50 protein-coding genes and 2 tRNA genes are annotated in these 53,433 nt (G+C 40.5%); 29 read left to right on the plus strand and 23 right to left on the minus strand.

Translation table 11 applies throughout. From position 1 onward, the window contains the following. Positions 1 to 205: hypothetical protein (locus tag ACLL8Z_RS15125; protein ID WP_411275633.1), on the plus strand; the 205-nt coding region annotated here is incomplete at its 5' end. A 67-nt stretch (positions 206 to 272) separates the two neighbouring features. Here ACLL8Z_RS15125 and ACLL8Z_RS15130 read toward each other — a convergent pair. The 3 genes from ACLL8Z_RS15130 to trxB form a co-directional block, all read right to left on the minus strand. Continuing rightward, a complete protein-coding gene (locus tag ACLL8Z_RS15130) occupies positions 273 to 896 on the minus strand; it encodes a hypothetical protein (RefSeq protein ID WP_411275634.1) in 624 nt (207 codons plus the stop codon). 88 nt (positions 897 to 984) lie between these two features. Continuing rightward, positions 985 to 1,584, minus strand: a complete 600-nt coding sequence (locus tag ACLL8Z_RS15135) for a DUF4230 domain-containing protein (protein WP_411275635.1) — start codon at positions 1,582 to 1,584, stop codon at positions 985 to 987. A gap of 125 nt (positions 1,585 to 1,709) precedes the next feature. Then, positions 1,710 to 2,675 carry a thioredoxin-disulfide reductase gene (trxB, locus tag ACLL8Z_RS15140; protein ID WP_411275636.1) on the minus strand — a complete coding sequence of 322 codons (966 nt, stop codon included), beginning with the start codon at positions 2,673 to 2,675 and terminating at the stop codon, positions 1,710 to 1,712. A gap of 242 nt (positions 2,676 to 2,917) precedes the next feature. On the opposite strand from trxB, the gene ACLL8Z_RS15145 reads away from it, so the two are divergent. After that, complete coding sequence (locus tag ACLL8Z_RS15145) at positions 2,918 to 5,098, plus strand: DUF5916 domain-containing protein (RefSeq protein WP_411275637.1); 2,181 nt, start codon at positions 2,918 to 2,920, stop codon at positions 5,096 to 5,098. Between the two features lie 68 nt (positions 5,099 to 5,166). Here ACLL8Z_RS15145 and ACLL8Z_RS15150 read toward each other — a convergent pair whose 3' ends face one another. From ACLL8Z_RS15150 to ACLL8Z_RS15170, 5 genes are all read right to left on the minus strand, one after another. Beyond that, positions 5,167 to 6,324, minus strand: a complete 1,158-nt coding sequence (locus tag ACLL8Z_RS15150) for a dipeptidase (protein ID WP_411275638.1) — start codon at positions 6,322 to 6,324, stop codon at positions 5,167 to 5,169. A 125-nt stretch (positions 6,325 to 6,449) separates the two neighbouring features. Continuing rightward, entirely contained in the window at positions 6,450 to 8,078 is a 1,629-nt protein-coding gene (locus tag ACLL8Z_RS15155) for an acyl-CoA carboxylase subunit beta (protein WP_411275639.1), read from the minus strand. A gap of 211 nt (positions 8,079 to 8,289) precedes the next feature. Beyond that, positions 8,290 to 8,826, minus strand: coding sequence for a class I SAM-dependent methyltransferase (locus ACLL8Z_RS15160; protein ID WP_411275640.1), 537 nt, complete (start codon positions 8,824 to 8,826; stop codon positions 8,290 to 8,292). 121 nt (positions 8,827 to 8,947) lie between these two features. Further along, positions 8,948 to 9,985 (minus strand): WD40/YVTN/BNR-like repeat-containing protein, encoded by a 1,038-nt coding sequence (locus tag ACLL8Z_RS15165; protein ID WP_411275641.1) that lies wholly within the window; start codon positions 9,983 to 9,985, stop codon positions 8,948 to 8,950. Next, positions 9,967 to 10,404, minus strand: coding sequence for a DUF2147 domain-containing protein (locus ACLL8Z_RS15170; protein WP_411275642.1), 438 nt, complete (start codon positions 10,402 to 10,404; stop codon positions 9,967 to 9,969). Before ACLL8Z_RS15170 ends, ACLL8Z_RS15165 begins: the two co-directional genes overlap by 19 nt. 735 nt (positions 10,405 to 11,139) lie before the next feature. Between ACLL8Z_RS15170 and ACLL8Z_RS15175 the strand changes: the two genes are divergently transcribed. The 7 genes from ACLL8Z_RS15175 to ACLL8Z_RS15205 all read left to right on the plus strand — a co-directional run bounded on the left by ACLL8Z_RS15175 (position 11,140) and on the right by ACLL8Z_RS15205 (position 13,123). Then, positions 11,140 to 11,808: a flavodoxin reductase gene (locus ACLL8Z_RS15175; RefSeq protein ID WP_411275643.1), complete on the plus strand. Its 669-nt coding sequence runs from the start codon at positions 11,140 to 11,142 to the stop codon at positions 11,806 to 11,808. 150 nt (positions 11,809 to 11,958) lie between these two features. After that, positions 11,959 to 12,180: a helix-turn-helix domain-containing protein gene (locus ACLL8Z_RS15180; RefSeq protein WP_411275644.1), complete on the plus strand. Its 222-nt coding sequence runs from the start codon at positions 11,959 to 11,961 to the stop codon at positions 12,178 to 12,180. 12 nt (positions 12,181 to 12,192) lie between these two features. Next, positions 12,193 to 12,330 (plus strand): hypothetical protein, encoded by a 138-nt coding sequence (locus tag ACLL8Z_RS15185; RefSeq protein WP_411275645.1) that lies wholly within the window; start codon positions 12,193 to 12,195, stop codon positions 12,328 to 12,330. 5 nt (positions 12,331 to 12,335) lie between these two features. Continuing rightward, the gene (locus ACLL8Z_RS15190; protein WP_411275646.1) at positions 12,336 to 12,524 is read left to right on the plus strand and encodes a hypothetical protein; all 189 of its coding nucleotides are present in this window, start codon (positions 12,336 to 12,338) and stop codon (positions 12,522 to 12,524) included. After that, positions 12,502 to 12,741 (plus strand): JAB domain-containing protein, encoded by a 240-nt coding sequence (locus tag ACLL8Z_RS15195; RefSeq protein ID WP_411275682.1) that lies wholly within the window; start codon positions 12,502 to 12,504, stop codon positions 12,739 to 12,741. The genes ACLL8Z_RS15190 and ACLL8Z_RS15195 overlap by 23 nt, the downstream gene beginning before the upstream one ends. 130 nt (positions 12,742 to 12,871) lie before the next feature. Next, a tRNA-Leu gene (locus ACLL8Z_RS15200) sits at positions 12,872 to 12,955 on the plus strand. A gap of 84 nt (positions 12,956 to 13,039) precedes the next feature. Next, a tRNA-Leu gene (locus ACLL8Z_RS15205) sits at positions 13,040 to 13,123 on the plus strand. A gap of 73 nt (positions 13,124 to 13,196) precedes the next feature. Here ACLL8Z_RS15205 and ACLL8Z_RS15210 read toward each other — a convergent pair. Then, on the minus strand, positions 13,197 to 13,808 hold the full coding sequence (locus ACLL8Z_RS15210) for a DUF6266 family protein (protein ID WP_411275647.1): 612 nt from the start codon (positions 13,806 to 13,808) through the stop codon (positions 13,197 to 13,199). Positions 13,809 to 14,012: 204 nt separating this feature from the next. Here ACLL8Z_RS15210 and ACLL8Z_RS15215 point away from each other — a divergent pair, with 204 nt between their 5' ends. After that, positions 14,013 to 14,195, plus strand: coding sequence for a hypothetical protein (locus ACLL8Z_RS15215; RefSeq protein WP_411275648.1), 183 nt, complete (start codon positions 14,013 to 14,015; stop codon positions 14,193 to 14,195). A gap of 295 nt (positions 14,196 to 14,490) precedes the next feature. On the opposite strand, the gene ACLL8Z_RS15220 is transcribed toward ACLL8Z_RS15215, so the two are convergent. From ACLL8Z_RS15220 to ACLL8Z_RS15235, 4 genes are all read right to left on the minus strand, one after another. Next, positions 14,491 to 15,255: an MBL fold metallo-hydrolase gene (locus tag ACLL8Z_RS15220; RefSeq protein ID WP_411275649.1), complete on the minus strand. Its 765-nt coding sequence runs from the start codon at positions 15,253 to 15,255 to the stop codon at positions 14,491 to 14,493. Further along, positions 15,252 to 15,527, minus strand: a complete 276-nt coding sequence (locus ACLL8Z_RS15225; RefSeq protein ID WP_411275650.1) for a hypothetical protein — start codon at positions 15,525 to 15,527, stop codon at positions 15,252 to 15,254. Before ACLL8Z_RS15225 ends, ACLL8Z_RS15220 begins: the two co-directional genes overlap by 4 nt. Positions 15,528 to 15,600: 73 nt before the next feature. Further along, the gene (locus ACLL8Z_RS15230) at positions 15,601 to 16,254 is read right to left on the minus strand and encodes a LolA family protein (protein WP_411275651.1); all 654 of its coding nucleotides are present in this window, start codon (positions 16,252 to 16,254) and stop codon (positions 15,601 to 15,603) included. Between the two features lie 30 nt (positions 16,255 to 16,284). Then, complete coding sequence (locus ACLL8Z_RS15235; protein WP_411275652.1) at positions 16,285 to 18,822, minus strand: DNA translocase FtsK 4TM domain-containing protein; 2,538 nt, start codon at positions 18,820 to 18,822, stop codon at positions 16,285 to 16,287. Positions 18,823 to 19,080: 258 nt separating this feature from the next. Between ACLL8Z_RS15235 and ACLL8Z_RS15240 the strand changes: the two genes are divergently transcribed. Further along, positions 19,081 to 19,728 (plus strand): ankyrin repeat domain-containing protein, encoded by a 648-nt coding sequence (locus tag ACLL8Z_RS15240; RefSeq protein ID WP_411275653.1) that lies wholly within the window; start codon positions 19,081 to 19,083, stop codon positions 19,726 to 19,728. Between the two features lie 16 nt (positions 19,729 to 19,744). Here the strand turns inward: ACLL8Z_RS15240 and ACLL8Z_RS15245 are convergent, their stop codons facing one another. The 3 genes from ACLL8Z_RS15245 to pyrF all read right to left on the minus strand — a co-directional run bounded on the left by ACLL8Z_RS15245 (position 19,745) and on the right by pyrF (position 22,311). Next, positions 19,745 to 19,966: a PspC domain-containing protein gene (locus tag ACLL8Z_RS15245; protein WP_411275654.1), complete on the minus strand. Its 222-nt coding sequence runs from the start codon at positions 19,964 to 19,966 to the stop codon at positions 19,745 to 19,747. Between the two features lies 1 nt (position 19,967). Next, positions 19,968 to 21,248 (minus strand): DUF2851 family protein, encoded by a 1,281-nt coding sequence (locus ACLL8Z_RS15250; RefSeq protein ID WP_411275655.1) that lies wholly within the window; start codon positions 21,246 to 21,248, stop codon positions 19,968 to 19,970. Positions 21,249 to 21,480: 232 nt separating this feature from the next. After that, a complete protein-coding gene (gene pyrF / locus ACLL8Z_RS15255; RefSeq protein ID WP_411275656.1) occupies positions 21,481 to 22,311 on the minus strand; it encodes an orotidine-5'-phosphate decarboxylase in 831 nt (276 codons plus the stop codon). 231 nt (positions 22,312 to 22,542) lie between these two features. On the opposite strand from pyrF, the gene rho reads away from it, so the two are divergent. The 3 genes from rho to purS all read left to right on the plus strand — a co-directional run bounded on the left by rho (position 22,543) and on the right by purS (position 25,198). Continuing rightward, positions 22,543 to 24,195, plus strand: a complete 1,653-nt coding sequence (gene rho / locus ACLL8Z_RS15260; protein ID WP_411275657.1) for a transcription termination factor Rho — start codon at positions 22,543 to 22,545, stop codon at positions 24,193 to 24,195. A 68-nt stretch (positions 24,196 to 24,263) separates the two neighbouring features. Continuing rightward, positions 24,264 to 24,950, plus strand: coding sequence for a CDP-diacylglycerol--serine O-phosphatidyltransferase (gene pssA, locus ACLL8Z_RS15265; RefSeq protein ID WP_411275658.1), 687 nt, complete (start codon positions 24,264 to 24,266; stop codon positions 24,948 to 24,950). Beyond that, complete coding sequence (purS, locus tag ACLL8Z_RS15270; RefSeq protein WP_411275659.1) at positions 24,947 to 25,198, plus strand: phosphoribosylformylglycinamidine synthase subunit PurS; 252 nt, start codon at positions 24,947 to 24,949, stop codon at positions 25,196 to 25,198. The genes pssA and purS overlap by 4 nt, the downstream gene beginning before the upstream one ends. Here the strand turns inward: purS and ACLL8Z_RS15275 are convergent. Continuing rightward, positions 25,195 to 25,581 carry an Hpt domain-containing protein gene (locus tag ACLL8Z_RS15275; protein ID WP_411275660.1) on the minus strand — a complete coding sequence of 129 codons (387 nt, stop codon included), beginning with the start codon at positions 25,579 to 25,581 and terminating at the stop codon, positions 25,195 to 25,197. The two genes, purS and ACLL8Z_RS15275, sit on opposite strands and share 4 nt — an antisense overlap. Positions 25,582 to 25,596: 15 nt before the next feature. Continuing rightward, positions 25,597 to 26,079, minus strand: coding sequence for a 2-amino-4-hydroxy-6-hydroxymethyldihydropteridine diphosphokinase (gene folK / locus ACLL8Z_RS15280; RefSeq protein ID WP_411275661.1), 483 nt, complete (start codon positions 26,077 to 26,079; stop codon positions 25,597 to 25,599). A gap of 85 nt (positions 26,080 to 26,164) precedes the next feature. On the opposite strand from folK, the gene sppA reads away from it, so the two are divergent. From sppA to ACLL8Z_RS15300, 4 genes are read left to right on the plus strand one after another with little or no spacing between them, the layout of a single operon-like run. Next, positions 26,165 to 27,934: a signal peptide peptidase SppA gene (gene sppA, locus ACLL8Z_RS15285; RefSeq protein ID WP_411275662.1), complete on the plus strand. Its 1,770-nt coding sequence runs from the start codon at positions 26,165 to 26,167 to the stop codon at positions 27,932 to 27,934. A gap of 34 nt (positions 27,935 to 27,968) precedes the next feature. After that, on the plus strand, positions 27,969 to 29,642 hold the full coding sequence (locus ACLL8Z_RS15290) for a helix-hairpin-helix domain-containing protein (RefSeq protein ID WP_411275663.1): 1,674 nt from the start codon (positions 27,969 to 27,971) through the stop codon (positions 29,640 to 29,642). After that, positions 29,639 to 30,616: a glycosyltransferase family 9 protein gene (locus ACLL8Z_RS15295; protein WP_411275664.1), complete on the plus strand. Its 978-nt coding sequence runs from the start codon at positions 29,639 to 29,641 to the stop codon at positions 30,614 to 30,616. Before ACLL8Z_RS15290 ends, ACLL8Z_RS15295 begins: the two co-directional genes overlap by 4 nt. Next, on the plus strand, positions 30,609 to 31,109 hold the full coding sequence (locus tag ACLL8Z_RS15300) for a SixA phosphatase family protein (protein ID WP_411275665.1): 501 nt from the start codon (positions 30,609 to 30,611) through the stop codon (positions 31,107 to 31,109). The genes ACLL8Z_RS15295 and ACLL8Z_RS15300 overlap by 8 nt, the downstream gene beginning before the upstream one ends. Before the next feature lie 12 nt (positions 31,110 to 31,121). Here the strand turns inward: ACLL8Z_RS15300 and dprA are convergent, their stop codons facing one another. The 4 genes from dprA to ACLL8Z_RS15320 form a co-directional block, all read right to left on the minus strand. Then, positions 31,122 to 32,219, minus strand: coding sequence for a DNA-processing protein DprA (gene dprA, locus ACLL8Z_RS15305; protein WP_411275666.1), 1,098 nt, complete (start codon positions 32,217 to 32,219; stop codon positions 31,122 to 31,124). Positions 32,220 to 32,408: 189 nt separating this feature from the next. Beyond that, a complete protein-coding gene (gene rsmG / locus ACLL8Z_RS15310) occupies positions 32,409 to 33,035 on the minus strand; it encodes a 16S rRNA (guanine(527)-N(7))-methyltransferase RsmG (RefSeq protein ID WP_411275667.1) in 627 nt (208 codons plus the stop codon). Then, complete coding sequence (locus tag ACLL8Z_RS15315) at positions 33,025 to 33,639, minus strand: RNA polymerase sigma factor (RefSeq protein ID WP_411275668.1); 615 nt, start codon at positions 33,637 to 33,639, stop codon at positions 33,025 to 33,027. The genes rsmG and ACLL8Z_RS15315 overlap by 11 nt, the downstream gene beginning before the upstream one ends. Next, positions 33,630 to 34,745, minus strand: coding sequence for a glycosyltransferase (locus tag ACLL8Z_RS15320; RefSeq protein WP_411275669.1), 1,116 nt, complete (start codon positions 34,743 to 34,745; stop codon positions 33,630 to 33,632). The genes ACLL8Z_RS15315 and ACLL8Z_RS15320 overlap by 10 nt, the downstream gene beginning before the upstream one ends. A 184-nt stretch (positions 34,746 to 34,929) precedes the next feature. Between ACLL8Z_RS15320 and tgt the strand changes: the two genes are divergently transcribed. The 8 genes from tgt to ACLL8Z_RS15360 all read left to right on the plus strand — a co-directional run bounded on the left by tgt (position 34,930) and on the right by ACLL8Z_RS15360 (position 49,456). Beyond that, on the plus strand, positions 34,930 to 36,060 hold the full coding sequence (gene tgt, locus ACLL8Z_RS15325; RefSeq protein ID WP_411275670.1) for a tRNA guanosine(34) transglycosylase Tgt: 1,131 nt from the start codon (positions 34,930 to 34,932) through the stop codon (positions 36,058 to 36,060). A 1-nt stretch (position 36,061) separates the two neighbouring features. Next, the gene (locus ACLL8Z_RS15330; protein ID WP_411275671.1) at positions 36,062 to 37,141 is read left to right on the plus strand and encodes an LptF/LptG family permease; all 1,080 of its coding nucleotides are present in this window, start codon (positions 36,062 to 36,064) and stop codon (positions 37,139 to 37,141) included. A 67-nt stretch (positions 37,142 to 37,208) separates the two neighbouring features. Then, positions 37,209 to 38,099, plus strand: coding sequence for a DMT family transporter (locus tag ACLL8Z_RS15335; RefSeq protein ID WP_411275672.1), 891 nt, complete (start codon positions 37,209 to 37,211; stop codon positions 38,097 to 38,099). A gap of 663 nt (positions 38,100 to 38,762) precedes the next feature. After that, positions 38,763 to 41,615: a TolB family protein gene (locus ACLL8Z_RS15340; protein WP_411275673.1), complete on the plus strand. Its 2,853-nt coding sequence runs from the start codon at positions 38,763 to 38,765 to the stop codon at positions 41,613 to 41,615. 154 nt (positions 41,616 to 41,769) lie between these two features. Next, complete coding sequence (locus tag ACLL8Z_RS15345) at positions 41,770 to 42,057, plus strand: hypothetical protein (RefSeq protein WP_411275674.1); 288 nt, start codon at positions 41,770 to 41,772, stop codon at positions 42,055 to 42,057. A 616-nt stretch (positions 42,058 to 42,673) separates the two neighbouring features. Continuing rightward, a complete protein-coding gene (locus ACLL8Z_RS15350) occupies positions 42,674 to 45,796 on the plus strand; it encodes a SusC/RagA family TonB-linked outer membrane protein (protein WP_411275675.1) in 3,123 nt (1,040 codons plus the stop codon). A gap of 11 nt (positions 45,797 to 45,807) precedes the next feature. Beyond that, entirely contained in the window at positions 45,808 to 47,250 is a 1,443-nt protein-coding gene (locus ACLL8Z_RS15355) for a SusD/RagB family nutrient-binding outer membrane lipoprotein (protein ID WP_411275676.1), read from the plus strand. Positions 47,251 to 47,356: 106 nt separating this feature from the next. Beyond that, positions 47,357 to 49,456 (plus strand): S9 family peptidase, encoded by a 2,100-nt coding sequence (locus tag ACLL8Z_RS15360; protein WP_411275677.1) that lies wholly within the window; start codon positions 47,357 to 47,359, stop codon positions 49,454 to 49,456. 53 nt (positions 49,457 to 49,509) lie between these two features. Here ACLL8Z_RS15360 and ispE read toward each other — a convergent pair whose 3' ends face one another. After that, positions 49,510 to 50,313 carry a 4-(cytidine 5'-diphospho)-2-C-methyl-D-erythritol kinase gene (gene ispE, locus ACLL8Z_RS15365; protein WP_411275678.1) on the minus strand — a complete coding sequence of 268 codons (804 nt, stop codon included), beginning with the start codon at positions 50,311 to 50,313 and terminating at the stop codon, positions 49,510 to 49,512. A 222-nt stretch (positions 50,314 to 50,535) separates the two neighbouring features. On the opposite strand from ispE, the gene ACLL8Z_RS15370 reads away from it, so the two are divergent. From ACLL8Z_RS15370 to ACLL8Z_RS15380, 3 genes are all read left to right on the plus strand, one after another. Next, a complete protein-coding gene (locus ACLL8Z_RS15370; RefSeq protein WP_411275679.1) occupies positions 50,536 to 51,330 on the plus strand; it encodes a thymidylate synthase in 795 nt (264 codons plus the stop codon). Positions 51,331 to 51,414: 84 nt separating this feature from the next. Beyond that, complete coding sequence (locus ACLL8Z_RS15375) at positions 51,415 to 51,900, plus strand: dihydrofolate reductase (RefSeq protein WP_411275680.1); 486 nt, start codon at positions 51,415 to 51,417, stop codon at positions 51,898 to 51,900. 110 nt (positions 51,901 to 52,010) lie between these two features. Further along, the coding region (locus tag ACLL8Z_RS15380) for a SecDF P1 head subdomain-containing protein (RefSeq protein WP_411275681.1) at positions 52,011 to 53,433 on the plus strand (1,423 nt) is incomplete at its 3' end.

Consider the following 53,433-nt stretch of genomic DNA (forward strand, 5'->3'; position numbering starts at 1 on the left):
TATTAGTTGGAGAGCCACCGACCCCGAAGGTGGTCACATGTTTATAGACAACGACCTGGGGATAGATTGGTCGACCCCGAAGGTGGTCGCATGTGTTAAGCGTCATCATATACGACCACCTTCGGGGTCGGCAAAACGGGATAGCATGATTTTCTATAAACATTTGACCCCTTCAGGGTCATTAAAAAGAGATAAAAGAGTTTGAAAAGATGTGGGTACACGGTTGGTCGGTAAGCGGGTGGAATCCTCGAAAATAACGATTTACGCCATTCTCAATCCTGAATTTTCTGCACTTCCTTTACGTTCAAGCTATTGCTCCTTAAACTATACTCCAGTTTACGTATTTCCCCGGTTGCCTTGCTTGCAGAATCGCCCGTACTGTATAAAGGAAATTCACGCATTAATTTTCCGTCTTTTACATATACTGAATCACTGCCTTTGTATCCTTTTCTCAGCGTACTGCCCAGCTCCGGGAAACGGATCTGTTGATTAGATCCGCTTTCGTTGTATTCGTAGATGTACATAGAAAGATATGAACCCTCACCCTCTCCTTTGGATTGAATATAAAGTTCTGGATTTCCATCAGAATCCAGATCCATGTCCCAGGCATCTACAATTCTACCATCCAATTCCCCGGTTAAGGAACGATAATTTAAATGCGTGGAATCAGATCTCAAGACAAGGTAACCCCCTACAGAATTAGAGCCTCTACCCCAGCTTACAATATCAAGAGTTAATCCGGGCTTCACTTCGATTGCCTTATGATATCGGAAAGGTTCAGTGATCTTTTTAACAATGGGTTTATTAATCACAACCGGATTTTTATCCTCCGTGGCGCAAGAGATAAACAAACAGGCACATACACTCGCAATCGAAATTCTTTTAAATACATTCATAATGAAAAGGCATAAGCAGCTTGCTGTAAAGGTTCTTCCTTCTCAAATTTAAAAAAATAAGATCAAGGAATGCATTATAGCAGGATATTTACTCGCGGAATTCTATCCCAACCTTTTTACCAGAAATATTCTCAAGCATAGGCCTGAAAATTAACTTTGCGTTTTCGTTGGTTTTGCCTAAAATATTCTGTTTTCCAGCATTTTCAAGAATCTGCTTTTCAGCGATCTTATAAATATCCTCCACCATGTTTTTTGAATCACCCGGAAACCATGCGCCTGAAACATCATATACTTTTGATTGCTGATGGTCCAGTTTGACATAACAGATTTCTGGTTTCGGTAGAAATACGGTTAATGAATCAACTCCGGACGGCACGATATCACTCTTTTTTATTTTCGTGAGATCAATACAGCCTGTAACTTCCCCGACTGCTACAAATAAAATTCGTTTATCAGGAAGTATATTTCTGATCTCCTTTTTTTCAATCACCTCCTTCATTGAATATTTTACCAGCTCGAGCTTACCCATGCTCACAATTTTCTCCACCATCACATCTTCAGTTATCTCAGTCCGGGTGATAAAAAACTGCCTTCTGATATAAAAAAATAATGCCAGAATAAGTATGATTGTTGTGATTGCCACTGTAAGAAGGATGGCAGTTCTTGTACGGAGGGTTGCTTGGCTCATAGGGAACTGTTAAGTGTAACTGAAGTGTCAAAAGAGCAAAGAACAAAGAATAAGGAGCAGGATTATTGTCTAAAAATAATATAAATTCCCGATTTGCTGTCTTTGCTCCTTACTCTTTATTCCAATTAATGCGAACTCATCTCCGCTGGATGTTCCTTCTCAGCCAAATAACGTTCTGCTTCCAACGCTGCAATACAGCCTGTTCCGGCAGCAGTTACAGCTTGTCTCCACAATTTATCCTGAGCATCTCCGCAGGCAAAGACTCCTTCTATATTAGTTTTCGTGCTATCCGGATTAGTAATAAGGTAGCCAGTCTCATCCATATCAAGCCAGCCCTTAAATATCTCGGTGTTAGGATTATGTCCTATCGCCACAAAAAAGCCGCTCACATCTATTATTTTCTCTTCATTCGTTCGGTTATTGAAAACTTTAACCCCGGTAACGTTTTTGCCGTCACCCATAATCTCTTTTGTATCGGTATTATAGTGAATTACTATATTGGGAATACTTAATACCCGATGTTGCATCGCCTTTGAAGCCCTGAATTCGTCACGACGAACAAGCATATGAACTGTTTTACAAAGCTTGGATAAATAAGAAGCCTCTTCCGCTGCTGTGTCTCCTGCTCCTACAATTGCCACATCCTGCCCTTTGAAAAAGAAACCATCGCAAACGGCACATGCAGATACTCCAAAGCCGTTATATTTCTGTTCGCTTTCAAGCCCAAGCCACTTGGCAGAGGCTCCAGTTGCAATAATCACCGTGTCTGCGGTAATAGTTTTCATTTCGTCGATTACTATTTTATGAGGAGTGCCAGAGAAGTCAACTTTTGTAACATACCCAAAACGGATTTGAGTTCCAAACCTTTCTGCCTGCTTTCTGAAATCCTCCATCATCTCAGGCCCCATTATTCCTTCAGGATATCCGGGGTAATTTTCTACATCTGTGGTCTGAGTTAATTGGCCGCCTGGAACCATCCCGGTATACATAACAGGTTTCAGGTCAGCTCGCGCGGCATAGATTGCAGCAGTATAACCCGCTGGACCTGAACCTATTATAAGGCATTGTACGTGTTCGGTTTCTTGAGACATAATATTTTTTTATAAAGCAAATTTAAAACTTTGAATGCGCATCAACAATACACAATTGTCAGGCTATTCTATAATCTTTTAAGGTATTTTTCTAGCCGGCAAAGATACACTGGTCTAAAATTGGGAACTCAAATTCTTTATTCAAGCGTTCATCTAAAAATATTTTCCGTAACGTTTAAGAATCCAATCGGTATCAGTCCATAAAAAATCTTATAATTGCGGAAATTAGATAAATCTCTACGATGTTTAGAAGCCTCCCCAGCCTTACGATCCTTATATTAATATTCCTCCAACTACCCATATGCACTAAAGCCCAAAAGAAGAATGTTTCATATCAGTTAAAGCTAAAACCGGCATCATCTGAAATTAAAATTGATGGGATAGCTGATGACCGTACCTGGACGGAAGCAAACATCGCTTCCAATTTTTATATGGTTCAGCCAATGGATACGAGTTTTGCCAAACTGCGAACAGATGTTATGATGAGCTACGATAAAGAGAATCTATATATCATAGCCATCTGCTACCATGAACCCGGCCCTTATTTCGTAGAATCACTTCGCAGAGATTTTTCATTCAATAAAAACGATAATTTTCTTTTGTTCATGGATCCATTTGATGATAAAACAAATGGATTTTCCTTCGGTTCAAATGCTGCAGGAGCACAATGGGATGGAATTATGTTTGATGGAAGCAAGGTAGATCTGAGCTGGGATAATAAATGGATATCTTCCGTGAAAAATTACGAAGACAAATGGATTTTTGAAGCAGCCATCCCCTTTAAATCGATACGGTATAAAGCAGGTATAACGGAATGGGGTATAAATTTCAGCAGGCTTGATTTAAAGTCTACAGAAAAATCCAGCTGGGCACCTGTTCCGCGTCAGTTTCCAACAGCATCCCTCGCGTACACAGGCAACTTAATCTGGGACCAGGCTCCTCCTGTGCCTGGACAAAATATTTCAGTCATTCCATATTTGCTGGGCGGAGTATCTAACAATCATCTCATTTCGCCAGTCACTCGTGACTATAAACGTGAAGTTGGCGGCGATGTAAAAGTTGCGGTTACATCATCACTCAATCTTGACCTAACTGTCAACCCGGATTATTCCCAGGTTGAGGTAGACAGGCAAATTCCTAATTTAGATCGTTTCGAGCTATTTTTCCCTGAAAGGAGGCAGTATTTTCTAGAAAACGGAGACTTGTTTTCAAATTACGGCTATTCTAATATCAGGCCATTCTTTTCCAGGCGTATAGGACTTGGAGTTCCTATTCAATTTGGGGCGCGGTTAAGCGGTAAGCTCAACAAAGACTGGAGGATCGGACTGATGGATATGCAGACATCACGAGTCGGCAACACCCTCCCTTCCCAAAATTTTGCGGTAATGTCGCTGCAGCGGAAGGTTTTCGCCCGCTCTAGTATAAGTGCGCTTTTTGTAAATAAGCAGTCGATGGATTACCAGCCATCGCATGCAACTGCTGCCGTATCCAGATTTAATAGAAATGCTGGTTTGGAATATAATCTGGCTTCTTCCACAAATACGTGGACAGGAAAAGCCGTTATAATGAAATCTTTTAGTCCCGGCAGAAAAGGGAATGATTTTATGCAGGCTGCCAATCTAAATTACATCAGTGGTAACTGGAATATTAACTGGCAGCAAGAAATTGTTGGGCGCAATTATAATGCAGAAGTGGGTTATGTACCCCGCACCGGTTATATTAACCTAAATCCTCAGGCCGCATACCTTTTCTTCCCCAAAAAAGGTAATCTGGTGAGCCATGGACCGAAGATCGTTTCAGCAAACTATTTCGATCAATCATTTAACCGTACAGATAACACCACCTACCTGGCCTATAATATTAATTTTAGAAGCCGGGCGACATTCTCAGCATATGTAGCAAGCGATTATGTTAAATTACTGAGACCATTTGATCCAACAAATTTAGGGGGAGCAACCCTTCCTACAGGTTCTGAACACCATTGGAAAGCGTGGGGTACTGATTTCGTGTCCCGTCCTCAAAGTTTGTTCACATATGCTTTCTCCACCCGCTATGGGGGATATTATGCCGACGGCACACGCCTCAATATAAATTCAGAATTTGGATATCGTTTCCAGCCTTTTGTTAGTTTGGCACTTAGCTCCAGTTACAATGATATTAAACTTCCGCAGCCGTGGGACCGAACAAAATTCTGGCTGGTTGGTCCGCGCCTGGATGTCACAATGACCAATAAGTTATTCTTCACCGGATTTGTGCAATACAATGAGCAAAGGGACAATTTGAATATCAATACCCGGCTGCAATGGAGATATAAACCAGCTTCAGATCTGTTTATCGTATATACAGATAATTATTTGCCTAACCCTTTTTCAGTGAAAAACCGTTTTCTGGTGTTAAAACTGACTTATTGGTGGAATATATAGAGTTCGGGTTTATTTTAGTCGATTCTGTGGTGCTCTGGCAAGACAGGAAACCGCACAAGAAACCACGTTTATTTTAATGTATTTGCTTTTAACAATCGAATAAAGTTTGCCCCCAAAATATTCTTTATATCCTTCGTAGAATAGCCTTTCTTAATAAGTGCCTCAGTTAATACCGGATAATCTGAAACATCATCTAAATGCTGAGGATAAGATTCTGCGCCATCATAGTCCGCTCCCAGTCCGACGTGCTCAGATCCAACAAGTTTAACCATGTGGTCAATATGAGCGACGAGCAGATCGAGCGGAGCACGCATATCATTAATCTCCTGGCCATACTTAGCATTTATTTGGTTTTGGGCGTTCGAAAGGTTAGTTTTCTTTGTCAATTCATCCAGCTCAGCCTTGTGATCAGCATTAAATTTTTGCTGTTTCCTTGTATAAGTACTATCCAGGAAACCACTATAGAAATTAACAAAAACTACTCCCCCGGTTCTCGCAATTGCTTTGATCTGATCATCTTTTAAGTTTCTCTGATGTGCGTTAAACACATAGGCTGAGCTATGTGATGCCATAACGGGTTTTGTAGATGTGCTTATTGCATCATAAAAGGTCTTCTCACCAACATGAGAAAGGTCCACGATAACTCCCAGTTCATTCATCCGTTTGACGATTTGCTTCCCTAAATCAGTCAGACCCACATGTTTTAGACTGTCCTTTCTAAACGTTTCATCGTACGCTGAACTAGCCCATGGAGTACTATTATTCCAGGTCAAGGTCATGTAAGTCATACCCCTCGCAGCAAGAGCCTCCAGGTATTCCATCTTGCTTTCTATCATGTGTCCACCCTCTACCCCGATCATTCCCGCCATTCTTTTAGATTTAACAACCAACTTAAGTTCAGATGCTGTCCTAACCAATTTGAACATGCCCGGATGTCTGGCTGCAAGAGCAACTAATGAATCAATCTGACGGTTTGCCATCGCGAAACCCCCTGAAGCATCGCACCATATTGAAAATACCTGAACATCAAGTCCACCTTCTTTAGCCCTTATCAGGTCGAAATTTCCTCCCGTTTGGCGCTTGCCTATGTCTATTCCGAATTTAATCTGATCAGACATAATATCACCGTGAGTATCGACCACAATTGCCTTATTATGCAATTTTGAAGATTGTCCCATTACCTGAATCGCGGATAGCAAAGAAAGTGCAAGAAGTATTTTATTCATTATATAAGATTTTAAGGAGGTCTGAAGTCTGACGCAAGGGGTACGTAAGAAAGTATCCGACTTCAGACCTCAGACTTCAGACTTCAGACTTCAGACCTCAGACCTCAGACCTCAGACCTCCGACTTCACGTCTGTATCACCCCCGGATTAAATTGCTTTTCAATTGGTGACTGATTCGCAGCTTCAATACCCATCGAAATAACTTTTCTTGTTTCCAAGGGGTCTATGATCCCATCGACCCATAACCTTGATGCAGCATAGTAAGGTGTAGTTTGCCTGTCGTACCTATCGGTTATATTTTTCAACAGTTCAACTTCTTTCTCGCTGGTAATCACCTCTCCTTTCGATTTAAGCGACGCTTCTTCTATTTGTAGAAGTACTTTTGCGGCCTGAGAGCCACCCATTACGGCTATTTTAGCTGAGGGCCACGCGAATATTAGTCTGGGATCGTAAGCTTTGCCGCACATTGCATAATTGCCCGCTCCGTACGAATTTCCCATTACAATGGTGAATTTAGGTACAACTGAATTGGCAACGACGTTTACCATTTTGGCCCCATCTTTAATTATCCCACCCTGTTCAGACCTGCTTCCAACCATAAACCCAGTAACGTCCTGAAGAAATACCAAAGGGATCTTTTTTTGATTGCAGTTCATTATGAAACGCGTGGCCTTGTCGGCTGAATCAGAATAGATCACACCTCCAATCTGCATTTCTCCTTTTTTACTTTTAATAACCTTGCGCTGATTGGCTACAATACCTACGGCCCATCCATCAATTCTTGCGAGTCCGCAAATAATACTTTGCCCGTAAAGTTCTTTATATTCCTCCAGTTCTGATCCATCTACCAGACGTTTAATTATCTCCCTCATATCATAAGGGCTCTCTCTGTTTCCTGGAAGTATACCATAAATTTCCTGCTCATCCAGTTTAGGTGGGGCTGGTTTTATCCTGTCGAAACCGGCATTTTTCGGCGAGCCAATCATACTCATGATTTTCCTGATAGAGTCCAGACAGGAGCTGTCGTTTGGGTGTTTGTAATCAGTCACACCTGATATCTCGCAATGAGTGGATGCCCCTCCAAGCGATTCATTATCAATGTCTTCGCCGATAGCTGATTTTACCAGATAACTTCCGGCAAGAAACACTGATCCAGTGCCTTCAACAATCATTGCTTCGTCACTCATGATTGGCAAATATGCTCCTCCTGCCACACAAGAGCCCATAATCGCTGAAATCTGGACTATTCCGCTGCTGCTCATTATCGCATTGTTCCTGAAAATGCGTCCGAAGTGTTCCTTATCTGGAAATATTTCGTCCTGAACGGGAAGGAAAACTCCTGCAGAATCAACCAGGTAAATTACCGGAAGGCGATTCTCCATTGCAATCTCCTGTGCCCTGAGGTTCTTCTTTGCGGTCATGGGAAACCATGCACCCGCCTTAACAGTGGCATCATTGGCAATGACCATGCATTGTCTGCCTGAAACGTAGCCAATACCGCAAACTACTCCTGCAGAGGGGCATCCGCCATACTCTTTATACATGTCCTCCGCAACAAAAGCACCTATCTCAAGCCAGGTAGTATTCTTGTCAAGCAAATATACTATCCGCTCGCGTGCAAGCATTTTTCCTTTCTCTTTCTGCTTTGCTGCTGCTTTTTCTCCACCTCCGGCATATATAACTTTAAGCCTGTTTTTAACCTCGTATAGAAGCTGCTTATTGATATCTTCGTTTTTATTGAACTCCAAATTCATGGGAGCAAGTTAGGAAATATCCAGTGAGAGAATCAGCAAATTTGAGAATGAGGAAATGTGAGAATTAGCAAATGTGGAGATGAAAAAATCTAAGATCTTTGGCTAAACAGTACCGCGTTAACGCGCGAAAAATAGGGTTAGAAAAATCAAAAAAAGCTGAAATGGGGAATGAACAATTTTGCTGATTAAATAGTTAATCTAATTTATATTACTAATTCAATTTATAGCAAGAATACAGCACAGCAGGAGGTAGATTCATTTCAACACTCATTTCCATTCGGTCGAATATAGGCATGAAATAGTTCTTTTGAAGAGAATAAAGGAACTGGCGATATACCCCTCCTTTTTTTAGTAAGCAATAGCAATCGTTGAGAAGCTGACTTCGATCAGTATTATCAAAAAGGCTTAATGGTAAGCCTGAAATGATTATATCAACCGAAGACAATTCAAAGTATTTGGTTACGTCTGCAGCTGATTCCTTGATCAGATGAAATCTGGAGTCTTGTATATTTTCGAGTTTGGCGTAAAATTGCGGTTCAATTTCAAAGCAATATAACTTTGATTCGGGGTGAAGTTTTGAGAGAATCCGTTCGGTGATATTACCGCTGCCAGCTCCCAGTTCTATAACTACCTGGGGTTTATGTGCACTTATCTCATGGGTAATGTTACGTGATACGAAACGGGAAGATTCATAAACTGCTCCTGTCGTGCGGATGTTTTTAATATAATTAAATGCTTTAGAGATCATTGGTTATTTGTTTTTCAGAACAAGCTTAAACGCGATTATTCGGTATAGATTTGGATAAATCATATGGCCGATGAATAAAGATACATTAAATAAATTATCATTCTTATAAATACTAAAACGCTCATTCTGGGTATTGAAATATTGATATTTTTCCATTACTCCCTGCTAGCAGAACCAAGGAAGCACCTTTAGCTCTTCTCACCGCGTTAAAACCTTCTTTGGTTAGGTTTTCCCAGGTCATGCCGCCATCCTTTGAAATATCCGTCCCCGATGTGCCGGTCGCGATAACTAGTTTCTTAGTTATATACTCAACGGCTGATTTATATCCGAACGGTGCCGTTAGCGGCTTCTGCCATGATTTACCTCCATTCCTGGTTAATAACATATTATTTGAACTGAGGGTATCCAATAAGTAATCGCCACCCACCGCCATTCCTTTTTTGTTGTTAATAAAAGCAATTGAAAATGGTCCCGCGGAGCTTCTCCCCTGGATAATCGGACAAGGATACTCATTCCATGAATTTCCTAACTTTCTTGAAACAAATATCCTCGATTGATTACCCCCGGTGGCTATAAAAGTCCTGCCATTTTTCAAAATACGGATTCCCGTTCCGCTGGCAGCGAAGGAGGCTTCGCCATCAATCAAATTAACTTTCAAATTATTGCTGATATTCTTCCAGCTTATTCCGCCGTTATAGGTTCTCAACAGCTGCATTTTATTCTTTATCGGATCTCCATATATCACACCGTTTTGACGGTTCTGGAAATCCATTCCATCGAGGAAGATATCAGGCGATTCATTTTTATAAACTTCTTTCCAGGTACTGCCTCCGTTTTGTGTCAGAAGAATAACGGCCGGAGAACCTGCACTTACAATTATAGCATCTGAAGATGAAAAAGCTTCAATATCCCTGAAATCAAATTTTTCATAGCCGGGTATTTGATTCCATTTCCAGCTTAATCCCCCATCGGTGGTTACTGATGTCCAGCCATTGCTACCGCTAACCCAGGCTATTAAATTGTCAACAACAGATAAACCGCGGATACTGGTTTTCGTGCCAGTCTGTAAAGTTCTAACATCCTGGCAATACAATGCACAAATTCCGATTAGCCATAAAGCAAATGTAAGCAGGCAATTCTTCACCGAACCCTCGACCATGTTTCAGTTCTTCCCAATATAGATATTCCGACGAAGCCCCTCACATGAATCTGATTCGGATTTATCATGCTAATCTTACAGCTATATGTTTTTCCAGTTTTAGGATCATAAATAGTTCCTCCTTCCCAAACACCATCATTGGAATAAGTGAAACCCTTTAGCATCTCCAAGCCAATTATCGGTCTTTCCGCGAGCTTTGGATCAGGATTATTGTTATCTGTTTCCGACTTCCCCGCATTATCATTAGGCTTTTTCAACCATACAATTCTTCCTGAAATCTTGCCTCCAGTGGGATAGACCAGAATCTGAGCGTCGCCGGATGTGGTTAGCCATTTGCCCATCAGCGCATCTTTGTTCTGTGAAAAAACATCATTAATGCCAATTAGAAAAAGAAATATCAATAATGAATTTTTCATCATGTATCTGAATTTAATACTGAACGATAAAAATATCGATAAAATTCTTTTCTCCTTCAAAAAATTCAAAGTTCACAAGAAATTATGACCTAAAAATATATAATTGCACACTCTTTTACAATCTATCTTGAAAGGTGCGACAATACAATCCATAGAACCGCTTCATATTTATAATTAATAAAATTATTCAATAGTTAATAATTATTCGATCTTAGAATAGCTAATAAAAACACAGCTGTCAAATTATGGATAAATGGGAATTTTATCAGGATCCTTCCAATCAATGGCGTCGCCAGACCACACTCATGAATTGTACTACGCTACGATTCACTCGCTATGCTCCAACGCTGTTGTCTTGGTTTACAACCAGGACAAATCTACCCTAGTAGTCTGTCATTCTCATTGCTAAAGGCAAGCAGAGCATTTTGTAGAAGCTCCTGGATATTTTGTACGATGGTTTCACCATATCCTATAAAATCTTTTTGCTTCTCTAGCATGGCGACCTGCGAATCGCAAACCTCTTCTCAAATGTCACACCTTTTTGTAATTAGTAGTCTAGATGAAAACCTCGACAGGCTCGAATAAAGGATAGTAGCAGTAGTACGATAACGTCTGAATACGGCGGGGCTTTTTTAGAGGCTGCCAGAAAGGATGAATTTCTGAAATATATAGCTTAAAAAATAATTATATCCTTTTAGTTTAAATTATAAATTATATTTTAAATAATTAAATTGCAAAATGAAATCTCATATCGTAAAAATAAAATCACTTAGCCATGTAACACATGATGTGCTGAGAATTGTATTGGAGAAACCCGATAACTACCTATTTACTCCCGGCCAGGCAACGGAGATTGCAATCAATAAAAAGGAATGGAAGAAAGAAAAAAGGCCTTTTACGTTCACTAATTTACCGGATGAAGATCAGCTGGAATTCACTATAAAAACATATCCTTCGCACAAAGGTGTTACCAATGAATTATTGAGCTTAAAAACGGGGGATGAATTGATCATTCATGAGGTATGGGGCGCCATTGCTTACAAAGGCGAAGGTGTATTTATTGCCGGAGGCGCCGGCGTCACTCCTTTTCTTTCTATTTTCAGGGATTTGAAGTCCATTAATCAGATCGGAGGTAATAAATTGATTTTTGCTAACAAAACAAAAGCTGATATTATACACGAAAAGGAATTGAAGGATTTACTGTGCGATGGATTTATCAATATATTATCTGATGAAGCTGTAGCAGGTTATGCACATGGCATCATTACAGAAAAGTTTTTGAAAGAGAACATTGACGACTTTGATAAAAATTTTTATATATGTGGCCCTCCACCCATGATGGATGCCATTCAGGGGTATTTAACAAAGCTGGGAGTGAGGGATAATTCTGTTGTGGTAGAAATTTAATTCTCGCTAAGACGGAATTGTTACCCTAATTTTTACCATGAAATATAGAAATCAATCAATTGTTGCAGTGGTATTGATAGCTGTTTTAGCGTTTGCACAATTGCGGACCTGTCTCGTCCTGCCATAGCTTGTCATTAAAGCCAAGCATACATGAAAACAAAAACTGTTATAAAGGGGAAAGTCACTCTCGAAAACCGGAAGATGTGGGGTAGATTAGACGAGAATACCAAAAGCAAAATTTTAAAGGAACTGAAATCGGGTTTAATTGGTCAGCGAGAAGCCAGCAGAAGGTACGGTATACCACGGACTACTATAATCCATTGGCAGGGCAAGGACAATTTGGTTACCTTGTTAAATGCGCAAAGTTCTTAAAAGCCTTCGGCTATGACCGAAAGTCAAGAATCAAAATTACTCATTAGCAAGATAGAAGAACTGACTAAGGCGCTTGCACATGCCCAATTAAAGAACATTGCACTGGAAACAATGATCGAAGTTGCCGAGAGTGGCCTGCATATTGGATGATCGGAATGATTCCAAGAGTGAAATGGGAAGAAAATATCCACATCACCCAAGCCAAGAGAGAACTAGTTAGAGAGCAGGCAAGCGACCAGATATCAATGATCGAAAATAATCAGGAAACTGAATCTACAGAAGAAAAATTACTGCTAAATTCAGACATTTATTACACAACTAATTCACAACTTTTGTCCAACTAATAAGGGGTCGGTACATGCAGCAGCTGTAAAAAGTGCAAGTTCTCAGATTATTTTAATTCACAACCATCCTTCGGGAAATCTAAGATCTAGTGAATCAGATATCAATTTGACGAGGAAATTGAAGGAAGGAGGAAAACTATTGGATATAGAAGTGCTTGATCATTTGATAATTAGTAAAGAGGGATATTATAGTTTATTGGATGAGGGAATGATATAGCATAAAAAAGTAATCCATAATTAGAAATAATGACCTAAACATATATATTTGCACACTCTTTCACGATCTAATCCCGGAATCTCACTGACAAATGAGAATGAACTTAGGTCGATTTAAGGAAAGAAAGAATGCCCGGATGGCGAAATTGGTAAACGTTGCGGTCTCAGAAGCCGTTGGAGTACAATTCTGGAGAGTTCGAGTCTCGTTTCGGGCACGTTTGAAAAGGTACAATAAGTTACTTGATATTTAGTGAACACCGTATCTTGATACCTGATACCTGATACTTGATACACACAATGCCCAGGTGGCGAAATTGGTAGACGCACCACTTTGAGGGGGTGGCGCCCTAACGGGTGTGGCAGTTCGAATCTGCTCCTGGGCACAACCGGACTTTGAGCAATTCATAGTCCGGTTTTTTTTTGGAGGATGGCTAGTCCTTAATATTACAGGCTATGTTATTCTACCAATATTCTCCCCAAATACACACTATTCGAGCTTTTATCCCGCTCTTCTGAGACAAAAGCCATATAGATGTCTGCTTCTTTTCCAATCAGGATTCCACAGTCCAGGACCTGCTTTCCTTCTTTTCTTCTGGCACCGCACAGGTCACCGATTATATCCTTTTCATTCGAATATGCCAGTATAAGAACACGATCCTTATTTTGTATATCGGCCGGCCATGTAAATTCCAAAATACCTCGCTCAGGATTACTTACTACAACTCCCTCCGGCGCAGGTAGCTCGCCGCAGGCGATCATTGCCATTGAGGGATCTAAGGTTTTATCTTCACGAAGAGCATTTAGCTTATTATAGGAAACCGCGCTCCCAAAACCATGCTGCTTTGCAGAATAATTCTGGAAGCCAACACGAACATACTCGTTAATAGGCTTCAACCAGGCCATCGCAGATTTCATTGCTTTGCGGTTAATCAACTGGCCCTCACTGGGCGCTTTTGAACTTTTCCTTGGGAGACTACGCATACACGCTTGTCCCATCCTTGTATATCCCACAACGGTTCCAACTTTACCACTGAAGCCTCCCATTATACCATTATTTATTCTTGCCATAACTCATGCTTAAAGTTTACTTAAAAAGAAATTCAATATACATTATTTTTAATTTACAAAAAAGATATTATATATAAATTAGTAAGTTATTATACAATCATTTTTCTTATTGTATCCTTAGAAACTCCCTATAAACTCCGAACAAACTCCGAACAAATCAACGATTTGATATTACGTCTTTTAGTTCGCTCTATAAGTTTATCTTTGGTCTTATACGGATATGGCTATACAGTTTACCATTCCACCCGCGCCAGCGCTACCGTGTACCCACAAATAATTATTCCTTCTATTAGTTGGAGAGCAACCGACCCCGAAGGTGGTCACATGTTTATAGATAACGACCTGGGGATAGATTGGTCGACCCCCGAAGGTGGTCGCATGTGTTAAGCGTCATCATATACGACCACCTTCGGGGTCGGCAAAACGGGATAGCATGATTTTCTATAAACATTTGACCCCTTCAGGGTCATTAAGTTTGAAAAGATGTGGGTACACGGTAGGCCAGCGTAGGACAACAGGCGCATAGCCCGATCGGATAAGTTTTAAGTGATATCTCAGTGTTTTTTAAGAAGATGTCGCTTTGCATTTCCCTGCCGTCGAGGGTCATTAGGAGAATAAGCTACTGGGAAAAGCTATGGGAATATCCAACCACCCGGCTTCGATCTTTAGGGCAAATTGATAGTTAACTGTGTAGTTCAAGCCCATCATATGCCAAAGCAATTCCGTTAGGCAATTCCACGGAAATGTTAGCATGGGTGCCCAGACGGTGACTAATATGTGTTAGATATGTTTCCGCTGCCCCTATTTCCTGGGCCAAATCAATAGCTTCGTCAAAAGTAAGATGAGAAACATGGCTCTCCTTCTGAAGGGCGTTGATAACAAGAATTTTAGAGCCACGTATCTTTTCAATATTTTCGTTATCTATTGTCTTCGCATCAGTAATGTATGTAAAATCGCCTATGCGATAACCAAATACAGGGAGTTTATAATGCATTACCGAAATTGGGATAATTTCAATACCTGCTACGGTAAAAGGCTGATCAGCCCTTATTTCATGCAATTCCAAACGGGGTATTCCCGGGTATTTGGCTTCCGAAAATATATAGTGAAACTCTCGTTTTAAAGCTTGTTGCACACGTAAATCAGCGTACACGTTAATCTCTGACTGCTGCTTGTAGTTGAATGCCCTGACGTCGTCGAGCCCGGCAACATGATCTTTATGTTCGTGTGTGAATAGCAACGCATCAAGATGCCTTACTCCTGCACGCAGCATTTGATATCGAAAGTCAGGGCCCGCATCAACTACAATAGACTTACCCTGATGTTCAATAAGAACTGATACACGCAATCGCTTATCGTGCTTATTTTCTGATATGCAGACTTCACAGTCGCAAGCAATGACAGGTATGCCCTGAGAAGTTCCTGTTCCTAGAAATGTAACCTTCAAAACTCGAGCTTAGTTTGTTTTAATAAATAAAGAAAAGCTTTTTGCTTTTCATCCAATAAAGTGTCGTCCGTTTCAGTATTCTGCAGTAGATCTGCAAGTGAGAGGATCTTGTTTTCTAAATTAGAAAATTTATTGACTATGATTATCCTGCTCTGTTCTAAAATACATGCCCCTGTTTTAAAATTCCCTTTTTCATAGCGCAACTTGAAACCAAGCGATTTTAGCAATGATTCCAGCTTTTCAAGTGTGTGCTGAGTATATGATAAGGCCATTAGGTCTCAAAAATAAAAAAAAAGAGGCTTAAACATTTAAGTTTAAGCCCTTCTATAAAAATTCAGGTCCGAATTAGCGCAAATCAACAACCTCCACACCGGGATACTTTTTGGCATCGAATGCAAAGGTGGATTCGGGAACTTTGACATTAGGCGTGAATGTTTTGATAGTATACGTGTACTTATTACCGTTCTTATCAAAGATTACTGCGTTAGTAATTTGTTTATTTAATTTGTCGATTTGCAAACGAACCTTGAAAAACGTACGTTTTGAATCGGTTGGTGTAAGATCTATATTGTGAATCATACGTCCATTTGCCGCCTTAGTGTCGTTAGTATACACTGATTTAAATCCCTTCTCATAAATCGTAAAGATTTTTGCAGGATTAATTCCTTCAGCATTGTTATCGACCTCGCTTAACTGAACTTCTTTATCTGCCTTTAAATACGTCCACTGGTTTTTACCGTCGCTTATTAACTCCTGGCCTTTTAGGATGACCTTATACTTATTAGTTTTTGACCTGACAAATAATGTTCCTGCCTGAGTTTCTTTAATCTTAGCCTGTGGATTTTCCAATGTGTAGGAAAAATCAGTTTTAATGACGTCATAGGCCTTATATTTTTTACTAACTTCTGCGAGAATCGCCTTTGCTTTCACCTCACTTTGCGCCATCAGGTTCCAAGCTGATCCCAAAATTACGAATGCGCATATCACTAACTTCTTCATATTCTATTTTTAATTCTATTTTGTTTAATGTTACTCTTTCTGATCTAGTGTACCCAAGAACTGTTCCAAAGAATACTCGTCGGGTATTAATACCTCCCGCGCTTTGCTTCCCTCGAACGGTCCAACAATTCCGGCTGCTTCAAGCTGATCTATGATCCGACCTGCACGATTATAACCCAATTTCAGTTTCCGTTGGATTAATGATGTGGAACCTTGCTGGTGCATGACAATGAGTCGGGCAGCTTCTTCAAAGAACTGATCGCGGTCTGACGCATCAAAGTCTTTGATAGAAGATTCTGAGTTTTCGTCCACATATTCGGGAAGCATGAATGCGGAAGGATAGCCGCGCTGGGAACCGATAAATTCTGACACGCGTTCTACTTCCGGAGTATCTACGAAAGCACATTGTATTCTTATAAGGTCACTTCCGGTAGATAGAAGCATATCTCCCCTTCCTATAAGCTGATCAGCACCACCGCTATCAAGTATAGTCCTGGAGTCAATTTTTGATAATACGCGGAAAGCTAAACGAGCCGGGAAATTGGCTTTAATTGTCCCCGTGATAATATTAACTGAGGGCCTCTGAGTAGCTATGACTAAATGAATTCCCACTGCGCGGGCAAGTTGAGCAATCCGGGCTATAGGTGCCTCGACTTCTTTCCCTGCGGTCATCATCAGATCCGCAAATTCATCAATTATCAATACAATAAAGGGTAAAAAACGATGACCGTCATTTGGATTAAGCTTTCTGCTGATAAACTTCTGATTATATTCCTTAAGATTCCTTACATGGCCGTTCTTTAAGAGGTCGTACCGCTGATCCATTTCTATACAAAGAGAATTAAGAGTTGCGATGACCTTTTTAGTATCTGTAATGATTGCATCTGCCTCTCCGGGCAATTTGGCAAGAAAATGCCTTTCTATCTTTCTGAATAATGTAAGCTCTACCTTTTTGGGATCAACCAGCACAAACTTTAATTGCGAAGGGTGCATTTTATATAGCAAAGATATCAGTATAGCATTTATACCCACTGACTTACCCTGCCCCGTGGCCCCGGCAACAAGTAAGTGAGGCATTTTGGAAAGGTCTGCAATGTACACTTCGTTGGAAATTGTTTTCCCTAGTGCAATCGGAAGGTCCATTGTAGTATTCTGAAACTTCTCAGTAGCAAGTACAGACCGCATAGAAACCATTTCAGGATGTTGATTAGGCACTTCAATTCCAATTGTTCCCTTACCTGGCATGGGGGCAATGATTCGTATCCCCAAAGCAGCAAGACTTAACGCGATATCGTCTTCAAGGTTCTTAATCTTGGAAATTCTCACTCCGGGGGCAGGAATGATCTCATATAATGTTACTGTAGGACCGATCGTAGCCTTAATCTTGTCTATCTCAATATTGTAATGATTCAGTGTCTCAACGATTTTGTTCTTATTAGCTTCCAGTTCCTCGGAATTTACTGCAATTTTATTAGAACCGTAGTTTTCGAGAAGGTCCAATGGCGGGTATTTATAACTGGAAAGATCCAGGGTGGGATCATACATACCAAATTGTTCGACCAATTCTGTAGATTTTTTCTCCTCTTCAGTAACCTCAATCGTAAGCGGCGGCGTTATGTTAATCTCATTACCTAATGTCCCGGCGGTTTCGAAAGGGACATTCCTCGAAGGGCTTAGAACAACGTTTACATGCCGTTCCGGATCAATTGTTTCGACTGTCTGGAGCGGGGGCAGATTTTGATTAATCTTATTGGAAGAACCATTGTCTGAACTGGAACGGTTTGGCAAATTAAATTCAACCGGTTCGTAACGGACTTCTTCTTCAAGTTCGACCTGATCGGTTGTATCTGGTATAACATTCGTCGGCTCTTTGCTTCGTTCCGGTATTTTAAAATCGATATTATAAGCTATTATCAATACAGTTAAACCGGCAAAAGCTAAGAGTCCCGCCGTTCCCGCGTTTCCTATTTGAGCCTGCAACAGGCGATTCGTCCAAAAACCAAATTCACCCTCCAGATAATGGGGATAATCTGTTAAAAAAGCATGAAAAAATGCGAGCGATAATGAGATGAATATGAGTAGAAAAAAAGAATAGGAAAGTGTCTTGGAAATAGATAAGACTTTTATTTTAAAAAGCATACGATATCCCACAACAAAGAACACTCCGATAAAGATAAAAGATGCTATGCCAAACCACTCGTAAATAAATTGATGCGAAAGTAATGCCCCAAACTTTCCGAGCCAGTTCTCAACCACTGGCTGACTCAGTCCCATATCGGTCAGCTCTGCCTGGGTTTTCCAAAGGTTACGCCATCCTCCATTGGCATCCATCACATAACTCTGATCGTCTTTCCAGGTAAAAAGGTAGGATGTAAAGGCTACCATAAAATATAAAGAAAGGATAAGGAAGAATAGCCCAATGATCTTTACTGTTCGATCATCATTGAGTTTGAACTTAGGCATAACCTCAACTCCCTCCCTGGGAATTCTCGATTTTACGGTGATTTTTGACTTGGGTTCATCACGAAATGAATTTTCATTTCTGAATTGATTTCCTCTTAGGGGCATCCGATATTTTAATTAATAATGACAAATATAACGTTAAATGGAGTATCAAGTAGCAAGAATCAACCTGCCGGCAGGCAGGCAGGAAATCATGACTTGGGGGATTTTCCAGAAGAAATTCAGTTCAAAGGCTGGATAATGGCTCCAGATGTTCAAATTTAATATCCACCGATCTTGATACTTGATAGTTGATACTCCTATTTTATTTATTTTTATTTAATATTGATTAACAAACAGGCAATTATCTATTAAACCCCGAATATGAGTCAGGATTTACTGGAAGAATATATCCAAACAGGCAATAGTGTTGAACTTAATGCTCTTTTAACGACAAATCCAAAACTTGCCAGTTTATTGACAAGCCACCAGGTATCTCCATTAATGCTTTGTTGCTATTATAAACAGCCCGAATTGTCAGAAATCATCTTAAGGCATGTAGAAAGTATAAGTTTTTTCGAAGCAGCAGCTCTTGGCAAAAATGACATTGTGGATGAAGCCCTGAAAGAAAATCCGGATGGCATTCATGATTTCTCTGATGATGGTTTTACACCGCTTGGCCTGGCAGCCTATTTTGGACAAGAGGATGTGGTCAGGCTATTACTTTTAAAGGGCGCCGATCCTAATATCTCTTCCAGGAATGGGTATAATGTATATCCAATTCACTCTGCCGTGGCCGCAGATTATGACATGATAGCAAAGATGTTGCTGGAAGCTGGTGCAGATGTAAATGTAGTTCAAATGTCGGGGGCAACACCTTTACATTCCGCTGCTCAAAACGGCAATATAGAACTTTTAATTGTCTTGCTTGAAGCTGGGGCAAATGTAAATGCCCTCACTGAAGATGGCAAAACTGCCGCGGATAAAGCTTCTGAAAAGGGGTTTGGGGAGATTGCGAAGATACTTTCATAAGGAGCAAGGATCTCATTTAAAGATCTAGTACCCCAGATCGTTTTCTTTTAATATAATGCCTTATATCGAGCACTAGCGCTGCGCAAACATAAAATATTAGAGGGAAACCTACTGCCAGAAAAGATGAGTAGATAAAAAACAGACGGATTTTTGATATAGAAATATTGAAACGCTCTCCAAGATAAGCACATACTCCAAAAGACCGCTTCTCAAAAAATGTTATAAATCGCTGTAACATACTATTTGTTCAATAATTTCGTCCCAATCCCACAAGATAAGCATTTTTTCTCATCGCAATATGCTTTTTTTAACTGAATTAACGACTGTGAGAAGAATGCATTTTCTGGTATTATGTTGATCTCTTTAAAACGTTTTGTTAGCGTATTTGTTTCGGGCGGCAGCATTTCGAGCAGGCTAATACTTCTGTGAATATGTTCTGCCGAACCAGTTTTCCGCCCATAAGCCATTAGAAACACAGAAACAGTGTTAATAAGAATATTATTTATTGAATGCTCTCCAAGTCGCGGTGTTGCGCGGAAAGTGCTTTTATCAAAACGATAATGATCATTCCAATAGCTATTTACCGGGAGATCGTGAAACATATCGACGATACTTTTAATATCCTTACCGGCTAAAATTTTCGAGAAGAGATGGTTAGAACGAATCACTAAGGCTGAAAACTGGGCCAGCCTGCAGGATGGAAAATTTCCAGGTCTCATTCTGAGATATTTCCAGATATATTTATCAACTGACTGCAAACTATGTTTCTTTTTTAGGAAATTATATTCTTTCGTGAGTAATTGCGGATAATCATCGGAATATTTTTGGTTAAGAAATCCGGCCTGGCCAAAAATCAAGGATTCAATCTGAAGAGGACGGTTCTTATATTTTCCCAGCAAAGTTTGCGGCAGCGATCTGGCGAGCATCTCAAAAGGTATGGCGTTGATCTTGAAACCGAAGTTCGAAGCCAGATAGATATAAAATGCTTCATCCCACCCACCCTTAAACTCAACCAGCAAACCCGTAATTGATTCAGATTTTTGTTCCAGCCTTTCTATTTCCACGCGGTAAAGCCAGCTCCTTATATAAAAACTATCAATTTTCGAAATTTGACGACAGCAAGGTATCCAGTCCATACACTCCAGCAGATGCAAATACGCATCCGTGATTTTTCGCGGAATTAGTTTATCGAGGGATAGTACGGCAATATTAGAACCGTCGGTACGAAATATTTCCTGATCATGTTTTCCAACAACATGAAGAATCACGTTGTCGTAGGATTCATCCGTCTGATGTTTATGCCGTTCCCAATCCGACGAGCGTAGATGAATTTCTACATTCCCTGCCCATAAGGTATTCCCAATTTTTATTAAAGAGCTCTGAAAATCGGGGCCGGCATGGCTGTTATGCACTCCCACATTCAAAATCTGAATGGACTCGCCGGAAATGGTGTGTAAGCTTTTCTGATCAAACAGACGGAACTTCCAGAGGTAATGCAGAAAATCTTCAGGAATGGCCATAGGGTAATGTACGGCAGTTCTTTTCAGGAATTTTGTCGGATGATAGAGCGGTGGAGATTTTTAAGGAAACGGTAAATTGACAAAGGAAAAAAGAGCAAGGAGCAAAGACCTAGAGCAGCTTCGATTAAAATCAAAGGTCAGAAAGATCAGGTCTGGTATTATGACTTGAGCAGCGTTTGCACGCCCAAATCCTTGTTCCTTGATCCTGGTTCCTTACTCCCTTTTTGCCGGGTTAAATTATCCCCTTTTCCTCCAGCAGGATACTCATTTCCTGCTGCAGTTTTAATGCTTCTTCTCTGGCTCGTTCGGCAAAGTCATTTTCTTTCGATGCATAGATGATTCCTCTCGAGGAGTTTACCAATAATCCGCATTCTTTATTAAGTCCGTAACGCGACACTTCCTGTAGGCTGCCCCCCTGAGCCCCAACGCCGGGCACGAGTAAAAAATGGTCAGGCGCAAGCTTCCTGATAGCCTTAAATTCTTCACTTCTTGTTGCACCTACTACATACATCATGCGGTCATTTCCGGCCCAGCCGTTTGCGGCCTCGATTACCCGTTCAAAAAGGCACTGATCACCTATTTTCAAAAACTGAAAGTCTTTCCCCCCTTCATTAGATGTGAGGACTAGCAAAACAACCCACTTTCCCTCAAATTCTAAAAATGGTTTTACAGATTCAATACCCATGTATGGCGCAACGGTAATCGCATCGAAATTCATCCCAGATGATTTTTCGTCAAAAAAAGCTTTTGCATACATTGCGGAAGTATTGCCGATATCACCCCGCTTGGCGTCGATAAGTCTCAAACAACCTGCAGGAATGTATTGTGATGTTTGAATGAGACTTTGCCAGCCGGCAATGCCGCGGCTTTCATAAAATGCACTATTTGGTTTATAAGCAACACACAGATCGTACGTAGAGTCGATAATTCTTTTATTAAACTCGAGAACAGGATCTGGAAAGTCTAGCAGAAAACGGGGAATCAGTTCTATATCTGTATCGAGTCCAATACATAAAAAGGATTTTTTTTTCTTTATCTGCTCAATAAGTTGTTGTCTGTTCATCAAGGACTAAATTTGAGCGAAATTAAATAAAGAAGGTGTCTTGCACTTAAAAAAAGAATTAAAAATTTTGATTATTTCAATTTATTGTATAGCATTGTGCTGTAATCTCAATTTATACCTGAATTCAGGAAATCACAATAATTTCAAGATATAACTTTCTTAATTTTTTGTGTTGTCGTTCTCCAGGATAGATTTATTGAAAAAAAATCCCAAAACTATAAACCATATTTAATGCTGGATAGTACTAAATTGAACGAAAAGCTCGTTTCTGAGCTTCGTGAAATTGCTCAAAACCTTGGTGTAGCCGACACTGATAGCCTACGTAAGCAGGATCTTATACACAAGATCGTAGAAAATTCTGCGAACCCTCCTGTTGCCCAGGAAGTAATTTCTGGTAATTTCGAAAGTGACGGTAATGCTGCAGACGGGAAACCCCGCAAGCGCGTAAGGAGTTTGAAATCCAAAAATGAAACCAAGCAACATCAGGAGGTTCACCTTGATAATACGAGAACACTCGATTTTCCTGAAGATGATGAAATTTCGCAGCAGGATGCGATAAATGATTCGTCTGAAACTCAAAACACTTCTGAAAGCCAAAATTCTGGAGAAGATCAAAGTACTCCGGAGGATCAGAATCCAGCAGAAAATACTGAAAGGGTCAAAGAGTCTAAGTCAGGGCCTCCAGGTGATCAAAAGAAATTTGAGCGCCGCCAAAATCCAAACAATCCAAATCAAAGCAGGAATCAGGAGCCGGCGATCAATATGGATTTTGACAACGTAATTGTTAATGAAGGGATTCTGGAAATCATGCCTGATGGTTATGGCTTCTTACGATCATCAGATTACAACTATCTGTCCTCTCCTGATGATATTTATGTATCCCAATCGCAGATCAAATTATTTGGGTTGAAAACGGGTGATACTGTAAGAGGGAGCATTCGTCCGCCTAAGGAGGGCGAAAAGTATTTTCCTTTAGTCCGTGTTGAAGCTATTAATGGTCGTATACCTGCTGAAGTGCGTGATAGAGTACCTTTTGACTATCTAACGCCTCTTTTCCCTACTGAAAAACTGAATCTCTTTGTAGATACAGCCAATCACTCAACAAGAATTATTGATCTTTTTACCCCAATAGGGAAAGGTCAGCGCGGATTGATAGTAGCTCAACCTAAGACTGGTAAAACCATGCTGTTGAAGGACGTTGCCAATGCGATAGCAAAAAACCACCCCGAAGTTTACCTGATTATCCTACTGATAGATGAGCGTCCTGAAGAGGTCACAGATATGGCCAGAAGTGTACGTGCCGAAGTTGTTTCATCAACATTTGATGAGCCAGCCGAACGACATGTAAAAATTGCAAATATTGTGCTCGAGAAAGCCAAGAGAATGGTTGAATGTGGTCATGATGTAGTTATACTTCTCGATTCAATCACCCGGTTGGCGAGAGCTTACAATACTGTCGCGCCCGCCTCAGGAAAGATACTGTCAGGTGGTGTTGATGCAAACGCACTTCATAAGCCAAAGCGCTTCTTCGGAGCTGCAAGAAATATTGAAGATGGAGGTTCACTAACAATCCTGGCGACGGCTCTGACTGAAACCGGATCTAAAATGGACGAAGTAATTTTCGAAGAGTTTAAGGGAACTGGTAACATGGAGCTTCAATTGGACAGGAAGTTATCAAACAAACGGATATTCCCTGCTATTGATCTTACCGCATCAAGCACACGTCGTGATGATCTGCTTTTAGATAAAGATACTCTGCAACGGATTTGGATATTGCGTAATCACCTTGCTGACATGAATTCTCAGGAATCAATGGAATTTCTTCAATCTCAAATGCGCGGGACAAAGACAAACGAAGAATTTTTAATTTCGATGAATTCGTAACATCCATGACCTGTTAACTATCTGCAACAATTGCCGGTAAGAGGCTAAAAATCAAAGCCCATCGTCATATGAAAAGACATATCCCTAATGCAGTAACATGCCTGAACCTTTTCAGTGGCTGCCTGGGTATTGTTTTTGCGTTTGAAGGAAAACTGGAGCTGGCATCTTATTCCATTTTGGTTGCTGCTGTTTTTGACTTTCTTGACGGAATGCTCGCTCGGCTATTAAATGCTTATTCCGACATCGGTAAGGATCTTGATTCGCTGGCGGATGTTGTCAGTTTCGGTGTACTACCCTCGGTAATAATTTATCAGCTTTTCGTTGCAGCTTCTTCAACAAGCGAGTGGTTGCATTATTCGGCATTTCTTATTGCCATCTTCTCTGCGCTAAGGCTAGCGAAATTTAATAACGACCTTAGGCAAACGGAGAATTTTATCGGCTTACCTACCCCGGCAAATGCAATGTTAATAGCTTCTTTACCATTTATTGCCGCAAGCGGAAATTTAGTTTCAGGCTATCTGCAAAATCCAATATTCTTAACTGTATTTAGTTTAGGGATGGGACTCCTGCTTATCTCCGAGATTCACCTAATGTCTTTAAAATTCAGCGGAATTAATCTAACAAGGAACTTATACCGTTATATTTTAGTTTTTTCCTCACTTGTTTTGCTGTTAATATTTAAATTTGCCGCAGTGCCACTAATTATGGTAGCCTACTTTATAATATCATTTATCCAATTCAGAACAACAAAATGAAGTTTATCGCCGAAGTTAATATCATGCCACTCAAAGAAATTCTTGACCCACAAGGTAAAGCTGTAACGGGCAGTATGAAAAATCTTGGATTACCGGAAATTCAAAACGTGAGAGTTGGTAAACATATCACACTAGAGCTTGAGGCTGATAATGAGACCATAGCACACCAAAAAGTAGATGTAGCATGCAGGAAACTTCTTGCAAATCTAATAATGGAAAGCTATGAATTTAAATTAACGAGCGCTTAATCAGCCAATTTCAACTCTTTTTTCACTTCGATAAGCTTGGTATATAAATCCGAGCTGAAGACGTAAAGTGAATTGAACTTGGGTGCAATGGTTTCTGTATTGGTTAAACTCCGGGCACTGCTTTCTATCTCTGCCATACTTTCTTTCGCAGCATCAGCACCCATAAACGCCAGGGTTGGTTTTATCTTATGGGCTATTTCTGCCACTCTGGTCCAGTTTTTTTCAGATATAAATTGATTTAATTGTTCAAAGTATGCCGGTGTTTGATCTAGAAACAAATCGATCATCTCTATCATAAATTCATTACTTCCGCTCGAAACATCACGCAGATATGATAAGTCGATTTTGAATTCTGGTTCACTTGGATTGGAGTTTTCGGGCATAGACAAAAATATCGACTAATATAACTTTTTTACAGATAAATTATCTGACAAATCAGCTAACATTTCGGTCACTTTTTGACCCAAAACTGGATGTAAAAGGTCTGGAGCTATATCACAAAGGGGCTGAAGGCAAAAGCGTCGTTTATGTAAAAATGGGTGTGGGATTTTTAGATTCGGCTGATCGATTATCTCACTGCCAAATAGCAAAATATCTATATCAATTGTTCGCGAACCCCACATCTCATTTCTTTCTCTGCCAAGCTGGGTTTCTATTATCAAAATTCCGTTCAGCAAAGTATCAGGGCTGAGGTGTGTTTTCAGGGCAACAACCTGGTTTAGAAAATCTGGTTGATCATGCTTTCCCCACGAAGCAGTGGAGTAAAGGGATGAGCATTTGAGAATCGTTCCTAAACGTAATCTAATCAGGTCCAAAGCATCGCTGAGATGTTTTTTGCTGTCTCCGAGATTACTTCCAAGTAATAAATATGCGATAAACATGTTTTTTAACAGAGTCCTGTAACAAAATGGCAGTCAAGGCATCTGTAATTAGTATACTTGCATAGTTAAAACTTTTGAGCCTTATATGAAAGAATTTTTCAAATTTGTTTTTGCCTCGATGATCGGCGTATTACTCTCGTTTTTTGCGCTCTTTATACTGTTTGTAGTATTTATTTCGGTCATTATCGCATCTGCTGGTAGTGATGGAAAGGTTGATGTATCTGCAAACAGCGTCTTGCATATGAGTCTTGATTATCCAATTTCAGAACGCGCTGACAAAAATCCATTCGGAGAGTTTGATTTCATGGGATTCGAGAGTAAAAAAACGCTCGGGCTAAAAGAAATTCTAAGTGGAATAGAATCTGCTAAGACCGATGATAATATCGAGGGTATTTATATTGATGCATCCTCTATAGCAGCAGGTTTTGCAACGATTGAGGAGATACGGAATGCGTTAATTGACTTTAAGAAAAGTGGAAAATTTGTTCTGGCCTATAGTGAAGTTTACACCCAGGGTGCCTATTATCTGGCCACTGCCGCTGATAAAATATATCTTAATCCAGAAGGGATGCTGGATTTCAGGGGATTGAGTTCTGAAAGTATGTTTTTTAAGGGCGCATTGGATAAACTGGGAATTGAGGCCCAGATAATAAAGGTCGGGACTTATAAAAGTGCTGTCGAGCCTTTCATACTTGAGAAAATGAGTGAACCAAACCGTCTGCAGGTCACTTCATTTTTAGGATCAATGTATGATCATTTTTTGTCGAAGATCTCCGAAAGCCGAAAAATCCAGAAGGCAACTCTCTTTACTATTGCAGATAGTGCTAAAGTAAGAGATCCTAAAGATGCGGTTTTGTTCAAAATGGTTGATGGTTTACGTTACAAAGACCAGGTTTTGGAAGATTTAAAGTCACGTACAGGAATTGACAAAAAGAAGGACGTTAAATCAGTCAGCATTGAAGATTATGCAGCAAATGAAAGCAAAGATGAGCCGGCCTCATCCAATAGAATAGCTGTAATATATGCCAATGGCGAGATTATAAGCGGCGAAGGAAACGACACCAATATTGGCTCAGAACGAATTTCGCGGGCCATTCGCAAAGCGCGCACCGATGATAAAGTTAAGGCTGTTGTACTTCGGGTTAACTCTCCCGGGGGTAGTGCTCTGGCTTCAGACGTAATGTGGAGAGAGATAGCGCTTACTAAAAAAGTTAAACCAGTAATTGTTTCCATGGGGGATGTTGCTGCTTCAGGTGGGTACTACATAGCATGTGCTGCAGACTCAATATTTGCACAGCCTAACACGATAACAGGTTCCATCGGAGTATTCGGCATTATTCCAAATATGCAAAATTTCTTTAATGAAAAGCTTGGAATTACCTTTGATGGAGTCAAAACAGGACGTTATGCAGATCTGGGCAATGTAAGCCGCCCGCTTACTGAAGGTGAAAGATTGATCATTCAGCAAGAGGTTGATAAAATCTATAATACCTTTACTAAAAAGGTTGCTGACGGAAGGAAAAAATCCCAGGCGTACATAGACAGTATAGGTCAGGGCCGCGTATGGAGCGGAACGGAAGCATTAAACAACGGACTAGTAGACAGACTTGGAAATATCGACGATGCGATTGCATCAGCTGCCAAAAAAGCAAAATTGAAAGACTACCGGATTATTAGTTATCCAACGCCAGTAGACCCTCTGAAATCTCTCTTTAATAATTCAGCAGATAAAGTGCGCGTCTACTTTGCAAAAAAAGAACTTGGAGATAATTTTACATATTACGAACAAGTGAAATCGGCGCTAAGCGTTTCCGGGGTTCAGGCAAGAATGCCGTATAATATCACTGTTAGGTAGGAAAGTAGATTGTATCTTGGGCAGATGATAGCCAATGGAAAATAAAACTATAGCGAGAACCCTGCGCCTATTAAGTCAGCTGATGGAGCTGCATAATGAAAATCCATTTAAAGTTAAGACGATTGCCAACGCCGCTTTCAAAGTTGACAAGCTCCCCTATTCTATTTCGAATAAAATTCTTGCAGAAATTGAGCAAATTGACGGACTTGGCAAAAGTACTGCGGCCAAAATTTGGGCTCTGATAGAAACCAACTCGATACCGGAACTAAGTGACCTTCTGGCTCAAACGCCTCCAGGCATAGTGGAAATGATGCGCATTAAAGGTCTGGGACCGAAAAAAATTACCGTGATTTGGAAAGATCTCGAAATAGAAAATGTTGGCGAACTATATTACGCTTGCAATGAGAACCGGCTGGTAGAGGCTAAAGGATTTGGGCTTAAAACTCAGGAAGAAATAAAGAAGGTTATTGAATTTAATATGGCCAGTAATGGCCGTTTCTTATATGCAAGAATTGATAATTTTGCAGAAAACCTGCTGCAAAATCTTAAAAATCACCTCAGTACCCAGGAGATTTTTCTTACTGGCCAATATCGCAGAAGATGTGAAGTAATTGATTTACTTGATATCTTGATTGTTCATACAATTAGCAGTGAAACTTCGGCAATTCTCGCAAACGCTGGTTTAATAGTCAGCGTACAAAATGAAAATATTATTGAATGTGAAACAGAATTCGGAATCAATGTAAAATTGGTTTTTTGCAGTTCCGAAACGTTAGGCTGGCAAATGATTCTGCAAACCGGAAGCCGTGAACATGCAGATGAACTAGCATTAAAATTAGTGAACGCTGGTATTAGTGGAAAAAGTGAACAAGAGATTTATCAACTGGCGGGAATTCCTTTTATTGAGCCAGAATTACGTGAAGGGATAAATGAATTCGAACTGGCCGCTGCTTACAAATTACCTTCCCTAATATTATATTCTGATCTGAAAGGAACATTACATAACCATAGCACCTGGAGTGATGGTATACACACTCTCGAAGAAATGGCTGTTTTTTGCAAAGATGAGTTAAAGTTAAGTTATCTTGGTATTTGTGATCATTCAAAGTCGGCGTTCTATGCTAATGGATTAAATGAAATTCGTGTTGCAGCTCAGCATCGCGAAATCGAGGAGTTGAATATCAGGCACGCGCCATTTCACATTTTCAAGGGCATTGAATCGGACATATTATACGACGGGTCATTAGATTATTCAAACGAAGTTCTGGCAACTTTTGACTTTGTAGTTGCCTCGGTGCATTCCATTCTTAAAATGAGTGAAGAAAAAGCAACTGATAGATTAATAAAAGCTATTGAAAATCCCTTCACCACTATTTTAGGACATCCCACCGGCAGATTACTCCTTAGCCGAAGCGGATATCCAATAGATCACCGGAAAGTTATCGATGCCTGTGCAGCAAATAATGTAGTTATTGAAATTAATGCAAATCCATTAAGACTTGACCTCGATTGGAGATGGCAGCACTACGCTGTTCAAAAAGGGGTTCTTTTGTCTATTAATCCCGATGCCCACCGTAAGGAAGGATTTTATGATATGCATTATGGTACCTTAATTGCAAGGAAGGGCGGTATATCTAAGGACAATTGCCTGAATACATTAGATCTGGAACAAGTAAAAGAACTATTTAGAAGAAGAAAACTAAATTGAAAAAAGATAAACTTAAAATTCTGATTATTCGATTCAGCTCAATCGGAGACATTGTTTTAACTACACCCGTTATACGGTGTATTCGGGAGCAGGTGAATGATGTAGAGATACATTATATCACTAAAAAAGTGTTTGAACCAGTGCTGGCTGGAAATCCTTATATTGATAAACTTCATTTTTTAAAGGATTCCTTATCAGCAACTATTTCTGATTTACAACTGGAGAATTTTGACCATATCATAGACCTTCATCACAATTTGCGCACGCTGGTTATTAAAAGAAAGCTGGGAAAACCGAGTTCATCATTTAATAAATTGAATTTGCAGAAATTTCTGTTAGTTAATTTCAGAATAAATTGTCTTCCAAAAGAGCATATTGTCGAAAGATATTTAAAAACAGCAGAATTTTTGGGTGTAAAAAATGACGGAGCTGGTCTGGATTATTTTCTAGTTGGCAAACACCATCTCAAATTACTGCTGCCCCCATCACATCAACAGTTCATTGCGCTTATTATAGGTGCCCAGCACGCCACGAAACGCCTTCCTGTTATGCGATTGATTGAATTATGCCGGTTGATACGGCGGCCCGTGGTCCTGCTTGGTGGACCGGACGATGTGGAACGCGGGGAAGCTATAGCCAACGCATCAGGTGAACATATTTTTAACGGATGTGGGAAATTCAAACTTGATCAGTCCGCCTTTTTAGTTAAAATGGCAAGATCAGTAATATCACATGACACTGGCTTAATGCACATTGCAGCTGCCTTTAAAAAACGAATCCTATCAATTTGGGGTAGTACTGTTCCTGAATTTGGAATGTATCCTTACCTGACAGGACAATCTCATATATATCAAGTGGAAGGGCTTCCGTGCCGGCCGTGTTCGAAAATTGGATTTGATAAATGTCCACGAGGACATTTTAAATGCATGAATAATATAAACCTTATAGCAATAAGTCAACAAGCCGATGTCTAAACAATTATTATTAGTGCGCCACGCCAAATCTGACTGGGATGATATTAAACTTTCTGATTTTGAACGCCCCCTTAATTCGCGGGGAGAAAAGAACGCGCCCGAAATGGCAAAGCGCCTTTTGAGGAGAGGCAAAATTCCTCAGCAAATCGTCAGCAGTCCGGCTATGCGCGCCCTAACAACAGCGCGGCTTTTTGCGAAAGAACTTGGTCTTAAGAAATCCGACATCATAAAAGAACCCCGGATTTACGAGGCTTTGACAACTACCTTGATAAACGTTATTAATAAGTTAGACAACAATTATTCATTTACCTCCCTATTTGGTCACAATCCCGGAATTACAGATCTGGTGGGCAACCTTTGCGATACAGATCTGTACAATATACCAACATGCGGCATGGTGTTGATACAATTTCCCTTCGACGACTGGAGTTTAGTGAGTACCGGAACGGGTGAAATAGTTTTCTACGATTATCCTAAAAATGAACAAGACTGATGTTGTTTTTTATCAAACAAGTTTGTAAACATTTCCCGGCAGTCCAATAACTATTCCTTTCATCTCCATGCCGAGAATAGTTAAAGCAAGTTTGCTTTGAGGCAATCCTGTTAAAATTGCGAGCTCGTCAACAATAATGCATCCCTTATCCAATAGAACCTCTGCGATTTTTTTCTCCTCATCTGAAAGGTTAATGGCCAAACTTAATTGTGTATTCACCCTGGGTTGATTTTGTAATTCGGTCCAACCTAAAATATACTCCAGATCGGCTAATTTGGTGATAAGATTGGCGCGGTTGGTTTTTATAAGGTGATTACAACCGGAGCTATATTCATCGTTAATCCTGCCGGGAAAGGCAAAAACATCTCTGTTATAAGAGTTAGCGAGATCTGCGGTAATCAAAGCTCCACCTTTAATATTTGCTTCTACGACTATTGTTACATCGGCCAGGCCAGCGATGATACGATTGCGCTTAGGAAAGTTTTCACGGTCGGGAACTGTTCCAGAGAGAAATTCGGTCAGCAATCCCCCGCTAGCTACCATTTTTTCAGCCAGGGGCCTATGCTGTGCTGGGTAAATCCTGTCCAGACCATGCGCCATAATTCCCACGGTAGACAATGAGTTTTTCAGAGCTTCCTTGTGTGCCAAAAAATCAATGCCGTATGCTAGTCCGCTCACGATTAATGCATTATGTGTTTTCAGGCCGGCCAATAAGCTCCGGCAGATTTCTCTACCGTATTCCGTTGAATTTCTGGTACCCACAACGCTTATCACCTTGCCAGCATTGAGGTCTGCATTCCCTTTAAAATATAACATCACTGGTGCGTCGAAACAATTTTTTAGTCTCTTGGGATATGCGCTATCGGTAAGGAATAAAGCCTGAATATTATATTTATTAATAAATGCCAGCTCCTTTTCTGCGCGTTCAAATGCACGATGATTCCCTATTAACTCCAAAGTTTTGGGCCCTATTCCAGGTACTTTGCTGAGATGCTTTTTCTTTGCGATAAAAACATCCTCAGGACTTCCGCAATAACTAATGAGATTTCGTGCAAGGATGGATCCTACACCAGTGATACAGGACAGAGCAATTTTATGCAGTAAGGACATAAGATCAAAATCCGCATATTTTAACTACGATTCAAAAAAATGAGTATTACGTGCGTTCGGAAAAGGGAACGGTCAGAGATATGAGGTCAGAAGTCTGAAGTCAGAGTTCAGAATTAAGAAGCAAATTTTATGACTCATGAGGTGCAAAGGAAATTTGAGGTACGGGAAATCACCCATGGAAGTTCCTTATCACTGCGGAATATAAACCACAAACTTGGTTTCGAAATAATCTTCCTTAAAAAAATCATTGAGAGGAATTAGCTGGGCATTCAAGCCTGATTCAGCTATTTCTTCGGTGAGATCACCCCCCTTGAGATATAAAATCCCATTCTGTATCTCATTCATTGAGTTATTTGAAAATTTCCCTTTAATCCAGGGATAAAATTCAGATAAGCGTGTAACAGCACGTGAAACGACAAAATTGAACTTATCGTTAATTTGCTCGGCGCGGGCATGAGTTGCTACTACGTTGCTGAGATTGCTTGCGAGTGCTACTTCATTGACTACTTTGATCTTTTTTCCAATCGAATCCACAAGGTGAAAATGAGTTTCCGGGAACAAAATTGCCAGGGGAACACCAGGGAAACCTCCACCAGTTCCCACATCAAGGATTTTCTCGCCAGGAAGAAAACGTATTACTTTAGCTATTGCCAGGGAATGAAGGATATGATGAAGATAAAGCATGTCAATATCCTTCCGTGAGACCAAATTTATACGTGAATTCCAAAACCGGTAAAGTTCATCCAGTTCAGCAAACTGATCCTTCTGTTTCCGGCTTAGATCCGGGAAGTAATGCGAAATGAGCTCAGAAGTCACTTCGTAAACTGGTCTTTTTTCGGTTCATAACGTTCGCCATTAAATCGCGGGCCCGAAAAAGTTGGGCTTTCACGGTTCCAAGGGGCAAATCCAACTGCTGAGAAATTTCTTCATACGATTGCTCTTCAAAATAGCGTAAAATGATCAAGGTACGATACCGGGACGGTAGCTGATCCACTATATTCTTGAGCTTTTCATTCTCCTGCTTTTTAATGGACGTTTCTTCGGGATTTAAATTTTCCGACCTTACTTCGAATTGTCTTTCCTCACCATCATGGTCAGTCAGGCTATTGAGTGAAATCACATTCAACCTTTTCTTACGAATGAAGTCTATACAGTTATTAGTAGCTATCCTGAACAACCAGGTACTAAAAGCAAAATCGGGCTTATACTTTTCGAGGTTTTCGAACGCTTTACCGAAGGTTTCGACGGTCAGATCCATGGCGTCATCTTTATTGTTAACCATCTTAAGAGCCATAAAATATATTGAATCCTTGTAGCGCTGCATCAGTTCCGCATAAGCTTTCTGATCGCCATCCTTCGCTCTCGCGACTACATAAAAGTCATTTTTCGCATTGGGCGAAAAGTTAGGATTTATTTCCATTCCAGTCTTTTCTTAAACACAGCGACGAAGCTTAAAAACATCAGATAAAAGTAATAAATGAAATCCAGAATAGGCATCCACCATATCAGATCCGCGCAATTTAATTTGCGGAAGCAAGGTACGTAAACAAACAACTGCACAGCTACACGAATCAGATATATCGACAAAATTAGCCACCATTGCGCCTGAATCGCTATGAGCGCGAAAAGTAAAAGATAAAACAATACGCCTGATCCTGCCTGCAAACCGAGAATTTTCTTATGATCCGGCTGATAAGCTTTCCCAGCTCCCTGGTGTCTTAATTTTTGGCTGAAATAAGCCCCAAAAGTATGTTTGGGTTCCGACCAAACATGAGCTTCAGGATGTATTTCAACAGATGTATTCAATGCTGTAGAGTTTTGGTTGACAAACAGGTCATCGTCGCCGGACATAATATGCATGTGCGATGCAAAGCCCTTTCCCTTGAAGAACAGCGCCTTTTTATATGCTAAATTCCTGCCTACACCCATATAAGGGATACCTGCCAGCGCGAAAGATATATAGTTTAATGCAGTGAAGAAGGTTTCGAACCGGATTATCCTGTTTAATAATCCGCCCGTGCGTTCATAGGGTGAATAACCCAGAACAATTTCTGTATTGTCTTTGAAATTACTCTGCATTCTTGATAGCCACTCGTTAGAAGAGGGTCGGCAATCTGCGTCAGAGAATATCATATTTTCGTTCTTGCTCGCTTTAATGCCCAGCGTAACTGCGAATTTTTTGCCGTGTTTAAATCTCGGGTGATCACTAATTGTAACGACTTTTAGATTTTGGTGTTCTGCAGAGAGGTCCCTTAAATACCAATCAGTGCCATCATTTGAGCAATCGTTAACCACCACAACTTCGAAATCAGAGTGAAACTGGTTAAGAAAATATCCCAGGTTCTTTTTAAGATTCTCTATCTCATTCCGGGCACAAATTATTATAGAAACCGGGCTATCAACAACAATTTTTGGCTGATCTATTTTATAAGAACCCAGTTTTCGATGTATTACTAATGTAAAGTAAAGTTGTATTAAAAAGCAGATCTGGAAGGCAATTAAAACAATAATAAACAAATAGTCCACGTGATGAAAGGTCTTTTATAACGGGTAAATTTCTAATTTTTTGACCAACAATCGGCATTGTTCAGAAAATAAAGTGAAAAGGTCGCGGCTTTGCGCCTTGGCTTATCAGCGGATTGGGGCAGACTTATTAGTTTATAACTTTCACCTTTTATATTTGCTATTTTTGCGGCTACAAAAATACTGAATGAAATTTAAGCTAGAGGCTACAGATAGTCTTTCCAAGGCCCGTGCCGGCGAAATCACAACCGATCATGGGATTATTCAAACGCCCATTTTTATGCCGGTTGGTACGGCAGGCACGGTGAAAGCTGTACATCAGCGTGAACTCGATCATGACGTAAAGGCCCAGATAATTTTAGGAAATACCTATCATTTATATTTAAGACCCGGCTTACATACAGTAGAAGCTGCAGGTGGTCTGCACAATTTTATCGGATGGAAAAAGCCTATTTTGACTGATAGTGGGGGCTACCAGGTTTATTCTTTATCAGGTGTCCGGAAAATCAAAGAGGAGGGAGTCACGTTTCGATCTCATATTGACGGGTCTAAACATTTATTTACGCCTGAATCTGTAATGGATACACAGCGTATTATTGGTGCCGATATTATTATGGCCTTTGATGAATGTACTCCTTACCCCTGTGAATATGGATATGCCAGACGATCGATAGAAATGACTCACCGGTGGTTAAAACGATGCTGTACGCACTTCGATAATACAGAACCAAAATATGGCCATTCTCAAACTCTTTTCCCCATCGTTCAGGGCTCGGTTTACAAAGATCTTCGAAGGCAATCGGCAGAAATGATAGCGTCGTGTGAAAGAGAAGGCAATGCTATCGGAGGCCTTTCAGTTGGTGAACCTGCCGAAGATATGTATGAAATGACAGAAATCGTCTGTGAGATCCTTCCAGCACACAAGCCACGCTATCTAATGGGTGTAGGAACGCCGGTAAACATCCTTGAGAATATTGCATTAGGAATTGATATGTTTGATTGTGTAATGCCGAGCCGTAATGCTCGCAATGGAATGCTTTTTACAAAAAATGGGATTATCAACATAAAAAACGAAAGGTGGAAGAATGATTTTTCAGCTATTGAAGAGGACAGCGATCTTTTTGCAGACAGAAACTATAGTAAGGCTTACCTCAGACATCTGGCCCACTCAAATGAAATTTTAGGCTCACAAATCGCTACTTTACATAACCTGCACTTCTATATTTGGCTGGTTTCTGAAGCACGGGCTAAAATAATAGATGGGACATTTAGTGAATGGAAGAACAAAATGGTAAAACAGGTCGCTCAACGCTTGTAAAATGATCAAGATCATCGATTGGTACATCATTAAAAAGTACCTCGGTACATTCATTTTCACTCTGGGTATTTTTACAGTAATCTTTGTGATCTTTGATGTTTCAGAAAAATTAGACGATTTCTTGAAACATGAAGCCCCCATTAAGGACATCATCTTTAAGTACTATGCAGGCTTTATTCCCTATTATCTTAATTTCCTTTCCCCTTTAATAAACTTTATTGCTGTCATTTTTTTCACTGCTAAAATGGCCGACCAAACTGAAATTGTCCCAATTTTAAGCGGAGGTGTAAGTTTCCGAAGATTTTTGTGGCCTTATTTCATTGCCTCCACAGTTATATTTCTGGTCACGCTTATTTTTAATCTCTTTATTATCCCGGAAACGAATGGTTTAAAAATTGATTTTGAGAATGTGTATGTGAATCCCAAATCTGATAATTCAAAAATGTATACTCATATGCAGATCGATAAGAATACATATGTGTACATCGAGAATTTTGATAACAATCACAAGGTCGGCTATAAGTTTGTACTTGAAAAATTTGATGGATACGAACTTAAACAAAAGCTTGTTGCAGACAAGATAACCTGGGATTCGGTGAAAGTGCGGTGGGCTATCGAAAACTATTCTGTGCGTACCATTAACGGCTTGAAAGAAAGTATGAGTTCAGGGCTTCGCAAAGATACTATTCTCGATATGCGTCCGAAAGACTTTCAGATCTACGATAATATTTATCAGGCAATGAACATGAGGGAACTGAACGAACGAATTGAAAAAGAGCAAACAAGGGGTACTGGGGTAATGGTTGATCTTCAGCTCGAAAAGTATAAACGTTTCGTATATCCTCTATCTGCATATGTGCTTACCTTAATGGGAGTATCTCTTTCTTCACGGAAAGTGAGGGGCGGTATTGGCCTTCCACTAGGAATCGGAATTTTTTTAAGTTTTGCCTACATTCTATTTATTCAATTCTCGAATATGTTTGCATTGAAAGGCGGTCTCCCGCCTCTTATAGCTGTATTTATTCCAAATATAATTTTTGGTATACTTGGCATTTACCTGTTAGCCAAGGCTCCAAAATAATTTCCGATTCCATTCATTATAGTCTAACAAAATGAAGTCTATAACGAATCTGTTAAATTCATACATCATGTTATCAAAAACTACAGAGGTAAACAAAAATCTTATAATACTGCATCTAACTGTTTTCGTCTGGGGCTTCACAGGGATACTTGGCGCGTTAATTTCCATACCCGCAACGCAACTGGTATGGTACCGGGTTCTAATTGCATTCGTAACGCTTTTTGCATATTTCAAAATTTCAAAAATCCCCTTAAAGGTTTCCAGAATAGTTTTCCTGAAACTATTTTTCACCGGTGCAATCGTGGGCCTGCACTGGATACTATTTTTTCAATCAATAAAATCATCTACGGTCTCTGTGACCCTCGTATGCCTTTCCTCGCTAACCTTATTTACCGCAATTTTAGAACCGATCTTCAAACAGCAAAAGATATCAGTATTCGATATTATCACCGGTTCCATAATCATTATTGGAATTTATATGATTTTCACATTTGAATCAAGATATACTGAAGGAATTATTTACGGTCTGATTAGCGCTTTATGTGCCAGCATTTTTTCTATTATAAATTCTAAACAAATACAAAGCCGCCCTGCGCCAATTATAAGCTTCTATGAGCTCATTGGGGCTTGGGTATGGGTTTCACTTTACTTACTAATTACAGATGGCTACACAGCATCTATGAAGCTCAACTTCAGCGATCTGATGTATTTATTAGTGCTTGGAACGGTTTGTACATCACTGGCGTACGTCGCGGGCGTTTCAGTAATGAAAGAATTATCCGCATTCCGAGTGGCATTAATTACTAATCTTGAGCCGGTTTACGGTATTATCCTAGCCTTTATTTTCTTCGGGAAACGGGAGCAAATGACACCCGGATTCTATGCGGGTGCTCTTATAATTTTGAGCACCATATTCATATATCCGGTGATAAAAAATCGAAAACGGAAGATCATTTGATCGACGTTTGTTAAAAATAAAAAACTTAATAATACACTAACTACAACTCCAGACTTTTTCAATCGGGAAAATTTCCTGGAAATTCAGAGCTGCGACTTTTAGTCTTAATCGTCAGTCTGGAACTTATTCTTTCGGGTCATTCAAATTTAAAATAATCATTCTTTTGATTGGCTAAATATTGACTGTAATTTCTCAAATTGACAGTATCGAAATTGCAAACCTAATGAGGATAAAAATCAAAAATGATTTATTATTCATTATTGTAAACTGCGAAATTGTATATAAACTAAAGCTCTTTACAAACCTTTGACGTGGCCCATTATTCGACCGAATAAAATCGCGCTATGCTGAACCCGAAAGCGATGCAAAACATTTCAGAAAGAAAAGTCAGGAGTTTAAAATTATTCCTTCCGGGATTTCGTATTTTCACTAAAATTGAAACAAATTATATCTCATTTAAATTTCTAGCTTGATTTCAACAATGGTCTCTTAAAAGGGTGCTATTTTAAATTTATAAAGATAAATTCCAACATATAGGGTATCATATTATTATTTGCAAGGTATTTATAACCAATTATTTAATTGAAATTATATGAAGTATAAATACATTGAAAAACTAAACGAAAGAATCGCAATAACTAATTATTTTAGCACAAGCTTGTTATGAGTATAATATCATCATTTAAAACATTAAATATCAAGATACTTATATTAATTATATCTACTTTATATTCATATGAGGCCAACGCACAGTTTTACGGTAGTGAACAGAACCCTCCAGGCATTAAATGGATGCAAATTAACACACCAAACTTTCAAATCCTCTACCCTGCCATTCTGGAGAAAGAAGCATTAAGGATGTCAAATACGTTGGAACATTTGATCAGGTCAGTGAGTGAAAGTATGGGTAAACAGCCTCGAAAAATTACCATCATTTTACAGAATCAAGCAGTGATTTCTAACGGATTTGTGCAGCTCGCTCCCCGCAGGTCTGAGTTCTTTACAACACCTCCTCAAAACTTCGACATGCAGGATTGGCTGAACAGTCTTGCTGTTCATGAGCTGCGACACGTTGCTCAATTTGACAAACTGACGGGAAATCTGAAAGCGCCTTTGTTCGAAGAACTAGCTCTGGCAATATTTGGCATTACACTTCCACCCTGGTTCTTCGAAGGGGATGCTGTTGGAATTGAAACTGCACTGAGTCATGCAGGTCGCGGGAGGCTTCCAGACTGGGAGATTATCTTCAGAACAAATACACTAAGTGGTAAGGACTACTCCTACTCGAAAAACTATTTCGGATCATTTAAAGACCTCACCCCAGGATATTACCAGCTCGGATATTTCATGACTAGCAAATTAAAGCGTGACTATGGTAAAGGAATAATGGACAGCCTAATGACGAGCATGTCACGCAAGCCATTCCGGCCCTATAACCTGAGCAGGTCTATGAAGAAATTTACAGGGCTCAACAGCCGACTACTACACGACTCCACCACTGCCGAATTACAACGTTTATGGAAAGACCAGGAAAGCGCTTCAATAACGCAACAATACCCAGCGATTAACAAGCGATTAAAGGCCGTCCCGGCCGATTATCTGTTACCGGCGAGAATGAATACCGGTGAGATTTTGGTACTCAGAAAAGGCCTCGACAGAACTCCTGAACTTATAAAATTGGACAGTACCGGAAAAGAGCACCTGGTTATGAAAATAGGGTTTCAAACTGAAAGCAACTTTAATTACTCAAATGGTAGAGTTGTTTGGGATGAATTCAGGTATGATAAGCGTTATCAAAAACGTTCGTATAATGTCATTAACATTTTCGACCTCACGAATACCACCTATAAACAATTAACTCATAAAAGCAGGCTGTTCGCTCCTGTGCTGTCCCCTGACGGCAAAAACATTGCAGCTGTACGGATTGATCTTGCTAACAGAGCAGAAATTGTCGAAATCGATCCGGAAAGCGGCAGCGAGTTAAGAGTTTTCCCAAACCACGACAATTATATCCTGCAAACTCCTTCTTATAGTAACGACGGCACACGGATAATTTGCGTCGCTGTCAGTAAAGCCGGGGCAGCACTTATAGAAATCAACAGGTTGGATAGCTCGCATAAAGTGATACTTGATTTTCAGTGGCAGCAATTATCAAGACCCGTCTATGCCGGAGAGACGATTCTATTCAGGGCCCATTTTAATGGCATAAACAACATTTACTCCATCCGGCCTGGAACTGGCGCCTTGCAATTGACTTCGGCATCTTATGGCGCGTCAAATCCATCGTATGACAAGGTTAACAATGCCATCTTGTTCAACATTTTCCAGACCAAGGGCGATGATATAGCTTCCATACCGCTGAATAATAATCCTGGCTTGTCTGTGTCAGAAATCAAGAATTTATTTATTGATTATGCAAAACCACTCGTCTTACAGGAATCTGATTCCACTGTTCTGGATAATGTACCGCGGGAGAACTATCCTATAAAACCTTATACTGAATTCCGCAACCTGTTCTACTTTCATAGCCTTGCTGCCATTGTTGAAGATAATGAGTTTAACAGCGACATGAACATCGGATTAAAAGTAAAGTCAAACAATCAGCTTAACACTCTCAGTTTCTACACCGGCTATCAATTTAATTCTGGGCTGAGAAAAAGCGAATATCTTGCAGGTTTCACTTATAAACGCTTTTATCCCCTGCTGGATGTAAGGTATATCAACCGTGCAAGGCTCGCCAACGTATCACAAACACAGGGGGGAACCACCACCTTTATTCCCGTTAACTGGCGGGAGGATTTTCTGGAAATGGAAATCAGAATCCCTTTCGTGGCCAACCGCCTGAACAAAACATATTCCATGGGAGTCAGCGGACTTACCAGTTACACCTCGCGGTATCAGATAAGCAACCGGCCTGCACGTTTTACAGATAAAATCCGTTTCCCCTTACAATATCAGCTTTACTTCAGCCACAATACGCAGCGCAGCCTCAGAGACCTCGCACCCAGGTGGGGACAGAATGTAAGCCTGTCTTATCAGTCCTTACCCTTCGACAATAACCTCAGCGGCGATATTCTGCGGCTTCAAACCTCTTTTTTCGTTCCTGGTCTTCTAACAAACCATTCGCTGCAGGCCAGCTTCAATTATCAGAATGCCGGCGGTATTTATCGGTTTAATGTGGATATCCCAAGGGTAAGCGGCTATGCAAGTTTAAAATCCCGCCCAGTTAGAAACACACTCCTTCTGGACTATCGCTTGCCTTTACTTTATCCTGATGCGGAGATATCAACTCTTGCATATATCAAAAGGATAAGAGGCGGACTGTTTGCTGATTTTCAAAATATCGGGAAAGGGAATCAATTTACGCCCGCGACTTATGGACTGGAACTAAACGCAGACATGAACCTGCTGCGCTTCTATTTACCCGACTTTGCACTTAGCGGAAAACTGATATTTCTGAATGAAAGAAGGTTTAGGTCGCCGGTTTTTGAGTTAGGGTTTAATTATAATTTGTGATATTAAAGTACTTTGCTTCAGGATAAGCATATTGAACTAAAGAGGCTGACAGCTCCCCCCACCCACCGGCACAGATATTCGCCGGGGATCATCATTTACACTCATTGCATTTCCCATTATTAAACCCGATCTTAGAAATTCCAAACCATTAAAAATGAACTTCAAAACTATATTCATCATTATAATTTCTGTTTTGGTAACCGTTATATTAATGAATAACACCGACGAAATAGATTTTTGGATTTTTGGAGATGCCCGGATTCCGAAATTAACTATCCTGGGCTCAATGTTCGGTTTGGGTTTGATCGTCGGATTTTTAGCGGGGAGGCCGGCAAAGAAAATTGTTTCAAACACTCATGAAATTAGCAGCGTCCCAGTAAATAATCGAATTGATACTGATGAACATACCCTAAGTGAAGAGGACCGCGATTACATCAGATAATCGAAATAGCTAATTGTCAGGAAATAATCTCTTATGCTATTTTAACCCCCTCTTGTATAGTATTGTATACATTTGAAAGGTTAAATGCTAAAAAAAATAGCCACTTTTGCAGCATAAATCTTCATTAAAAGGATATACTACATACTGGCGGCACAAACGCTGGATTGGTGCATAAATTGTATACGGATTGATATCGAAACTATCAATTATGAAAAGAGCGTATACACGATTAAAAAGATCATCAGATTTCAAAATGAAATTGTTCTGCATGTTTACTTTTCTGATATTATTATCAGTTTTTAGTAACTCCTGTAATCCGGCAAGTTTCTGATCCGATCGAATACCTGATTAGTTTTTAAACAGGACACTTCCTGCACTTAAAAATTAAAATCGGCATCAATCTGCATTATGCTGAACTGGATAAATTTTAAATATACCCACCAAATTTTCTATTTTCAAACTACTAATTGGAATATTTCTCCAATTTCCATGTTTTTCTGCACCCGCACACCAGCTTGATTTCTGAGATTTAAGCTCATAAAATAAATCTCTGATTCTTTTTTTCTGCAACAGATTCGTAAATTTCCGCATCATTAACAATTTAAATATGTTTCGTATGAAAAAAATCTCTACACTTTTTTTACTTGTCTTATTATTCACAGCCTTTGCAGCAAATGCGCAGGTTCGGGATATAAGCGGTAAAGTCACCATAGCTGAAGACGGTTCAACCCTGCCAGGGGTGAGCGTACGGCTGAAAGGCACGAATACCGGAGCAACTACTGATGCCAACGGAATGTACCGTATCCAGGTTCCTGGAAGTGGTGCTGTGTTAGTATATACCTTTATTGGGTTTTCGGCAAAAGAAGTAACCGTTGGCGGGCAATCTGTAATTAATGTGGCTTTATCTGCAGATAGTAAAGCACTTGAAGAAGTGGTAGTAACTACACAGCTTGGCATCGCACGACAGTCAAAGTCGCTGGGATACGCTGCCCAGGGTGTAAACGCGGAAGAACTAAATGTCAATCGTCAATCAAACCTTTTGAATGCACTTCAGGGTAAAGTTGCAGGAGCGACGATATCAAGTGTAGGCGGCGGGCCAGGTCAGGGTGCAAACATCCGTATTCGTGGTATAAATTCCATTGATGCATCGAGTTCGAATGATCCTTTATATGTAATTGACGGTGTTCAGGTAGACAACTCTACGTCACTGGCCGGAGCAGGTTCAGGGAATAACGTTCGTTCAGTTGGTAACCGGATCTCCGACATTAATCCGGATGAAATAGAATCTATCAATATATTAAAAGGTGGAGCTGCAACTGCATTATACGGTCTTAGAGGTGCTAACGGAGTGGTTGTTATAACCACCAAGAAAGGTACCGGGACAGGTATCCGTACAAACTTCACCAGTACTTATGGCTTTGAGAATGTAAACAAAACACCAGACGTTCAAACTGAATACACAGCCGGTATTTTAGGTGTGTATACTCCGATCGGTCTAGGTCCGGCCTGGGGCCCAACTATTGCCGAGGCTAAAGTTATCGACCCTACACATCCTGACAAGTTATTTGAGAATTACAAAAATGCGTTTGATACGGGTTCGCAGATCAGGAATACACTTTCATTTACAGGAGGTTCAGAAAACATTAAATTCTTCTCGTCATTATCGCAATTTAATCATGATGGAATGCTTCCATTTACCGACTATCAAAACCTTGGAGCACGACTGAATACGGACATTACAATTAGTCCGAAAATTAAAGCGGGTGTTAATATGAGCTACACAAATTCAGGAGGTTACCGTTTCGATGCCGATCGGTATGGAGAGAGCTTAACATACTATTCTGGTCGGTGGGATGTTCGTGACTACATCACTCCTGAGGGGATTCAGCAATTCCGCGGCACTAACAACCCTATTTTCGGGGCTGCTACAAACAGACTAAAGGATAACGTGAACCGGTATATTGCCGGAACTAACTTCACTTACGCTCCAACTGAATGGTTAAACTTCAATTATAGATTAGGTGTTGATACCTATACTGATAATAGATTCAGAACTGCACCAGGTCCAAGAGGTATTCCTGGAGAACGTGTGTACGATAATGGTGACGGTTTCGTAGGTGAATATAATACAGGGTACAGGGCGATCAACTCTACTTTCCTTGCGAACGCCACAAAAAAACTTACATCTAACATTACCGGAACTCTTAGATTGGGATACGAACTTTATGACAGGAGTCAAAAAAATTCTGGAATTTTAGGAAGCCAGCTAAGTATCTTCAACGATTTCAGACTTGTAAATGCTAAAGTGTTTGATGTTTCTCAAAGCAAAACTGAATACCGGTCGAATGGTTTTTTTGGAGAAGCTAATTTTGACTACAAGGATTTCCTTTTCTTATCCGTTACAGGAAGACAAGATATCACATCAACACTTTCACCTGAAAACCGTTCATTCTTCTATCCTTCTGCTAGCTTAGCCTACGTGTTCTCCGACAACATCAAACTACCTGAGTTTATTGGTCAAAGCAAGCTGAGGTTATCTTATGCAAAAATTGGTAAAGATGCAGCGCCTTATTCAACTTCAACAGGATTTGGAAATTACGGAAGCTTACCAACCGGATTAACAGGATTGACAATTGCTTCCAATTTGGGAGACATGAACCTGAAGCCCGAGTTCACAGATACCTATGAAGCAGGGCTTGAGATGGCTTTTTTTAAAAACCGATTAAGTTTTGATGTTACATATTACTCCTCATTAAGTAAAGATCAAATTACCCGGGCGCAAATAACTTCTGCAACAGGATATGCAACCGCATCGATTAATGCCGGAAGTATCAGAAACCGGGGAATTGAGTTGGTACTAGGCGGGACTCCAATAAAGACAACAAACTTTACCTGGGACGCATCATTAAACTTCTCTGCAAACAAAAATAAAGTAATGAGTCTCAAAGAAGGTCTGACGGAGATTGTCTATGGTGCTGCAACAGGGGGATATATTAATTCTCCGGTAACATTTAAACTTGTTCCGGGACTTCCATATGGTAATATCTACGGATCTTATTACTTAAGATATTACGGTACTGATAAGGAAGATCCTCTTTACACAGATAAGAATCGTCCTTTATTAATCGGAGCCAATGGTTTCCCTATTTCCTCTCTAACCAGACAAAAACTATTAGGAAACTCACAACCTGATTGGATTAGTGGTCTAACTAATAATTTCAGCTACAAACGCCTAACTCTCTCAACGATTGTTGACGCACGCTGGGGTTTTGAGAAATTCAACAGGCTTGAAAACTTTAATTCAGCATTTGGAATCGCAGATTACACAAGAGACAGAAGAGATTTCAAGGTCTTTGAGGGCGTTTTAGCTGATGGCACTCCTAATACGAAGCGTGTTTGGTTAAATCAAGGACTAGGGCCGGATGGAGTAAATTACGGTGAGGGCTATTACAGGAATTATCACAGGTCCCTTTCTGAACCTTTTGTGGATGATGCATCCTGGGTTCGTTTACGTTCGGCGAGCCTGCAGTATTCACTTCCAAAGACCTGGTTACCTTCTAAAGCTGTCCGCAACGCGTCAATTTCTGTTACAGGAAACAACCTTTGGCTTTATACCAAATATTACGGACTTGATCCAGAATCTTTATCGGCAGATAGCGGAAGCAACGTCGATGGTTCTGCCGGTATGACTTACCCGGCCGCGAGAACTTTCTTATTTACCCTAAATGTTGGATTTTAATAAAAACGATAATGCGAAAAATATATAAATACACATTCATATTAGCTACAGTCTCAACTTTGGTATTTCAAAGTTGCGGCAAGGAATATTTTGACGAATTGAGCGCTAATCCCAATCAGGTCAATGTTCCTACCCTGCCGGCTTTGTTAACAACTGTCACAAGTAAAACAGGTTTACGTACTGCAGACGCAGGAAGTGTTATCAACCCATACGTTCAGTATACCGCGAACCCCGTTGCAGGGGCAGCAAGTGATATTTATGAGACTATAAATTTCACGGGCACCTGGGATGCATTGTATTTTGCTATGGCAGACATTAATGAAATGAAAAAGCTGGCTGCAGGCACTTCGAGCGAGTACCTCGGCGTTGCAAATTTGCTCTTAGCATATCATTTAATTATTGTGAACAATTTTTGGGGAGCTGCGCCATTTTCACAGGCATTTGACCCTTCTAATTTCACGCCGAAATATGATACAGATCAGGAGATTTATGCAACAACTGTTAAATTAGTAGATGAAGCGATTGCTGAACTATCTAAAACAAATGCTACGATAAAACTGGCTGCGACCAGCGATCTTATTCATGGAGGCGATCGTGCAAAATGGTTAAAAACTGCTTATGCTATAAAAGCACGGCTATTAATCAAGGTCAGTAAAACCCCTGCCTTTAATGCTACTGCAGTTTTAACAGCTTTGTCAAACTCTTATACATCAAATGCTGATGACGCAGGTATGGCTACCTTTACCTTACGGAATACCTGGGCTCAGGGAGCCAGAAACAATGCTTTGCTTACTTTGGGTGGCTGGTTATCGGAACAATTCATTGATCATCTAAATGGTAAGACCTATGGTATCTTCGATCCAAGGCTGCCTAAAATAACTGATCCTACAGTTGTGCCAAATAATCCCAACTATCCTAAGTGGATTGGTACTGTTAACGGCGCTGGTAATCGCTTGAATCCACCACACAATAACACGGTGAAAGATGAAAATTATATTGCTATTAGCTCTCCGTGGACGAGCGATACCGCTCCGATCCTATTGGTAACTTTCGCAGAACTTAAATTTATCGAAGCTGAAGCAGCGTTTGCAACGGATAAGCCACGAGCATATGCAGCTTATCTTGCGGGCATCACTGCTAACATGGACAAACTTCAGGTTCTTCCGGCTGAACGGAATGTTTATCTCGCAGATCCCCGGGTATCAGTAGGTGCAGCAAATTTAACCTTAGGTTTAATATTTAAGGAAAAATATATTGCAACATATCTTAATCCTGAAGCATGGAACGATGCCAGAAGATATAACTACGGCTACAAGGACTTTGGTATGCCTTTGAATGCGGTTTTACCTACATTCATCAGACGACTAGACTTCACCATTGGTGAAAGAAGCAAGAATGGTGTAAATGTGCCGGCAGATCCATCGCGTACGGCCAAACTATGGTGGGACTTATAAAATCACTTGAATAAAATTACAAGCCCTCCGATTTGTCGGGGGGCTTTTTTATTATGGGATACTTATATTACACTCTTCAAAAATGAGATTCAAACAGCTTGAAAAAATGAACAAAAATGTATCAGTATTAATTTTAGTTTACAGTATTTTTTTTACTGGCCGACTATATTCTCAAACGTTTACAGTGGAGTCAGTTTTGTCCTATCCATTTCCTTCCGAACTTACAAGCAGTGCTTCAGGTTCTAAAATAGCCTGGGCATTAAATGAGCAAGGCAGAAGAAATATTTACGTTGCAGAAGCACCAGATTTTACTCCCAAAAAAATTACAGAATATACTAAAGATGATGGACAAGAGCTTACCAGCTTATCGATCTCATCTGATGGCAAATGGATTGTTTTTGTACGCGGAGGCGACCACGGAGGCAGCAACTCTTCAATGCCCGTTAATGCTGCATTCGATCCAATAGAGGCAAAAGTGCAGATTCTGAGTATTTCTTTCGAGGGTGGAAAAACTAATGTTCTTGCTGAAGCAGATGAACCCATCATATCACCAGCCAGCGACCTCGTTTTGTTCTCAAGGGGCGGACAGGTCATGAGCGTTCCTATTGATGGTTCTGCCGGAGCCAAATCGTTATTTTACGCAAGAGGCTCGACAGGCTCGTTAAGCTATTCTCCTGACGGTAGTAAAATTGCCTTCGTATCGTCGCGAGGTGATCACTCATTTATCGGTGTATATTCAGATGAACAAAGCCCTATCAATTGGATCGAGCCTGCTTTCTCGAGAGATAATTCCCCTCGTTGGTCACCTGATGGTAAGAGTCTGGCGTTCGTCAGAATGCCTGGAACTGGCGGTAAAACTGATTCCATTTTTGCCAGAAGACATCAACCATGGACAATCTGGACAGCCAATGTTGCAAGTGGCAAGGGTATGCCAATATGGAAGGCACCTGAAACTCTCGAAGGATCTGTGCCATCAACGCAGGGCGGAACCAATCTTCATTGGGCTGCTTCTAATAGAATAGTATTTGTGTCCTACCAGGATGGGTGGCCGCATTTATACTCGGTAGACACAAAAGGTGGCAAAGAGGTCTTACTCACGCCCGGTAATTTCATGGTGGAACAGATTCGTTTGAGTAATGATGGAAAGTGGCTGGTTTTCGCTGCGAATGCAGGAAGTGATGCTTCAGATATTGATCGCAGGCATATAGTGAAAGTACCGGTAGACCGGGCCCGAATGGAAATCCTTACTCCTGGTGACGGAATAGAAGCCTATCCTGTAATAACCGGAGACAATACCACTATCGCGTTTCTTAGCTCAACAGCACAAAGGCCTTTGTTGCCAGCAGTTATGAGTTTTGAGAAAGGGCCGGTCAGACTTCTTGGACAAAATTTGATCCCTGCAAGTTTCCCGCTAACTCAGCTGGTAATCCCAAAGCACCTTACTTTTAAGGCACCTGACGGGCAAACCGTTTATGGGCAATTGTTTGAGCCAAAAAATGCAGGCTCTGGAAAAAGGCCGGCGGTGGTATATGTACATGGCGGGCCTCAACGTCAGATGGTTCTTGGCTGGCATTTTATGGATTATTATGCGATTGATTATGGCTTAAACCAATATCTGGCAAATCTCGGCTTTACAGTACTATCAGTTAATTATCGCCTTGGCATCGGTTATGGGTATAAGTTTCAAAAAGCTTTAAATGCAGGTGCCATGGGCGCTTCAGAATACCAGGATGTAAAAGCGGCTGCTGAGTGGCTTGCAAAACAGCCGAATATAGATTCAAAGAAGATTGGCATTTACGGAGGCTCTTATGGAGGATATCTTGTAGCCTTAGGTCTTGGAAAAGATTCCCAACTCTTTGCTGCGGGAGTTGATATTCATGGTGTTAATAATCGTTTCGCCAGTTCTAATCAAACAACCAGGGAACCAGCTCCAGATCAGGAACTCTATGAAAAGGCAGTAATAAGTTCCTCTCCTGTTACTTATCTTGATACATGGACCTCTCCTACCTTAATTATACATGCTGATGACGATAGAAACGTAAACTTCAGCCAAAGCGTAGACCTGGCCAGACGATTTGAAGACAAGAAGTTTGATTTTGAATATCTCGCTATTCCTGATGATACCCACCACTGGATGAAGTACTCTAATGGGGTAAAGGTAAGCGAGGTAACGGCGGATTTTTTGAGAAGGAAACTAATGAAATAGTGGAGAGTGGAGAATGGAAAGTTGCAACGGGTTGATTCTCCACTCTCCATTAATCAAACTGCATAAAAAACCCTATTCCCCACCTCCAAGTCCGGCAGTTTTAAAGGAGATTCAAATATGCCAAATACAGAAGCGCCACTACCGCTCATTGAAGCGTATATAGCTCCTGCCTTATAAAGGGAGTCCTTGATAAATCCTATTTCTGGGAATCTTTTGATAATGCCAGGCTCGAAATCGTTTACAACAGAAGACTTCCAGGTGAAAATATTATTTCCTATTAAGTCTTTGAGACTTTTAGCGGCAGGTTTCGGAACTATGCCTACAAATGCTTCGGAAGTGGCGACGTGTAAAGCAGGCATAACAAGTACCAGAAAATACTTACTCAGGTCTAACCGAATTTTCTCAAATTTATCTCCCTTACCGGTAGCAAATACCGGTTTGTTTTGAATAAAAAAAGGACAGTCTGCACCGAGTTGCGACGCATAATGCTCCATTTCCTCCGCTTTTAGGTTTAAGAAGAACTTGTCGTTCATCAACTTTATGAAAAATGATGCGTTAGCAGAGCCCCCGCCCAATCCTGCGCCAATTGGAATATTCTTGTGAAGATGTATATGAACGGTGGGCAGCTTTAAGTCTCGCGAAAGCAGTTCGTATGCCTTAAGGCAAATGTTACTTTGTGATCCGCCTGGTATTTCTAACCCGCTGGAAGTAAATGAAAAATCTTCTGCCTCCACAACTTCGAGCACATCCTTTATCATTATTGGATAGAATATTGTCTCAAGATCATGATAGCCGTCGGCTCTCTTACTGACAATATTCAATCCTATGTTTATTTTGGCGTTTGGAAACACTATCATATTGTGAACATCACATATAGTTTTGAACAAAAATAGGATGGCAAAAATACATTTATTTTATTTGCACTGTAAACGTTGCACATTTAAGTTGCCAGCTGTCAGTTACCCGTTACCAGACTGGAGACTTAGCTGGGCGCCCAGCCTGGTAACTGGCAACGGGCAACTGGTAACACGTACTGGTAAACGGGCAAAGACTGCCAACGACTAAAACTAATTGAAGGAATGAAACAATACCTCAACCTAATGCAGCACGTGCTCGAAAACGGCATCCAAAAGCATGACCGCACCGGCACAGGGACGATAAGTGTTTTTGGATACCAGATGCGGTTCGACTTGCAGAAAGGTTTTCCTTTGGTTACTACAAAGAAGGTTCATTTACGATCGATCATCCATGAGCTAATCTGGTTTTTAAAGGGTGAAACGAATATCAGATACCTTAAAGAAAATGGGGTAAGTATTTGGGATGAGTGGGCCGACGAGAATGGAGAATTAGGTCCGGTGTACGGATCGCAGTGGCGGTCCTGGCCAAAACCTGACGGGGGCCATATTGATCAGATCACTGCCATTATAAACCAGATTAAAACAAATCCTGATTCCAGAAGGATAATTGTGTCAGCCTGGAATGTTGCTGAGATTGAAAACATGGCCCTTCCGCCTTGTCATAGCTTCTTTCAGTTTTATGTGGCTGAGGGAAAGTTAAGCTGCCAGCTTTATCAGCGCAGTGCTGATATTTTCCTTGGAGTACCTTTTAACATTGCTTCCTATGCCTTGCTCACAATGATGGTGGCTCAGGTGTGCGACCTGAAGGCAGGAGATTTTGTTCATACACTTGGGGATGCCCATTTATATAATAATCACCTCGATCAAACCAAACTTCAATTGAGCCGGGATTCCCGCCCGCTTCCGCAAATGAAATTAAATCCTGAGGTAAAGGATATTTTTGATTTCCAGTTCGAAGACTTCACGCTGGAGAATTATGATCCACATCCTCACATTAAAGGAGCTGTGGCCATATGAAACCTGCATGAGCTTACCGCTCACACAACGACATGAATATAAGCTCATGCAAGCTTCATCGCCATTAAAAACAATTATATAAAGATGAAAATCAGCCTTATAGTAGCTGTCGATGAGAACAACGGTATCGGAAAGGACAATCAGTTACCCTGGCACCTTCCTGCTGATCTGAAGCATTTTAAAAACCTGACTACAGGTCATCCTATAATAATGGGCCGGAAAACCTTCGAGTCTATTGGAAAAGCACTGCCCAACCGACATAATATTGTGATTAGCCGTCAAAGTGATTATTTGGCTGAAGGAGTTACTGTAGTTTCTTCTTTAACTCAGGCATTTGCCCTTTGCGAAGACCATGATGAAGCATTTATAATTGGCGGCGCAGAGATTTTTATGCTGGCCTTACCTCTGGCTAATGTGCTATACCTGACTATTATCCATCATCAATTTAATGCTGATACATTCTTTCCCAAAATTGGTACAAAGAGCTGGTTAAACGCAGAAAGTAGCACACATGAGCCAGATGAAAAGAATATGTATGCTTACACTTTTATCAAATACCTAAGAGCCTGAAATAATACCCATAATTCTGCTTCAAAGAATTCTTAAAAACAAAAATTTAACTAGCTTTGCCGTCTTAACCAAAACAGGGTAAATCAATATTTTTATACAATTAAAATCAAATGCAAGGTAAAGGACTAATTAAATTCGCCGCAATAGCATTAACGCTTGCGTGTTTGTATTCACTCTCATTCACCTGGATCGCGAATAAAGTTGAAAAGGATGCACGTGAGTTTGCAAACGGTAACCAAGCTAAGGAAAAGGTTTACCTTGATTCTGTAGCTTCACTGCCTGTTTTCAGCAGCCTGGATTATATTACGTACCAATATGCCAAAGAGCGCGAGATTCCATTGGGATTGGACCTAAAAGGCGGTATGAACGTAACCATGGAAATCGCTTTAAGTGACATGGTGCGTAATCTGGCTAACAATAACACGGATGCAAACTTCAACGCAGCTATTAGGAATGCAGAAGCAGCGGTTGCGAGTGGCGAAAATGATTTCATTGCTGCCTTTCGTAGCGAATTTGAAAAATTAAGCCCAAGCAGTAAGCTTGCTCCTTTATTTGCTACTAAAGAGAATTCAGGTAATCTAAAGGCTGATGCTTCCAATCAGGAAGTAATCGACTTTCTAAGGAAATCGGCTGACGGTGCTATTGATCTTTCATTTAATATCCTGCGGACTCGTATCGACAAATTTGGAGTTACTTCGCCAAATATTCAAAAGCAGCAGGGTACAAACAGGATTCTTATCGAACTTCCCGGTGTATCTGATCAGGACCGTGTTCGTAAATTATTACAAGGTTCTGCTAAACTTGAATTCTGGGAAACTTACGATAACACCGAAATTTTCCCCCTTCTTCAAAACATAAATGGTATCCTGGCATCTACAAGCAAAACTACTGACACAACAGCGGCGGCGGCAGTTCAGGATACCGCAACAAGTAAACTTGCAGCTTTAGGCAAAAAAGACACAACTGGTAAAGTAGATAGCACAGCAGCATTCAACAAACTTCAGGCTGAGCAGGCTAAATTGAATCCTTTGTTTTCCGTTTTAAATCCGGCTACATTCCAGGGACCAGAAGGTCAGCCTAGTCTTCGTCCCGGCCCGGTAGTTGGTTATGCAGCTTTAAAAGATACTGCCAGAGTAAATGCTTACCTTCAATCACCACAGATAAAATCTATTATTCCATCAAACATGAAATTGTATTGGGGAGTTAAACCTATCTCTCCCGATAGCAAAGTGTTTGAATTATATGCGTTAAAATCAAGCGGCCTTGCAGGCGGTCCCGCTTTGGAAGGTGATGTGATTTCTGATGCGCGTTCTGATTACGATCAGAGGGGAAATGCGGAAGTGGTGATGATTATGAATACGGAAGGCGCCCGTGCATGGAGAACACTGACCGCCAATGCTTCAGCCGATCCTAACAATAAAAAAAGTGTTGCCATAGTACTTGATGACTTGGTTTATTCTGCTCCGACGGTTCAAGGTGAAATTCCAAACGGGATATCGTCAATCAACGGAAACTTTAAAATAGAAGATACCC

Source organism: Daejeonella sp. (assembly GCF_046590655.1).
Classification (GTDB): Bacteria; Bacteroidota; Bacteroidia; order Sphingobacteriales; family Sphingobacteriaceae; genus Daejeonella.

Bases quoted from the DNA above. Each gene is read 5' to 3' on its own strand.
- ACLL8Z_RS15130 (WP_411275634.1), bottom strand. From the start codon at position 896: ATGAATGTATTTAAAAGAATTTCGATTGCGAGTGTATGTGCCTGTTTG.
- ACLL8Z_RS15135 (WP_411275635.1), bottom strand. From the start codon at position 1,584: ATGAGCCAAGCAACCCTCCGTACAAGAACTGCCATCCTTCTTACAGTG.
- trxB (WP_411275636.1), bottom strand. From the start codon at position 2,675: ATGTCTCAAGAAACCGAACACGTACAATGCCTTATAATAGGTTCAGGT.
- ACLL8Z_RS15145 (WP_411275637.1), top strand. From the start codon at position 2,918: ATGTTTAGAAGCCTCCCCAGCCTTACGATCCTTATATTAATATTCCTC.
- ACLL8Z_RS15150 (WP_411275638.1), bottom strand. From the start codon at position 6,324: ATGAATAAAATACTTCTTGCACTTTCTTTGCTATCCGCGATTCAGGTA.
- ACLL8Z_RS15155 (WP_411275639.1), bottom strand. From the start codon at position 8,078: ATGAATTTGGAGTTCAATAAAAACGAAGATATCAATAAGCAGCTTCTA.
- ACLL8Z_RS15160 (WP_411275640.1), bottom strand. From the start codon at position 8,826: ATGATCTCTAAAGCATTTAATTATATTAAAAACATCCGCACGACAGGA.
- ACLL8Z_RS15165 (WP_411275641.1), bottom strand. From the start codon at position 9,985: ATGGTCGAGGGTTCGGTGAAGAATTGCCTGCTTACATTTGCTTTATGG.
- ACLL8Z_RS15170 (WP_411275642.1), bottom strand. From the start codon at position 10,404: ATGATGAAAAATTCATTATTGATATTTCTTTTTCTAATTGGCATTAAT.
- ACLL8Z_RS15175 (WP_411275643.1), top strand. From the start codon at position 11,140: ATGAAATCTCATATCGTAAAAATAAAATCACTTAGCCATGTAACACAT.
- ACLL8Z_RS15180 (WP_411275644.1), top strand. From the start codon at position 11,959: ATGAAAACAAAAACTGTTATAAAGGGGAAAGTCACTCTCGAAAACCGG.
- ACLL8Z_RS15185 (WP_411275645.1), top strand. From the start codon at position 12,193: ATGACCGAAAGTCAAGAATCAAAATTACTCATTAGCAAGATAGAAGAA.
- ACLL8Z_RS15190 (WP_411275646.1), top strand. From the start codon at position 12,336: ATGATTCCAAGAGTGAAATGGGAAGAAAATATCCACATCACCCAAGCC.
- ACLL8Z_RS15210 (WP_411275647.1), bottom strand. From the start codon at position 13,808: ATGGCAAGAATAAATAATGGTATAATGGGAGGCTTCAGTGGTAAAGTT.
- ACLL8Z_RS15225 (WP_411275650.1), bottom strand. From the start codon at position 15,527: ATGGCCTTATCATATACTCAGCACACACTTGAAAAGCTGGAATCATTG.
- ACLL8Z_RS15230 (WP_411275651.1), bottom strand. From the start codon at position 16,254: ATGAAGAAGTTAGTGATATGCGCATTCGTAATTTTGGGATCAGCTTGG.
- ACLL8Z_RS15235 (WP_411275652.1), bottom strand. From the start codon at position 18,822: ATGCCCCTAAGAGGAAATCAATTCAGAAATGAAAATTCATTTCGTGAT.
- ACLL8Z_RS15240 (WP_411275653.1), top strand. From the start codon at position 19,081: ATGAGTCAGGATTTACTGGAAGAATATATCCAAACAGGCAATAGTGTT.
- ACLL8Z_RS15245 (WP_411275654.1), bottom strand. From the start codon at position 19,966: ATGTTACAGCGATTTATAACATTTTTTGAGAAGCGGTCTTTTGGAGTA.
- ACLL8Z_RS15250 (WP_411275655.1), bottom strand. From the start codon at position 21,248: ATGGCCATTCCTGAAGATTTTCTGCATTACCTCTGGAAGTTCCGTCTG.
- pyrF (WP_411275656.1), bottom strand. From the start codon at position 22,311: ATGAACAGACAACAACTTATTGAGCAGATAAAGAAAAAAAAATCCTTT.
- rho (WP_411275657.1), top strand. From the start codon at position 22,543: ATGCTGGATAGTACTAAATTGAACGAAAAGCTCGTTTCTGAGCTTCGT.
- pssA (WP_411275658.1), top strand. From the start codon at position 24,264: ATGAAAAGACATATCCCTAATGCAGTAACATGCCTGAACCTTTTCAGT.
- purS (WP_411275659.1), top strand. From the start codon at position 24,947: ATGAAGTTTATCGCCGAAGTTAATATCATGCCACTCAAAGAAATTCTT.
- ACLL8Z_RS15275 (WP_411275660.1), bottom strand. From the start codon at position 25,581: ATGCCCGAAAACTCCAATCCAAGTGAACCAGAATTCAAAATCGACTTA.
- folK (WP_411275661.1), bottom strand. From the start codon at position 26,079: ATGTTTATCGCATATTTATTACTTGGAAGTAATCTCGGAGACAGCAAA.
- sppA (WP_411275662.1), top strand. From the start codon at position 26,165: ATGAAAGAATTTTTCAAATTTGTTTTTGCCTCGATGATCGGCGTATTA.
- ACLL8Z_RS15290 (WP_411275663.1), top strand. From the start codon at position 27,969: ATGGAAAATAAAACTATAGCGAGAACCCTGCGCCTATTAAGTCAGCTG.
- ACLL8Z_RS15300 (WP_411275665.1), top strand. From the start codon at position 30,609: ATGTCTAAACAATTATTATTAGTGCGCCACGCCAAATCTGACTGGGAT.
- dprA (WP_411275666.1), bottom strand. From the start codon at position 32,219: ATGTCCTTACTGCATAAAATTGCTCTGTCCTGTATCACTGGTGTAGGA.
- ACLL8Z_RS15315 (WP_411275668.1), bottom strand. From the start codon at position 33,639: ATGGAAATAAATCCTAACTTTTCGCCCAATGCGAAAAATGACTTTTAT.
- tgt (WP_411275670.1), top strand. From the start codon at position 34,930: ATGAAATTTAAGCTAGAGGCTACAGATAGTCTTTCCAAGGCCCGTGCC.
- ACLL8Z_RS15330 (WP_411275671.1), top strand. From the start codon at position 36,062: ATGATCAAGATCATCGATTGGTACATCATTAAAAAGTACCTCGGTACA.
- ACLL8Z_RS15335 (WP_411275672.1), top strand. From the start codon at position 37,209: ATGTTATCAAAAACTACAGAGGTAAACAAAAATCTTATAATACTGCAT.
- ACLL8Z_RS15340 (WP_411275673.1), top strand. From the start codon at position 38,763: ATGAGTATAATATCATCATTTAAAACATTAAATATCAAGATACTTATA.
- ACLL8Z_RS15345 (WP_411275674.1), top strand. From the start codon at position 41,770: ATGAACTTCAAAACTATATTCATCATTATAATTTCTGTTTTGGTAACC.
- ACLL8Z_RS15350 (WP_411275675.1), top strand. From the start codon at position 42,674: ATGAAAAAAATCTCTACACTTTTTTTACTTGTCTTATTATTCACAGCC.
- ACLL8Z_RS15355 (WP_411275676.1), top strand. From the start codon at position 45,808: ATGCGAAAAATATATAAATACACATTCATATTAGCTACAGTCTCAACT.
- ACLL8Z_RS15360 (WP_411275677.1), top strand. From the start codon at position 47,357: ATGAACAAAAATGTATCAGTATTAATTTTAGTTTACAGTATTTTTTTT.
- ispE (WP_411275678.1), bottom strand. From the start codon at position 50,313: ATGATAGTGTTTCCAAACGCCAAAATAAACATAGGATTGAATATTGTC.
- ACLL8Z_RS15370 (WP_411275679.1), top strand. From the start codon at position 50,536: ATGAAACAATACCTCAACCTAATGCAGCACGTGCTCGAAAACGGCATC.
- ACLL8Z_RS15375 (WP_411275680.1), top strand. From the start codon at position 51,415: ATGAAAATCAGCCTTATAGTAGCTGTCGATGAGAACAACGGTATCGGA.